This window comes from Ignavibacteriota bacterium (genome assembly GCA_016716225.1).
Classification (GTDB): Bacteria; Bacteroidota; Ignavibacteria; order Ignavibacteriales; family Melioribacteraceae.
On the sequence record JADJWT010000001.1, the window covers coordinates 1153429 to 1211099 of the forward strand.

General features: G+C 28.3%; 48 protein-coding genes (2 of these 48 only partly in view). 24 read left to right on the forward strand and 24 right to left on the reverse strand.

Annotated features, from left to right (window positions below; all coding sequences use genetic code 11):
- The 3 genes from IPM32_04930 to IPM32_04940 all read left to right on the forward strand — a co-directional run.
- Positions 1 to 314, forward strand: the final stretch of a protein-coding gene (locus IPM32_04930) for a glycoside hydrolase family 9 protein (GenBank protein ID MBK8944600.1). It extends 2152 nt beyond the left edge of the window; the window shows 314 of its 2466 coding nt (coding positions 2153-2466); its start codon lies off the left edge, out of view; it ends in the stop codon at positions 312 to 314.
- Between the two features lie 26 nt (positions 315 to 340).
- Positions 341 to 1450: a helix-turn-helix transcriptional regulator gene (locus tag IPM32_04935; protein MBK8944601.1), complete on the forward strand. Its 1110-nt coding sequence runs from the start codon at positions 341 to 343 to the stop codon at positions 1448 to 1450.
- Positions 1451 to 1570: 120 nt separating this feature from the next.
- Entirely contained in the window at positions 1571 to 2581 is a 1011-nt protein-coding gene (locus IPM32_04940) for a helix-turn-helix transcriptional regulator (protein ID MBK8944602.1), read from the forward strand.
- A gap of 26 nt (positions 2582 to 2607) precedes the next feature.
- On the opposite strand, the gene IPM32_04945 is transcribed toward IPM32_04940, so the two are convergent.
- The 5 genes from IPM32_04945 to IPM32_04965 all read right to left on the reverse strand — a co-directional run bounded on the left by IPM32_04945 (position 2608) and on the right by IPM32_04965 (position 9820).
- Positions 2608 to 4509 carry a hypothetical protein gene (locus tag IPM32_04945; protein MBK8944603.1) on the reverse strand — a complete coding sequence of 634 codons (1902 nt, stop codon included), beginning with the start codon at positions 4507 to 4509 and terminating at the stop codon, positions 2608 to 2610.
- A 165-nt stretch (positions 4510 to 4674) separates the two neighbouring features.
- Entirely contained in the window at positions 4675 to 6957 is a 2283-nt protein-coding gene (locus IPM32_04950; protein ID MBK8944604.1) for a TonB-dependent receptor, read from the reverse strand.
- Between the two features lie 198 nt (positions 6958 to 7155).
- Positions 7156 to 8265 carry a PHP domain-containing protein gene (locus IPM32_04955; protein ID MBK8944605.1) on the reverse strand — a complete coding sequence of 370 codons (1110 nt, stop codon included), beginning with the start codon at positions 8263 to 8265 and terminating at the stop codon, positions 7156 to 7158.
- A gap of 207 nt (positions 8266 to 8472) precedes the next feature.
- Positions 8473 to 8952 (reverse strand): hypothetical protein, encoded by a 480-nt coding sequence (locus IPM32_04960; GenBank protein MBK8944606.1) that lies wholly within the window; start codon positions 8950 to 8952, stop codon positions 8473 to 8475.
- 4 nt (positions 8953 to 8956) lie between these two features.
- Positions 8957 to 9820: an SMP-30/gluconolactonase/LRE family protein gene (locus tag IPM32_04965; GenBank protein ID MBK8944607.1), complete on the reverse strand. Its 864-nt coding sequence runs from the start codon at positions 9818 to 9820 to the stop codon at positions 8957 to 8959.
- Positions 9821 to 9935: 115 nt separating this feature from the next.
- Between IPM32_04965 and IPM32_04970 the strand changes: the two genes are divergently transcribed.
- Positions 9936 to 10286 carry a hypothetical protein gene (locus IPM32_04970; protein MBK8944608.1) on the forward strand — a complete coding sequence of 117 codons (351 nt, stop codon included), beginning with the start codon at positions 9936 to 9938 and terminating at the stop codon, positions 10284 to 10286.
- A gap of 11 nt (positions 10287 to 10297) precedes the next feature.
- Here IPM32_04970 and IPM32_04975 read toward each other — a convergent pair whose 3' ends face one another.
- From IPM32_04975 to IPM32_04985, 3 genes are all read right to left on the reverse strand, one after another.
- Positions 10298 to 11239, reverse strand: a complete 942-nt coding sequence (locus IPM32_04975; GenBank protein ID MBK8944609.1) for a hypothetical protein — start codon at positions 11237 to 11239, stop codon at positions 10298 to 10300.
- A 229-nt stretch (positions 11240 to 11468) separates the two neighbouring features.
- A complete protein-coding gene (locus IPM32_04980) occupies positions 11469 to 12542 on the reverse strand; it encodes a DUF1611 domain-containing protein (GenBank protein ID MBK8944610.1) in 1074 nt (357 codons plus the stop codon).
- Between the two features lie 234 nt (positions 12543 to 12776).
- Positions 12777 to 13523, reverse strand: coding sequence for a glycerophosphodiester phosphodiesterase (locus IPM32_04985; GenBank protein ID MBK8944611.1), 747 nt, complete (start codon positions 13521 to 13523; stop codon positions 12777 to 12779).
- 136 nt (positions 13524 to 13659) lie between these two features.
- Between IPM32_04985 and IPM32_04990 the strand changes: the two genes are divergently transcribed.
- The 3 genes from IPM32_04990 to IPM32_05000 all read left to right on the forward strand — a co-directional run bounded on the left by IPM32_04990 (position 13660) and on the right by IPM32_05000 (position 17320).
- Positions 13660 to 15393, forward strand: a complete 1734-nt coding sequence (locus tag IPM32_04990; GenBank protein ID MBK8944612.1) for a T9SS type A sorting domain-containing protein — start codon at positions 13660 to 13662, stop codon at positions 15391 to 15393.
- 140 nt (positions 15394 to 15533) lie between these two features.
- The gene (locus tag IPM32_04995) at positions 15534 to 16655 is read left to right on the forward strand and encodes an SIR2 family protein (GenBank protein MBK8944613.1); all 1122 of its coding nucleotides are present in this window, start codon (positions 15534 to 15536) and stop codon (positions 16653 to 16655) included.
- Positions 16656 to 16741: 86 nt separating this feature from the next.
- Positions 16742 to 17320: a PadR family transcriptional regulator gene (locus IPM32_05000; GenBank protein ID MBK8944614.1), complete on the forward strand. Its 579-nt coding sequence runs from the start codon at positions 16742 to 16744 to the stop codon at positions 17318 to 17320.
- Positions 17321 to 17443: 123 nt separating this feature from the next.
- On the opposite strand, the gene IPM32_05005 is transcribed toward IPM32_05000, so the two are convergent.
- Positions 17444 to 18280, reverse strand: a complete 837-nt coding sequence (locus IPM32_05005; GenBank protein ID MBK8944615.1) for an alpha/beta hydrolase — start codon at positions 18278 to 18280, stop codon at positions 17444 to 17446.
- 143 nt (positions 18281 to 18423) lie between these two features.
- On the opposite strand from IPM32_05005, the gene IPM32_05010 reads away from it, so the two are divergent.
- The 10 genes from IPM32_05010 (at position 18424) to IPM32_05055 (ending at position 32546) form a co-directional block, all read left to right on the forward strand.
- Positions 18424 to 18792 (forward strand): methionine-R-sulfoxide reductase, encoded by a 369-nt coding sequence (locus IPM32_05010; protein MBK8944616.1) that lies wholly within the window; start codon positions 18424 to 18426, stop codon positions 18790 to 18792.
- A gap of 374 nt (positions 18793 to 19166) precedes the next feature.
- Entirely contained in the window at positions 19167 to 19844 is a 678-nt protein-coding gene (locus IPM32_05015; protein MBK8944617.1) for a hypothetical protein, read from the forward strand.
- A gap of 72 nt (positions 19845 to 19916) precedes the next feature.
- Complete coding sequence (locus IPM32_05020) at positions 19917 to 20546, forward strand: hypothetical protein (protein ID MBK8944618.1); 630 nt, start codon at positions 19917 to 19919, stop codon at positions 20544 to 20546.
- Between the two features lie 151 nt (positions 20547 to 20697).
- The gene (locus tag IPM32_05025) at positions 20698 to 23232 is read left to right on the forward strand and encodes a HAMP domain-containing protein (protein ID MBK8944619.1); all 2535 of its coding nucleotides are present in this window, start codon (positions 20698 to 20700) and stop codon (positions 23230 to 23232) included.
- Between the two features lie 104 nt (positions 23233 to 23336).
- The gene (locus tag IPM32_05030) at positions 23337 to 23774 is read left to right on the forward strand and encodes a MarR family transcriptional regulator (protein MBK8944620.1); all 438 of its coding nucleotides are present in this window, start codon (positions 23337 to 23339) and stop codon (positions 23772 to 23774) included.
- A 91-nt stretch (positions 23775 to 23865) separates the two neighbouring features.
- Positions 23866 to 27666, forward strand: coding sequence for a PAS domain S-box protein (locus tag IPM32_05035; protein ID MBK8944621.1), 3801 nt, complete (start codon positions 23866 to 23868; stop codon positions 27664 to 27666).
- A gap of 12 nt (positions 27667 to 27678) precedes the next feature.
- Positions 27679 to 28434: a response regulator gene (locus tag IPM32_05040; GenBank protein MBK8944622.1), complete on the forward strand. Its 756-nt coding sequence runs from the start codon at positions 27679 to 27681 to the stop codon at positions 28432 to 28434.
- A 329-nt stretch (positions 28435 to 28763) separates the two neighbouring features.
- Positions 28764 to 29831 (forward strand): response regulator, encoded by a 1068-nt coding sequence (locus IPM32_05045; protein MBK8944623.1) that lies wholly within the window; start codon positions 28764 to 28766, stop codon positions 29829 to 29831.
- Between the two features lie 147 nt (positions 29832 to 29978).
- Positions 29979 to 32066, forward strand: a complete 2088-nt coding sequence (locus IPM32_05050) for an MCP four helix bundle domain-containing protein (protein MBK8944624.1) — start codon at positions 29979 to 29981, stop codon at positions 32064 to 32066.
- Between the two features lie 15 nt (positions 32067 to 32081).
- Entirely contained in the window at positions 32082 to 32546 is a 465-nt protein-coding gene (locus IPM32_05055; protein MBK8944625.1) for a purine-binding chemotaxis protein CheW, read from the forward strand.
- 236 nt (positions 32547 to 32782) lie between these two features.
- Here IPM32_05055 and IPM32_05060 read toward each other — a convergent pair whose 3' ends face one another.
- The 6 genes from IPM32_05060 to IPM32_05085 all read right to left on the reverse strand — a co-directional run bounded on the left by IPM32_05060 (position 32783) and on the right by IPM32_05085 (position 39934).
- Positions 32783 to 33664, reverse strand: a complete 882-nt coding sequence (locus tag IPM32_05060; GenBank protein ID MBK8944626.1) for a hypothetical protein — start codon at positions 33662 to 33664, stop codon at positions 32783 to 32785.
- A 143-nt stretch (positions 33665 to 33807) separates the two neighbouring features.
- The gene (locus IPM32_05065; GenBank protein ID MBK8944627.1) at positions 33808 to 34746 is read right to left on the reverse strand and encodes a hypothetical protein; all 939 of its coding nucleotides are present in this window, start codon (positions 34744 to 34746) and stop codon (positions 33808 to 33810) included.
- Positions 34747 to 36111 (reverse strand): sigma-54-dependent Fis family transcriptional regulator, encoded by a 1365-nt coding sequence (locus IPM32_05070; GenBank protein MBK8944628.1) that lies wholly within the window; start codon positions 36109 to 36111, stop codon positions 34747 to 34749. It lies immediately after the preceding gene.
- Between the two features lies 1 nt (position 36112).
- The gene (locus tag IPM32_05075) at positions 36113 to 37516 is read right to left on the reverse strand and encodes a HAMP domain-containing histidine kinase (protein ID MBK8944629.1); all 1404 of its coding nucleotides are present in this window, start codon (positions 37514 to 37516) and stop codon (positions 36113 to 36115) included.
- A gap of 135 nt (positions 37517 to 37651) precedes the next feature.
- The gene (locus tag IPM32_05080; GenBank protein ID MBK8944630.1) at positions 37652 to 38101 is read right to left on the reverse strand and encodes a hypothetical protein; all 450 of its coding nucleotides are present in this window, start codon (positions 38099 to 38101) and stop codon (positions 37652 to 37654) included.
- Positions 38102 to 38116: 15 nt separating this feature from the next.
- Entirely contained in the window at positions 38117 to 39934 is a 1818-nt protein-coding gene (locus IPM32_05085) for a hypothetical protein (GenBank protein MBK8944631.1), read from the reverse strand.
- 197 nt (positions 39935 to 40131) lie between these two features.
- Between IPM32_05085 and IPM32_05090 the strand changes: the two genes are divergently transcribed.
- Positions 40132 to 41124 carry a hypothetical protein gene (locus IPM32_05090; GenBank protein MBK8944632.1) on the forward strand — a complete coding sequence of 331 codons (993 nt, stop codon included), beginning with the start codon at positions 40132 to 40134 and terminating at the stop codon, positions 41122 to 41124.
- A gap of 28 nt (positions 41125 to 41152) precedes the next feature.
- Here the strand turns inward: IPM32_05090 and IPM32_05095 are convergent, their stop codons facing one another.
- A complete protein-coding gene (locus IPM32_05095) occupies positions 41153 to 42013 on the reverse strand; it encodes an EamA family transporter (GenBank protein MBK8944633.1) in 861 nt (286 codons plus the stop codon).
- Between the two features lie 172 nt (positions 42014 to 42185).
- On the opposite strand from IPM32_05095, the gene IPM32_05100 reads away from it, so the two are divergent.
- Positions 42186 to 42845 (forward strand): epimerase, encoded by a 660-nt coding sequence (locus tag IPM32_05100; protein MBK8944634.1) that lies wholly within the window; start codon positions 42186 to 42188, stop codon positions 42843 to 42845.
- A gap of 31 nt (positions 42846 to 42876) precedes the next feature.
- Here IPM32_05100 and IPM32_05105 read toward each other — a convergent pair whose 3' ends face one another.
- Together IPM32_05105 and IPM32_05110 are read right to left on the reverse strand one after the other, a co-directional pair.
- Entirely contained in the window at positions 42877 to 45030 is a 2154-nt protein-coding gene (locus tag IPM32_05105) for a hypothetical protein (protein MBK8944635.1), read from the reverse strand.
- Between the two features lie 202 nt (positions 45031 to 45232).
- Complete coding sequence (locus IPM32_05110) at positions 45233 to 46414, reverse strand: acyltransferase family protein (GenBank protein MBK8944636.1); 1182 nt, start codon at positions 46412 to 46414, stop codon at positions 45233 to 45235.
- Positions 46415 to 46646: 232 nt separating this feature from the next.
- Between IPM32_05110 and IPM32_05115 the strand changes: the two genes are divergently transcribed.
- On the forward strand, positions 46647 to 48878 hold the full coding sequence (locus IPM32_05115) for a T9SS type A sorting domain-containing protein (GenBank protein MBK8944637.1): 2232 nt from the start codon (positions 46647 to 46649) through the stop codon (positions 48876 to 48878).
- Between the two features lie 17 nt (positions 48879 to 48895).
- Positions 48896 to 51076 (forward strand): T9SS type A sorting domain-containing protein, encoded by a 2181-nt coding sequence (locus IPM32_05120; GenBank protein ID MBK8944638.1) that lies wholly within the window; start codon positions 48896 to 48898, stop codon positions 51074 to 51076.
- 50 nt (positions 51077 to 51126) lie between these two features.
- Here IPM32_05120 and IPM32_05125 read toward each other — a convergent pair whose 3' ends face one another.
- The 4 genes from IPM32_05125 to IPM32_05140 form a co-directional block, all read right to left on the reverse strand.
- On the reverse strand, positions 51127 to 51546 hold the full coding sequence (locus IPM32_05125) for an OsmC family peroxiredoxin (protein MBK8944639.1): 420 nt from the start codon (positions 51544 to 51546) through the stop codon (positions 51127 to 51129).
- Between the two features lie 92 nt (positions 51547 to 51638).
- Entirely contained in the window at positions 51639 to 51941 is a 303-nt protein-coding gene (locus tag IPM32_05130) for a hypothetical protein (GenBank protein ID MBK8944640.1), read from the reverse strand.
- Between the two features lie 11 nt (positions 51942 to 51952).
- Positions 51953 to 52402 (reverse strand): DUF2721 domain-containing protein, encoded by a 450-nt coding sequence (locus tag IPM32_05135; protein MBK8944641.1) that lies wholly within the window; start codon positions 52400 to 52402, stop codon positions 51953 to 51955.
- Positions 52403 to 52478: 76 nt separating this feature from the next.
- Positions 52479 to 53189 carry a pirin family protein gene (locus IPM32_05140; GenBank protein MBK8944642.1) on the reverse strand — a complete coding sequence of 237 codons (711 nt, stop codon included), beginning with the start codon at positions 53187 to 53189 and terminating at the stop codon, positions 52479 to 52481.
- A gap of 154 nt (positions 53190 to 53343) precedes the next feature.
- On the opposite strand from IPM32_05140, the gene IPM32_05145 reads away from it, so the two are divergent.
- Both IPM32_05145 and IPM32_05150 read left to right on the forward strand, forming a co-directional pair.
- Positions 53344 to 54396, forward strand: coding sequence for a beta-lactamase family protein (locus tag IPM32_05145; GenBank protein ID MBK8944643.1), 1053 nt, complete (start codon positions 53344 to 53346; stop codon positions 54394 to 54396).
- A 196-nt stretch (positions 54397 to 54592) separates the two neighbouring features.
- The gene (locus tag IPM32_05150; protein ID MBK8944644.1) at positions 54593 to 55666 is read left to right on the forward strand and encodes a family 43 glycosylhydrolase; all 1074 of its coding nucleotides are present in this window, start codon (positions 54593 to 54595) and stop codon (positions 55664 to 55666) included.
- Between the two features lie 93 nt (positions 55667 to 55759).
- Here IPM32_05150 and IPM32_05155 read toward each other — a convergent pair whose 3' ends face one another.
- A complete protein-coding gene (locus IPM32_05155) occupies positions 55760 to 56881 on the reverse strand; it encodes a Gfo/Idh/MocA family oxidoreductase (protein MBK8944645.1) in 1122 nt (373 codons plus the stop codon).
- Positions 56882 to 57007: 126 nt separating this feature from the next.
- Complete coding sequence (locus IPM32_05160; protein MBK8944646.1) at positions 57008 to 57259, reverse strand: GlsB/YeaQ/YmgE family stress response membrane protein; 252 nt, start codon at positions 57257 to 57259, stop codon at positions 57008 to 57010.
- Between the two features lie 169 nt (positions 57260 to 57428).
- Here IPM32_05160 and IPM32_05165 point away from each other — a divergent pair, with 169 nt between their 5' ends.
- On the forward strand, positions 57429 to 57671 hold the start of the coding sequence (locus IPM32_05165; GenBank protein MBK8944647.1) for a carbon-nitrogen hydrolase. It continues 660 nt past the right edge of the window; only the first 243 of its 903 coding nucleotides appear in the window; its start codon is at positions 57429 to 57431; its stop codon lies off the right edge, out of view.

Consider the following 57671-nt stretch of genomic DNA (forward strand, 5'->3'; position numbering starts at 1 on the left):
TTCCAGAAATTATAAATTCGGAATATGTTTTTAACGCAATGAATTTTGTATTGGGATGTCATCCGGGTGAAAACACGGATTCATTTATTTCAGGAGTTGGAGCTAATTCATTAACAGTTGCATACGGAGTAAACAGAGCCGATTGGTCATATATTCCCGGAGGGTCAGCAAGCGGTACGGCATTAATAAGACCAGATTTACCCGAACTAAAAGTTTGGCCATTTTTCTGGCAACAAACTGAATATGTAATGGGCGGCGGAGCTACAGATTTTATGATGCTTGCTATGGCAGCAGATTATTTGTTTAATAATTAAAAATCATCAAATTTATTACACAATAAATGTTAGAATACAAAAATATAATAACTTACATTTTTGTTGTTGGTGTAGCACAAGCTATATTCCTCTTTTTCATATTGTGGAAGAAAAAGGAGAATAGCTTTGCTAATAAATTTTTAGCAGTTACAATGTTGTTATTTGGTTCTGATCTTTTAGGAGGAATTCTAATTCTTAGCGGTTATATAAAATATTTACCTTGGTATATGGGATTAAACAATACATTACCTTATTTATATGGGCCATTAATTTACCTTTATGTTGTTTTCTTAATTCACAAGCAAGAGCAATTTAAAACTAAAAATCTTATTCATTTCACCCCATTTATAATTACTCAAATTTATGGAATATTATTTTTCTATTTTGAAAGTTATGATTACCAAATGAGTATGTTAGATTTCAGTAAACAACCACCGTGGCATATTGTTTTAGTTGGTACATTAATTCCATTCGTTGGATTGCTTTATATGATTTTAACAGTAATTATAACATTAAAATATAACAGAGTAATCAAAAACAAATTTTCCAACATTGAAAAAATTGATCTCAATTGGCTTTTATTTTTGGTTTATGGAACAGTTATAATTTGGCTTATTGTTTTTCTTTCATATTTGCTAGATGTAATTTATGGACAAGGATTTCAAGCAAATTTGTTGATTTATATATCCCTTTCAATTTTCTTATATACACTAGCAATAAAAAGTTATAAGCAACCAGAAATTGAAACGATAAATTATGAAACTGAATCATATAAAAAATCCGGATTATCTGAAGACAAAGCCGATGAATATTTGAAGAATTTATTAGAAATTATGAAAGTTGATAAACCACACTTAGATACAAAACTTAGTCTTAATAATCTTGCTGATAAAGTTGGAATTTCTCCACACAATCTTTCTGAAATTATAAATACAAAATTAGAACAGAATTTTTATGACTTTATAAATAGTTATAGAGTTGAAGAAGTAAAGAAATTAATCTCTAATGATAAAGAAGGAAAATATAATTTACTTGCACACGGATTTGAAGCCGGCTTTTTATCTAAATCAGCATATTATTCTGCATTTAAAAAATTTACTGGAAAAACACCGGCACAATTTAGAAATAATTTATAGAAATTGAACACATTTTTTACATATTCATTTATTATTGGCTCTGCTCAGGGTTTGCTCTTAGCATTTTTTTTGATAAGAAAAAAAGAGAATAAATTAGCCAATAGAATTTTGGCAGTTACAATGATAATCTTTTCATTGGATTTAATTTTAAACTCTTTTGCAGTAACCGGAGAAATCAGAAAAACCCCAATTCTGATTGGGTTAATGCAGACATTTCCATATTTATATGGACCCGCTCTGTATTTGTATGTTTTTTTTATTACACGTGGAATTAAAAAATTCAGTATAAAATATTTAATTCATTTTATTCCTTTTTTATTGGTACAAATTTATGCAATATTCTTTTTCTATTTTGAACCAACATCATATCAGCTGAATTTAGTTTACGTAGAAAATAAATTGCCTTGGCACGTTTTATTTATTTCATATTTAACCCCAATATATGGAGCATATTATCTGGTTTGCGCAGTTTATGAAGTTTATAAATTCAACAAAAAACTGAAAGAAAACTTTTCAAGCATTGATAAAAATAATTTATCGTGGATAAGTTTTTTAATAACCGGCGCGGTTATTTTGTGGATTACAGCAATAAGTTTAACTACAATTCAATTAATATTTGATAAAGAGTTTAAACCCGAGCTTGGAAGTTATTTAGCGATTTCAATATTTATTTATGTAATAGCATATAAAAGTCTGCAGCAGCCAGAATTGAAGAATGAGAACATCCAAAATGAATTTACAAAATCTGAAAATGTTGATCCATACAGAAAAAGCGGTTTGAAAGAAGAGGAAGCGAATAAATATTTAAAACAACTTTTAATAATTATGGATGAACAGAAACCATTTAAAAATGAAAAACTAAGTTTACTTGATTTGGCGAGTTTGGTTGGAATTTCCACACACAATCTTTCTGAAATTATAAATACAAAATTAGAACAGAATTTTTATGATTTCGTAAATAGTTACAGAGTTGAAGAAGTAAAAAAATTAATATCTAATGATAAAGAAGGAAAATATAATTTACTTGCTCATGGATTTGAAGCTGGTTTTTCATCTAAATCAGCATATTATTCTGCATTTAAAAAATTTACCAGCATAACACCATCTCAGTTCAGAAATAAAAATATTTAAGGACAAAAAATTTTTAGGCCAAAACATTAATTTGTGATCAAACTATTTTTAAGTTTCAGACAATCAGAATTAATTGGATTTATTGCCAAACATTTTTTAATAAAATCTTTCGCCAATCGATAATTTTTATTTTGTGTGTATGCCAATGCCAAATTATACAAAACTTCATCATCTAAAGGATTTTGTTTTAAACTTTCATTAAAATATTGAATTGCCTTATCATATTCATTTGTTAAAATAGAAATCTTACCCAACCGTTTATTTGTGTAATCTTGTGGATTAACTTTTCTTTGTTCGTAAAAATATTTAATTGCCGTTTTTATGTCTTTCAACCCCGGATATTTGTAGATCAAGATGTTCATATATTTCAAATATTCTTTAATATTGTCACGTTGCAAGTTTAATGTAGCAGCTTTTAGATAAGCATCGGCAAATGAAATTTTGTTTTCAATATATTGAAAGGAGATTGAATCAATATAATTCTTTGGAGCTAAAATTTGTTCATTAGATTTTGCAGTTTTAATTTTTGTAAACGGCCAATCATTCTTAAGCAGCTCAACAATATTATTTCCAATAATTGAATCTAATTTTGTAAAAACAAAATTTGCCCTTGTTGCGCTGTCTTGTTTTGCAAAATGAATTTGAGAATTTTTATTTTGCGGAAGATAATTATGTTTTTCCATCGTTTCATAAAATGCTTTTCCAATTAGCAAGTAGCCTTCAACATTTGGATGAAGATGATCTACCATTAGATTATTTCCAATTATTTTATGTGGACTATTTTCTATAAAAAGAGAATCAATCTTTGCAACAGCAACATTAAATTTATTTGCCAAAGAATTAATAATTTGATTAAACTTTTCCGGAGCTCTAAACCTCAAAGCATCCAAATCTTTTGCAAGTATAAATAAAGAATCTGCTTTTGTGAAATTTGAATTTTTATATTCAGTTTGAGCTTCTTGAAAAATTTCATCAGCAGATTTTTGATTCTCACCCTTAAATGATTCAAAAGGTTTTTGATCTTTATAATTGCTTACCAATCTCCCTAGTATTATAGGTATATTTTTGTTTTTTACTTTTTCTAAAATCTCGGTTAGATTATTGGAAAATTGCTCAGCACCATGATTAAACATTTCTGAATTTAATTGAATTGATTTTTCTTGTGCCATTTTTGACATTAATGTATGAGATTTTTCAAGAGATTCTTTTTTAGCAAAGATTGATAAAATTCCCGAAATTAAATTTTTTACAAGTTGAGTAATTTTATAATTATTGAGATTTAAAATCATTTTCTTTAGAAATCCCGAAGAACCCAAAGACTCAACAGAGCCAACACCCAATGCACCGTAGTATTCATTATGTCCGGCATAGATTATAATTAAATCTGGATTTTGATCAAGGACTCCGGGAATTAAATCAAGTAATGTATAAGAATTAACAGCGGTCATGCTTATATTAATTACTTCAATTGTAATTGTTGGATAAACCAATTCCAATCTTTTCTGAATATATTTTGAGAAAGCGCCCATTGGCATGTAAGGAAATCCCGCAGCACTACTTGCACCTAAAACAAAAACTCTAAAGGAGTTACTTTTTTTGTTTTTATCGAAATAATCGTCAGAAGTTTGAGGTGTAAAATTTATATTGTTGAAATATCTTTTACCATAATCGGGATTGATTACAAGTTTATCATTCCCAATTTCAATCCATTGAGATTGATCGTAACCATAATTAAATATTCTTAAGGAAAACTCAAGTAGCACAAAAAACAAAATTGGAATTAAAATTAGAATAATGTAAAACCAATTTTTCGATTTATTTTTTAATTGCAAATTAAAAGTAGTTCCGTTTTCGTGTTTACTTATTTTAGAAACACTCTTTTTTTCGTTAGATAAATTTTGATTTTTTTTATCGTGTGATTTTTTCAATTGTTCTCCAAAAGCGCAAAGTTTAATTTAAATCTTGTGGAATAATTTAATTACAATTCAGTAAAAAATCACATTTAGATTCACGCAAACTCACATTGTTTATAAATGTCTATAGGTTTTCGCAGTAAATTTTGAGACGGGAAATATCCCGTCTCTATGGTTGAATTAAAATTTATAGTCTATTCCCAAAACAGGCATAGTACTCCATTGATTTTGCGCAGTAACTTTTTTTGTTTGTTCGTTCCAATCGTAAAAAGCAATGTTTTCTCTACCGTATGCATTCCAAACACTAAGATAAATTATTAAACTTGAACCGGAAAAATAAAATCTTTTATCAACTCTAACGTTTAACGAATGATAATCCGGTAATCTTTTTTCATTAATATTTTCCGTATCCCAAATTCCCCTGTTTAATTCTGTAGATTTTTCTATATCGAAAGGTGTGTATGGAGCACCGCCGGCGTATATCCAGCGTAGTTTAAATTCCCATTCATCATTTGGAATGTAACCGCCTTCAATATTAAAATTAAAAATATTATCATAAATTCTATCTCGCCAAATATTTTTTAAATCTTTATATCTTGTTTTGGAATATGAAATGCTTGTCATTCCGTAAAAATCTGATGCTAATTTTTTCTGCAACATAATTTCAATTCCGCGCGAAAATGCTTCTCCTTTATCAACTAAATTTTCATGATTTAAAAATATTCCGTCAATCATTGATTGATCAAACAAAAACATATTGGGCTGAGTTGGATCAATAGGAAAATTTTTATAAGATTTATAATAAGCCTCTGCGCTTAATTTTGTTGATTCCCCAAGCATTTTACTAATTCCAAATATTAGATGATTTGAAATTGGTGTTTTAAGGTTTTTAAATTCATCATTTTGAATGAGAAAATTTTCCGGAATTTCTTGTGTAAAAATTCCCGCACTTGCAGAAAGATTGGTTCCATTATTTAAATTATATGAAATTGACAATCGTGGAGAAAAATTTAGATGATAGTTATATTCAAAATAATCAGCTCTTCCGCCATATTCAAAACTAATATTTTCAGAAATTTTTAATTGATGCTGAACAAACAAAGCAAATTTAGAAGTTCCCAATTTTTTATTAATATACAATCGCGGAGTTGGATTTCCGTAATTATCTTCCCAAGCTTCGTAAAGAACATCAAACTTGCTAAAATTATATTTTCCTTCAAAACCGAATTCAAATTTGTTAAAATTATTTTCTTTGAAGTAATTTACATTTCTTATGCGAATATTATTTTCGGCAGAATTATTTGTGAATAAATGATTTTTGGATTTTGTTTCAGAATAATCTCTTTTATAACCAAAAAAAGTATGAGAAATAGATGTATTTGAATACCCGCTTTTTCCCCAAATAAATTGCCAGTTCATTCCGGCTGAGTTTGTAATTCCATCTGTCTTTCCGTAAATGTTTGTTAAATCTGTGCCGAGCGCATTTTCATATTCCAAATTAATTTGATCCCAAGAAAAAACATCAAGCAAGGTAAGTTTATTTTTTTCATTTAAATTATAAACAAATTTTGTCTGCGCATCACCATAATGCGGAATTGCTCCGCCAGTTTCACTTTCATCAATAATTAAATCCAAATAAGAAATGCTTCCGGAAAATAAATAAGAACCTTTATCAAAAATAGGTCCTTCAATTCCTCCGCCAATTCCTTGCATACTTAAATTTAATTGCGATTGAATTTTATCTTTTGCTCCTTCGCGAAAACTTATTTCCATAATTGAAGAAAGTTTATCTCCGTAAATTGGAGAGAATCCGCCCGAGTAAAAATTTACATCTTCAATAAAATCGACATTTAAAATTCCGATTGGCCCATCGGAAGAACCTTCAACTGGAAAATGATTTATATTTGGAATTTCAATATTATCTATAAAAAAACTGTTTTCTATTGGACTTCCGCCGCGCACAATTAAACTGTTTCGCGAATCATTAACTTTTGCAAGTGATGGCAATCCGTAAATTATTCTACTAACATCTCCAGCAGAACCCGGCGCACGCCTTATTTCTTCCGAAGAAAAATTTACAGTTCCAATTGGTTTATTTTCAACTTCTGTAAAAAACCCGCTTTCCACAACAACATTTTCCAATTCAATAGTTGAAGAAAACATTTCAATATTTAAATAAGTTGTTCTATCGGAACGAATAATAACATCGGTTTTTGTAATTTTTTTGTAACCAACGTAAGTGAAATTAATTGTATAAGTTCCAACGGGAAGATTAGAGATTTTATATTTTCCATCAATATTTGTTGTGGTACCAATTTCATTTTCTTGAATAAAAATATTTACACCAATTAATTTAGATTTGTTGCTTTGTTCTAGAACGGTCCCTTCCAAATTTCCAGTCGGTTTATTTTGTGCAGATAATGAAATTGAAATGAAAAAAATCAGAAAAAGTAATTTGTACATTTTTACCTCAGAATTATTGAATAATTTTAAAGCAAAATTATAGTGAGTTAAAAACAAAATCGGCTTTTTCAAAGGGATAGGACAAGAAATTGCAAATTTTTAAGTTCTGATTGATGGGGAAAAACCAAAAAGTGTAAAGTATGGTAAATATTTTTTAAAAAAAAGCCATCAATATTTTTTATTGATGGCTTTTAATTATTAGGGAATAATTTCAAGTTTTATTTCGGGATGTTTTGCCGGAGCAGTTACTGCATTTATCACTTCAAATTTTAATTCTGCTTTTGACAATTTATTAATTGTTTTAATTTCTAATTCAAGGGTTGACAAAGATTTTAATTCAACCAAATCGCTATGTCTGTGTAAAGTAAAATCTGATTTGTTTTGTAAAGTAAAATTGCAATTTGAGTTGTTTTTGAGAGTTACTTTTAAAATAATATCATCTTTATCATATTCAATGTTTTCAATTGTAATTGATGATTCCAACAGCGGTAACAAGTGTTCAGATCTTCCTATAAGAATATCATTGAAAAAAACTACTGTTCTTCTATTTTCTAAAGCTTCTTTTATTCCGTTTTCCGTTCTTTCTTTTGCAAATACTAAAGTTACCGGTCGATGCCCGCCTTCCGGAACATTATATTGCCAATCAATTAATCCATGAATATCAGAAGTTCCAATTAAAGTTAAGTTATTTTCTAAGGCAATTTTTAAAGCTTCATCAGAATAATTTACATCATTTACAACTTCAATTCCGTTTAACAATCCATCCTTAATTAATTGTTTGTGCATTTCGGTTAATGTAGCAATTCCGTCTTTTCTTTGTGCAGTCCAATTCGGGTGATTCCAAAAAACAAATGCTCCTTGTTGTTTAGCTTCTTTGAATACTTCAATAGGGTCATCAATAATTAATTTATTAGCGTCTTGTAAAAAAATTGCATTGGAATGTCCCGGTGGCATATCTCTTGTAATTTCGGATCCATTAATAATAATTAGGCTATCATTCTTTGCGGCTTTTTTTTCAATTTCGTAAGCGCGGTTTCTATTTGGATGCGGAATATCATCTTTATGCGGCTGATATTCCAAATGTTCAGTAACGGCAATTGCATCAAGATTATCTTTAACTGCTTCATTTACCCTAATAGATGGCCAAACATGTCCATCTGAAAAAACAGTATGCTGGTGAAAATCGCATTTTAAAGTTTTAAATCCCGGAATATTTGGAAAAATAATTTTGCGTTGTTTGTCTAATGTATCGTGAGCATTTATAAAGACAGAAAATAATGTAAACAAAAATAAAAATATTTTTTTCATATATGTTCTCAAGTTAATTTCGGTTTAAGTCTGAGAATTAAAATAGATAATAAAAAATAAATTAATGATAATATGATTTTGTTGAACATCATAATTAATTTTCTGTTAATTCTTTTTCTTTCATTTTTTTCAATCAAAATTGAATGAACAATTTTTAGTCTTATTAAACCAAATTATTAACAAATACTAAATTTTCATTCAATAAAATTAACTCTGTTCTGATATTAAATATTGGAGTTGAAATTCATGTCGTATTGGATGCATAACAGCATGTTCCAACATTGCATCAATACAATATTCAACTCCCCAGCGTGATTTAAATGTTGGGGAGTGAAATTTTTCTTCTTCAGTATCGATTAAAGGCAATTGCCATTTTTCAAAAAGATGAGATAAAAATTCCTCCACTTTTTTTTCAATACTATTAATTTCCGGAGGATTATCAATTTCTGGATCTGGTAATTTTAATTTTTCGCAAATCCACGTCATATAACCACGCGCAGATCTTAAAACATGAAACAACAAAGTTTCCAACGATTGATAATCCGGATCATCTGTTTTTGGTAATTCAACATTTAACTTTTTTGCATCTTGCCAAGTTTTTAGAAAATTTGTTAAATGTTTTTCGTGCAATAAAACAAGTGAACGCGCACCGTTGTATTTATATTTTGGAATTTCATAATTATTCATTTTTTTACTTTTCGTAAGTTGTTAATTTTGAACGATATTTATAAACCGCATTTCCCGAAGTAATGTAAAGAGTTTTTCCGTCTTCATCACCAAAAGCGCAGTTTGTTGTTTGTCCCGGAACTTCAAAAGATTCTAACAAAGTTCCGTTACTTTCGTAAATCCAAATTCCTTTTGTTGCTGCAATAAATATTCTTCCGTTTTTGTCAACTTTCATTCCATCACCAAATCCATCCGGTTGCATATTTGCAAAAAGTCTTTTATTTGTAATTGTTGAATCTTTTACATTCCAAACGTAAACTTCATTGCTTCCTGAGTTTGTAACATATAAAAGTTTTTCATCTGGCGAAAACGCAACGCCATTTGGGCGATTAAGCGAATTATCCAGTAATTTTATTTTTCCGTTTTTTGAAAGCCTAAATATTCCATAATAACCCAATTCTTCTTCCTCGGGCTTTATTCCATAAGGTGGATCAGTAAAAAATATTGATCCATCAGATTTAATAGCAAGATCATTTGGTGAATTTAATTTGTTTCCGTAAAAATTATCTGAGAGAGAAATTTCTTTTCCATCGTTTAATAATTTTGCTATTCTTCTTTTTCCGTGTTGAGCTAAAATTAAATTTCCATCTTTGCAAATCGCTAATCCATTTGAGTTTCCTGAAGGATCAAGAAAGGTTGAAAGTCCCTCTTTTGCATTCCATTTATAAATTTTATTAGCCGGAATATCACTAAATAGAATTGAACCATCTTTCCAAACGGGACCTTCCGTAAACTGGAAACCTTCAGTAATTTTTTCCAATTGCGAAAAAGTTGTAATTGTTGGAAGAAATAAGAAAACTAATAACGAAGAAAATTTTTTTAAGTTCATTGTCTTTTTCCCTTTCATAATTTCAAAATAATTAATTTCTTTAGCTGAAATTTTATTTCAATTAAGTTAAATTTATAATTACAAGAATCTTTACTAATATAAAACGAAATTTGATATGAAGAAAATAGAAAAACTAATTTTACCGTTTTTGGTTTTGTTTATTGTTGGAATTTTATATTTCACATATTTTGCATCAAGCGATGATCTTGGAGATTTTAGTAGTTTTGATCCAAACAGCAACGCATCAATGCCGATTGCTGTAAAATTTGTTAAGGAAAAAGGTGCACAAAGAACCCAAGACGGTTCATATATTTTTTACGTTGTTGATATAAAAAATAAAGAAATGTTAATTACTGGTTTGGAAAGTTTGCCGCCTGGAATGGATGATGCAAAATCAATGGTGATTACGGGACATTTATCAGGAAAAGATGCTTTTCATGCGCATGGAATTGAGTTGAGGAATTAATTTTTCTCCGATTAAGAAAATCGAAAAATATTTTTAACATTTTCCAATTGTTTTTGAAACCAGCTTTTTTCTTTTTGAGATAAAAACTCATAAATTATTTCTGAAAATTTTTCAGCCCGCAAATATCCGTAAGCTTTATGCGGATTACGGCTTCCATTCACTTCATAATTATTTGTGATTAAAAAATTTTGCGGAATAGTACCATTTTTATTTGCTTTATAAAACTCAGAGAAATTATAATTCATTGCAATTTTATCTTCTTCATCTGCAAAATTTATCCATTCGTTTACGCCAGTGGGAGTTTTAGGATTTTCAGAAAGTTGCAAATTAGATTTTATTTTTTCTAAAATTACCGGAAGTCCAAGCGGAGAGCCAATTGTAACAAACTTATTTATTTTAAAATTTGGTGCTAGCATTGTTAAAATATCATAAGCAATTATTGAACCCATTGAATGAGCAATTAATAAAATTTCTTTATTTTCATGTTTTTTTAGTTCTGCCAAAATTTTGTAAATAATAATATTTCTGTAATCTTTATATTGAGTTTCATCCGAGTAATAAATTCCTAATTCACGGAAATATTTTTTAACAATATATTCAGAAATTAATTCGTGATTTTTCACAAAATCCGGATCAAGAAAAATTTTATCAAACTGATTATACAGAAATTGATCAACTAAAGATTTTAATTCAATTTTTTTTGGAACGAAATTTTTATCAGCGGGTAAATATTTTTCAGCAATATAGTATTTGCTGTTTTTATCTTTCTCGTTTTCATCAAGAGGTTTTTCATGTAAAATATCAGCCCAATAAATTATATCAAATTCGTAATCCAAATTTTGTTTACCAATATTTTGCAATCCTTCATCAATAGATTCTTTCCACCATTTTATTAAAATTTCTTTTTTTGGTTTGTTGCCTAATCCGTGAATTCCAATAATTATTTTTGACATTGTTTAAAGAGTAAGATTAAGAAAATGAAAAAGATTATAAATGTAAAATTAGTTTAAAGCAAAAGTTGTTACAATAAGAATGATCAAATGAAAATTTATTTTTTAGTTCCGATTGAATTTAGCAAACAAATAATTTTTATCTGCAATTTTAAAAAAAATATTTCACACCCTCGTGGAGGCTTAAATGATGCAAAAGAAATTTTTCCGAAAAAACAACTCCAACAACTTTTTATTTTTTGTACTTCAAAATAGTCTTAACTAATTTTTCTGCTCCATGAACTAAAACATCATAAGTTGGAATTTCATAAAGTTTAATATACTCGCTGCAAACTTTTTCAATTTCTTTGGAATTTATATTTTCATGATTAATTGTAATAGCAACAATTTGTTTTCCGGAAACAACTTCAATAGCTTTCATCTGTTTGGAAAGCGGATGAATCGTATAATCCGGAAATCCAATATATTCTTTTCGAGTTGGTGAATGCTGAAGTACAATTACATCCGGTTTTCCACATGTTAATATTTCAAAACCACTTGGGTTTGCGGGATTTAATAATCCACCTTGACCTTCAATTACAATAAAATTTGGCTTTTCATTTTGCCAAGCTTTATAAATAATATTTTCAAGTTCACCGCTTACAAATCCGTTAACAATCGAATCTAAAATAATTCCGTATTTTGCGCCTTGCATCCAAGCTGTTTGTCCGGTTCCAATAAATTCTGCCTTATAACCAGCAGTTCTTAATTGATGAACAATACTCCAAGCGGTTGTTCTTTTTCCCACGGAAGAGTCTGTTCCTAAAACCGCAATTACGAAAGAATCTACTTCTTCAATTTTTCCCGAAAATGAGTGAAGTTCATTTCTTGGTACTGGTTTTCTTAAGTCTCTAATGCTGACATTGTTTTGCGCCGCAAGAGATTTTAATTCTTTATCTTCTGATAAAAAATCATTTAATCCAGAATCAACATTTAATCCTTTTTTAATTGCACTTTTTACAACATCTTTTGTTTCATCTGTTAGAATTCCACCCTTAGGATTTGTACCAATTATTAAATGTGTGGGTTTCTGTTTTGAATCTATAGCTGATGAATATGCTTCTTTAAAATTTGAAAATATTGGAATATTATTTTCTTTTCCGTTCAAGACCATTCCGGAATCTTGTCCCGCATAATTTGAATCAATAACGGAAAGAATATTATATCTTTCAGTAAAGCGAACAAGACCGTTTGCGGTTTTTCCCGCGGATGTGTTAAATACTTTTTCAGAATAAATTATTGCGTTACCTTCTGGAAATAAACTCATTGTTTCCTCCCCAAAAACTTTAAGTTGAATTATGAAGATAAATTTTCGTTATTATTTTGAAACATCATAAAAACTAAGCAATTGTTATTCTGAATACTTTATGTCTTACGTAGTATTTCCAAATTACATATTATTTTTTCTAATGTTTCTATTAACAAAATGCCAAAATGAAGGCTGTAAATTTATATGAAATATTTTGGATTATTTATGAAAAAAATTTCTTGAGGTAAGATTTTATAAATTTTGTAATTTTAACCATGATGGTTTATTTGTAATAATTCCATCAATTCCGAACGAAATCAACCTTTTTGCAGTTTTGAGATTGTCAATTGTCCATGCATACAAAATTAAATTTTCCGATTTAATTTTTTTCACAAAATTTTCATCCAGCATATTTCCGGCAAAAACATTTAAACCATCTAAATGTGCATTTTTAATTTTGTCGATAAGTTTATCAGCATTTTGTGAAATAATTTTCGTGTAAAAATTATAATCGAGATATGCGTTAAACAAAATTTTATTTTGCGGAAAAATTTTTTTTGCTTCTTTTACAACAGAATATTTGAATGAAATAATTTCAATTTGTTCGGGTTTTAATTTTGATTCAATAATATCATTTTTTAAATAAGTTAAAATTTTAATATCTGATTTAATTTCAATAATTATTTTTCCGCTATTGGGAATTGTGATTAAAACTTCATTTAAAGTTGGAATTTTCTCATTTGCAAATTGATCACTTTTCCACGAACCGACATCAAAATTTTTCAATTCATACAAATTTAGATTTTTAACTTTTTTATTTATTCCAGAAATTCTTTTTAATGTTGAATCGTGAATTACAACAACATAATTATCTTTACTCAGATGAACATCAATTTCAATCGCATCAACATTTCGTTCCCAAGCCAAATTAATTGAAGCCAAAGTATTTTCTGGAGCCTCAAAAGATTCACCGCGATGTGCAATTATTTGTGTTTTCATAATTCGTTCAAATTTCAAAAAGAATAATTATGCAAAAAATAATTTATAGACTATAACAATTTATTGAATAAGGAAAATTTAAATAATAAATTATAACATTCTTCATCACAAAAGTGTAAAAAATTTTGGAGGAAACATGAAATCAATTTTTACCATAATATTTATCGTTGTTTTTTCGGTTAGTTCATTTTCACAACAATGGAATAAAGTTTGGACTATGCAACAAATGCCGTTTCAGCCAGAAGATATTACCTCTGAAATGACAAAAGTTTTAGCTGGTTTAGATACAGATGAAGACGGATTTGGCGAATTTCTTTGCGGAAATTCTGATTTGGAAAAAAATCATATTTTAATGTATGAAGCAACCGGAGATAATTCTTATGAATTAGTTTGGTCTTACGAATATCCCGTTGCTGGAACGGGATGGTTTGGCGTTGCTGTTGGTGATATTGATAATAATGGGAAAGTTGATATTGTTCTCGGCTGGCCTTCTGACGTTAACGCCGGAGATGTAAATCCCCCAAGAATTTTTACATTTGAATGGAGTGGAGTTACCGGAGAAAATATTTACGGAAAAAAAAATACGGATGGAACTTTCAGGGCAACTCACCAGACAAATTTTGATTTGCCGGACAATATGGAATGGAATCCGTACAGTATGATAATTGAAGATATTGATAAAGATAATGTAAACGAATTAATAATTGGAATTAGATCTGGCGGAAGAGAAAGAGAAGTTTTAGTTGCATCGGTTTCCGGTGGAACACTTTCCGGTTTTGGTAAATATGTTATTGAATATAATTATCAAAATTTAGAAGGAGGTTCAAATTACTGTACAGCAATTGGTGATTTAGACAACGATGGAAATACAGACATTTTTGAAATGGTTTGGAATATGTTCACTTTAAGAATGTTTGAAGTTACGGGTCCGAACCAATATGAACATGTAAACGATTTGGAGCAAATCTATGCAGATGAAGAAATTGATTACGGCGCTTTAGATGGATTAAAAATTGATGACATAAACGGTGATGGAAAAAATGAATTATTTATTGCCGGAACCGAAGACGCAAATACTGTATTTATAATTCAAAATATTTCAGACATATCTCAAATTACAGAAAATGATATAGTTGAATTAACACACATTCCGACAAAAATAAAACCGGATGGAAGTTTAACGTTGGGGCAATTTAGAAATATGGTTATTGGAGACCCAGATCAAGACGGATTAAAAAGTTTAATAATTGCCGGTGAACAAAATGGACAAATTTTCGATCTTGAATACAAAGGAAGCGGAGATTTGGCTGATGAAAATAATTGGAATTTAACAGTTGCGTATGATGTTTTTGAAGATGCACTTGCAGAAGTTGTTGATACTGTTGCCGCAAAATTAACTCCCCGACTTTATTACGGCTCACTCGCAAATGATATGGATGGAGATGGATTAAGCGAATACGTTTTTACAAATTATTCAAATGATAGAAGTATTTGGGCAAACGATCCTTATGTTACAATTTTGGAATCCGCAAAAACAACAGATATAATTTTAGCAGATAATTTAATTCCGGAGAAATTTGAATTAAGTCAAAATTATCCCAATCCATTTAACCCAACTACGAAAATTAGATATTCGATTCCGATAAACCTTACCTACCGGCAGGCAGGCGAAAAACTTGAAACGGCAAACGTGAAAATAGTGATATTTAATATTTTGGGAAAAGAAATTGCAACTTTGGTAAATCAAAAACAAAATCATGGAAATTATGAAGTAACATTTGATGCGAGTAAATTAAACAGCGGAATTTATTTTTATAAATTAATTTCCGGAAATTTTATTGAAACGAAAAAAATGATTTTTCTAAAATAATTTATAATTGTAGAGACGTATTATATTGCGTCTCTACACAAATGTTAATTCACGCAAAAATTTCATAAGCAAATATTTTTCATCATACAAATTCCTTTACAAAAATTCCGTATTTTTACGCATAATTATCAATTCAAAAAATGAAAAACAGCGAACAAAAATATCTAAATTATTTACCGCAAAGAGATGTAATTTTTGTATTAGGAGCAGGAGCTTCTCAGCCGGATGGAGTTCCGCTACAGAAAGAAATTCTTCCGATGATTCTTTCAGATAAACAAAAGGAAATCCAAGAATCAAAAATTGGCAACACGGTTTTAGAATTTATTATTGATAATTTTAAATTTGATCACAAAACCAAACAATATCCGCAACTAGAAGCTGTGTTTGGATTTCTCGATTATTTCATCCAGCAAAATGAAAGTCTAAATGCGAAATACACACACAACAAAATTGTTGAATTAAAAGAATATCTCATCAAACTCATTCATTACATAGTAAATTTGCGAACTCACAAACAAAGTAAATATTATAACTTATTTTGGGAAGCTGTTGATAAAATCAATAAAAATATTTCCATCATTACCTTAAATTATGATACGCTTCTTGAGCAATCTTTCGATTTTCTATTCAAAAAATCTGGTTATATAGATTATTGTATCCATTTAATGAATTATGATAAATTGTCCGAATTAAAGGAATACAATTTTTGGATAAATCCACGCGAGCCGGTTTTGGCTCAAAAAAATGTAAATCCGTTTGCAATAAAAATTCTAAAGCTTCACGGAAGTTTAAATTGGAAATACTGTAATTGTTGTAACCAAACATTACTTACACCTTGGGATAGAACAATTGATTTGCAAGGAGGAAAATTTTTGGGATTCAAATATCCGGATAATGAAAAATATGAATATTTATGTCCTCTTGATTCTACAGAATTTCAAACATTAATAATGCCGCCCTCGTATCTTAAATCATTAAATCAACCGGTAATTTCACAGCTTTTCAGTGAAGCTTCTCGAGAAATTAGAGATGCAAAAAAAATAGTTTTTGTAGGATATTCTTTGTCAGATGCAGATATTCATATAAAAGCTCTTTTTAAGAAACAACTAAGAAAAACCACAGAAGTTATTGTTGTAAACAGTAAAAAAGCCGCGGTTTTAGAAAACAAATATTCTGCAATTGCTGATAAAATTAGATTTGTAAATCTCGCATTTGAGGATTTTGTTTCAGATGAAAAACTTCTCAAAGATATCATATCCTAAAGACCTCTATCGTTTTAGAGTAATTTAAAAAAATACTATCAGAAAAGATTATTATTTCTTAATTTTGAATAATTAGGAGGGGCAAAATGTTATCAAAAATTTCAACACTAATTTTAGGAGTTCTCTACGAAAAGGAAAGAAATCCTTATGAAATTACCAAAATGTTAAACAGCCTTAATTTACGAAAATGGTTTAATATTGCTGATTCCACAGTTTATGCAACAATTAACACATTAAAAAGACAAAGATTAATTAAAGGCGAAACACATCGCGAGGGAAGTTTTCCTGAAAAAACAATTTACTCTATTACCGCAGAAGGCGAGTTTGAACTTCACAATACAATTTCAAATTATTTGGAAGAAAACGATCCCGACGGATCTAAATTTGATATTGCATTAGTTTTGCTTCATCACTTAAGCAAAGATGAAATTCTTCAAAAGTTAAAAATTAAATTGGAAAATTTGGAGATTTCTACTTACGAAATTAAAACCCAAATTATACATTTGGAAAGAGAAAGATCTGTTGCTTTTACTGGTTTACTTTTGCTTAAACACAGATTATATATGGCCGAAACCGAAATTAGAACAATTAAAGAAATTATCCGTGAGTTTAATATTAAAGAAGAAATTAAAGGCGCCTCGGTTTTTGATGTGAGTTTGGTTTAAAAAAAGTTAAAACTCAAAAGTAAAAAGCAAAAAATTTTCATTCCGACAAAGTTCCGAATTTCAAATAAAGATGTTTCATTAAAATGTGATTTGGCATGACAAAAACATCTAAAATTTAAGTAATTACTTTTCTTCAAAAATAAATTTTAATCCGTATGTTAAAGCATCTGCTGGTGTTGTGAAATGTGTTCCACTTTCAAAAATTTGCAATTTAATATTTTTATCGACAATTGCTTTATGTTGAATTTTATAAACTAAATTATTTATGGGAATTTTATAATCAATTTCACTTTCTAATTCACCGTAACTTATAAAAAGTTTTTTATCAAAATTTTCAAATCCAGTTGTAATTTTTGATAATATTTCAATATCACTCTTTAAGTACGGACTTCCGGCAATAAATCCATTAAATAAACTTTTTTCATTTAATAAAGTGTAAATTGTAAATAATCCGCCCAAAGAAAAACCATTTAAAATTCTAACATCATTAGTTTTGTAATTTTTATAAATAAAAGGAATCAATTCATTTTTAATAAAATTTAAAAACCTTATTCCGCCGCCGGATTTTTTGAATAAATCATTTTTGGAAAACGTATAATCGCGCTCTCGATAATTTATTTTTTCATCGTTCATCATTGAGCCATAACCAATTCCAACAATTATAATTTCCGGAACATCATTTCCGTATTGAAGATAACGCACTATACTTGTTGCCATATTGAATGAAATATCTCCATCCAATAAATACAAAACGGGATAAGTTTTATTTTCATTTTCATAATTTTTTGGAACGCGGATATATAAGTAAAATGAATCGGAAACTTCTTCAGAATAAAATATTTTCAGTTCAGTGTATTTTGTTAAAACATCTTTTTGAGGTTTGGTATAATTAATTGAATTGCATGAAATCGAAAAAATTGTGAATGTTGCTATAATTATTCTATAAAATATCTTTATCATATATTTTTCCGTAAAACTTTGGAACAATGTTGTGAATGATTTTTATAATCAACAAATATATACAAGATAGGTTTGAAATGAGAAAGTTAATAATTTTGATTTCGCTAACAATATTTTTAACAAACATTAATGCACAGAATAAAATGAAACTAAATAAATTAACACCCGAAGAACAAAAAGTAATTTTGCACAAAGGTACAGAAATGCCTTATACGGGAAAGTTTACAAATAATAAAGAATCCGGAACTTACATTTGCAAACAGTGTAATGCGGAACTTTATAAATCGAAAGATAAATTTGATTCGCACTGCGGATGGCCGAGTTTTGATGATGAAATTCCCGGAGCAGTAAGAAGAATTCCCGATGCCGATGGAAGAAGAACGGAAATTATTTGTAATAATTGCGGCGGACATTTAGGACACTTTTTTTTTGGTGAGGGTTTTACTGAAAAAAACACAAGGCACTGTGTAAATTCAATTTCGTTAGATTTTGTGCAGGATAAAAAGAAATAAATTACTAAAAAAGGAAAAAAACATTCATTTTTGCTAATTCAAAAAGGAATCATTTGTCATTTCTAAGGAATGAAATAACAGAGAAATCTACAAAATAATTTTTGAGATTTCTCGTCCACTTTCAGCGGATTTGAAATGACAATTTTAGTTAAACAATTTTTTTCTTTCGTTGCACTTTTTACTTTTCCCTTCATAAATTGTCTCACATTTTTACATGTAATTATTACGTTTTTCTAACATAATTTCTCCAAAAAGTACATTTCATTTTAAGTCAACGTGTGATTTAAATCAAAATTCGCAGAATTTGAAAAAATAGATTTTTGGTATAAAATTAGCATAATAACAAAGTAAATAAATCATTTGGAGTTATTAAAATGAAAAAATATATCACTTGTCTTTTATTTATAAGCTCAATTTTATTTGCTCAAGAACAAAACTCAACATTTAGACAAACACAATTCTACGGCGGATTTGAAGCCGGAATGACAAACGGAGTTGGATTTAATTTAAACTTCCTTGCAACAAATTTTGCACAAGATTTTCCATTTTCTGTTAAACTGAGTTTTGGAGTTAGTTATTTAGATGCCGGAAATGCTTATGATGCACGAAGAATTTTTATAAATGATAACACAAACGGAACTCCGGAAAAAAGCGGAAAAACATACGGATTTGGTCTTGATTTTTTATATAAATCATCATTTTTAGGATTAAAAAGAAACCATTTTTATGCCGGTCCGCGTTATGTAATGTTTGTTGGAAATTTTAATTATGTTGGAGGAAACGAAGATTTTGATGTTACAAGCAACCAATGGGGAATTGGTGTTGGAGCGGAAAATTTCTTTAGAATTATGCCATCATTAGATTTAGTAATGAATTTTGGGTTTGATTATTATTTATCTGAATCACTTTATGGTCACGATACAGCATACAGTCCGGATGGCGAACATATTAATCCGAGAGATGGCTATTCTTTTTCAGATGCAGATAAAGCAATAAATCAGCCGCAATATCAAATAAAAGTATTAATTGGATTTAGCTACAATCTCAATTAGAATTTAAGAAAATTTATAAGTTTAAAATCCGACTGTTTTTTTCGATAATTTTTTAGAATTATTAGAATTGATATGAAAAAAATAGTCGGAACAATTTTATTACTTTTCACATTTCTGCAAATAGAAGCCCAACAGCTTCCAGAAAATGCTGTGCTAAAAAACTTTAAACCGTTTTCAACATCAAGAACTAACGGAAGACCCGGTGAAGTTTACAGAATTGATGAAAACGGCATAAAATATATTGTTCAAGACATTACAAGTATTAAAGAAAAAGTTAGCGAAGAAGGTGATATTGTTGGAAGAATGTATTTTACTTCCAATGAATTATTAACTTTGCTTAATTTAGAATTTGATAGAATAGATGTAATTCCCGTTGAAGTAAAAATTATTAATGCAATAAGAGAATATAACGAACAAACAACTTTAGATAATGCACTTTATAGTGATGGAAAAATTCGCGAAATAATTAAGGATTCCAAAAGTAAATATTTTATAATCCGAGAAGCAATTTTAACAAAAGATGTAACTTTCCGTTTTAGTTTAGATGTTGTAAAAAAAATAAAAAAAGGTACAAACTCACTTACAGAAATTAAATCTTCAACAGAAATTGATTTCCCTTACGAAATTCAGAAAAAGTTTAAAACCAATAAAAGATTTTTTTATTTGGAACAAGAAATAAAAATTGATCCATATGAAAATTAATTTTTGCTTCTCGCAATAATATATATTTATTAATTATTTATATTAATGCTAAAAACAACAAATTTTCATTTTTAATTAGTTTAATCTAAAATTATATTTTTCCTTCCGATAATACCAAAAAAAATATCAATTGAATCATTTTGGGGGAAAAATGAGTTCAAACTCAAAAGTAGAGTTCTACAACTCTATTAAGTTTAAATTACCGTCGCCAATAATAATTGGATCAATTCTCTTAACGGTTTTATTATCAGCAATTACTTATAATAATCTTACAGAAAATCTTGACGCAAAAATTGAATCGAATTTTAAAGTATTTGAAAAAATGTTTTCCGATCAAGTTGCATCAAAAACTAAAGACGTTTCCATTGCCATGGAATTAATTGTGAATGATAAAATGGTATTATCCAAATTCGCTAATGGTGATAGAGAAGGCATTACAGAAATGCTTTATGATGTTTATATCAATAAACTTAAAAAAGATTATGATATTGATCAATTGCAATTTCATACTCCACCGGCAACGTCGTTTTTAAGATTGCATCAGCCAGATCAATTTGGTGATGATTTATCTTCATTTAGAGAAACTGTTGTTTTGGCAAATAGAGAGAAAAAAATTGTTTCCGGAATTGAAGTTGGTAGAGGCGGACCCGGATTGAGAATTGTTTATCCCGCAGAATATGAATCACAGTATTTAGGTACAATAGAATTTGGTTTGGGAATTGGAAATATATTAACAAGTATTAATAGCGCTTTAGGTGTTGAATATGCAATTGGTATTAAAAAATCTGTATTTGAAAAAGCAAAAAGATTTAAAGCCGAAAAAAATGATGTAATAAATAACAACACAATTTTTTATGATTATTCAAGTGAGTTTACAAAAGACTTGGTTGGCAATGAAATTCTTACTAGTGAAGTAAAAAAAATTAACAATAATGAAAAAGATTATGCATCGTATACTTTCCCAATTTTAGATTATCAAAAAAATGAAGTTGGTTATATAGTTTTGTATAAAGATATAACGGAAGAAATAAACGCAATGAATTCATCACTGCTAAATAATGTAATGGTGATAATCATTTTTACCGGAATTATGGCAGTTATTTTAACTTTTATTTTGTATAAAAATATTTTAAAACCGATTGATCACTTGAGTAAAACAGCGACAGAATTTTCTGAAGGAAATAAAAAAGTAGATTTTGAAATAAATTCTAAAGATGAATTTGGATTACTTTCCGTTAGTTTAAAAAATATGGCAGCAAAAATAAATACTCAACTTCAGTATTTGGAAAATTTGCCAACCCCCGTTCAAATAATTGATAATGATTTTAATGTTCAATATATAAACAAAGCAGCTGCAGATTTTGTTGGAATTAATCAAAGTGAAGCTATTGGAAAAAAATGTTATTCGTTATTTAAAACACAACATTGTGAAACGGAAAATTGCGCGTGCGTAAAAGCAATGAAATTAAATGAATCAATTACATCAGAAACATTTTCTGAATCGTTAAATCAAAATAGAGCTATTATGTATACTGGCGCACCAATTAAAAATGAAAATAGTTTGATAATCGGAGCAATGGAATCAATTGCAGAAATAACTGAAGTAAAAGAAAAAGAAAAATATCTTGAAAGAAGCACAAGAAATATTTTAAGTGCAATGGAAAAATTTGCTCATGGAGATTTAACAGTTTGCATTAAACCCGAAAAAGAAAATGATGAAATTGGAAGATTATTTTCCGGTTTTAATTTAACAGTAGAAAACATTAAAAATTTGGTTTCTAAATTATCTCAAGCAATAAATGAAACCGCAATTGCAACAACACAAATTTCTACAAATGCAGAAGAATTAGCAGCGGGAGCTCAAGAACAAAGTTCACAAACCGCAGACGTTGCCGGCGCCGTTGAGGAAATGGCAATCACAGTTTCCGAAACAACTAAAAATGTTACTCTTGCCGCAGATTCTGCAAAAGAAGCCGGACAAACAGCTGTTTCTGGCGGAAATGTAATTAAGAAAACAATTACGGAAATTGAAAATATTAATAATATTGTTTCCGAAGCTGCATCAGCAGTTGAATTGCTAGGTTCAAGCAGTGATAAAATTGGTAAAATTATAGAAGTAATTGATGATATTGCCGGACAAACAAATTTACTTGCTTTAAATGCTGCAATTGAAGCCGCAAGGGCCGGAGAACACGGAAGAGGTTTTGCTGTTGTTGCAGATGAAGTTGGTAAACTTGCAGAAAGAACAATTAATGCTACAAAAGAAATTGCAGAAACAATTAAAACAATTCAAGAAGATACATCTAAAGCTGTTGTTTCAATAAGAAGAGGAAAAGATGAAGTGATTAAAGGCAAAGAGTATGCAAGCGAAGCAAGTGTTTCTTTGGATTTAATTATGGTGAAAACCGAAACTGTAATTGAACAAATTAGTCAAGTTGCAACAGCGAGTGAGGAGCAAGCCGCTACCGCTGAAATAATTAGCAAAAATGTTGATAATATGAATACGGTTAGTCAAGAATCAAGTTTGGGAGTTCAGCATATTGCAAGAGCTACGGAAGATTTAAATCAACTAACAGAACAATTAAAAGAATTGGTAAAAATGTTTTATTTGGGAGAAGAATCACATTCGCAAAATTCATTTAAAAAAGTTAATCCGCAAAAAGTAAAAAGAGAAGTTTACGCATAATATAAAAGTCCGTTAAATCATTTAGCGGACTTTAAATTTCTTTATCTAAACCAATAAGTTTTATATATTTTTCCAATCATAATTCCACACAAACTGAAATTTAAATGAAATATAATTTCAACGAATCAATTGGTTTTATAATTGTAAAATGCGGAAGATTAATTGAGAATAGATTAAAATTAGATTTTGAAAAAGCCGGAATAAAAATCACACCCCAGCAATGGTCGGTATTAACATATTTGTGGAATGAAGACGGAATTTCTCAGCAAAAACTTGCAGATGCGTTTTCAAAAGATAAAACAAGCATGACCCGCCTTTTAAACAATATGGAAAAAAATAATTTTATCTCACGCAAACAAAACAATATTGATAAAAGAAACAATGGAATTTTTCTCACTGAAAAATCAAACTCAATAAAAGAAGAAAGCATTAAAATTGCCGAAAAATCTTTGCTTGAAACTTTAGCCGGAATTGATCATAAAGAATTAAAATTAAGTAAAAATGTTTTAAAACAAATAAATAAAAATTTAGTAATAGATTAACATTTTTGAAATATTTATTTTTGTTTAGATAATTAAATATTGAACAATAATTACATTTTGTTTTCTTTATCCTAAAAACTAAAAATATAAAATGAAAACCACCCGCAAAACATCAAACAAAAAAATCGGTACATCAAATTCCAAAACAACCGATGCAAAATTAAAAAGTATTATTTCTGCCGCGCCTATTGGAATTGGAATGGTTATTAACAGAGTAATTCAAGAAGTAAATGATTTTTTCTGTAGAATGATTGGATATGAAAGAGATGAATTGTTGGGCAAGAATTCTAGAATTATTTATCCATCTGATGAAGAATACAATTTTGTTGGAAGAGAAAAATACGATCAAATTAAAGGTAATGGTATTGGTAGTGTTCAAACAAAATTTAAAAGAAAAACCGGTGAAATAATAAATGTAATGTTAAGCTCAATGCCGGTTGATAAAAGTGATTATTCAAAAGGAATGATTTTTACAGTTGAAGATATTACTGAAAAAATTAAAATAGAAAATGAATTAAAACAAAGTGAAGAAAAATTTAGAAAAGCATTTTTTACAAGTCCGGATGCGGTAAATATAAATAGACTAAAAGATGGAATATATTTATCAGTAAACGACAATTTTTTACAAATGACGGGCTACAATGAAAAAGAAGTTATTGGTAAATCATCAATAGAATTAAACATTTGGAATAATCCGAAAGATAGAGAAAAATTAGTAAAGACTTTGCTGGCAAATGGAATTGTAGAAAACCTTGAAGCAGAATTTAAAATGAAAAGTGGTGAGATAAGATTTGGATTAATGTCTGCTTCAGTAATAAAGATTGATGATGATGATTGTATTCTTTCAATCACTAGAGATATTACCGAAAGAAAAAATGTTGAACAAAATCTAAAAGTTAGTGAACAAAATTACGAACAAATTATCCATGGTATGCTGGATATGGTTTTCGTAATTAATATGAATGGTGAAATAGTTGATGCAAATGATTCGGCATTAGAAACATTGGGTTATACAAAAGATGAAATGCTCAAATTACATGTAACCGATTTTGATTCTTCGCTGAAGCGTGAAGAAATTCAAGAATTGATTGAAAAACTTCCATCTGAAAAAATTCAATTTTTTGAAACAATTCATTTAACAAAAAATAACAAATTAATTCCGGTTGAAATTCAATCAACTATAATTACGTATCATGGAGAAAAAGCAATTTTAAGTATTGCAAGAAATATTTCTAAAAGAAAAAAGGCGGAAGAAAAACTTAAAATAAGTGAAGAAAATTTAAAAACATTTTTCAATAATGTTGATTTACTGATTTTCATTCTTGATGAAAATGGAAATATTATTGAAATAAATAATACAGTTGAGGAAAGATTAGGATACAAAAAAGAAGAATTGCTTAACAAAACAGTTTTGGCAGTTCATCCGCCAGAAAAAGAAAAAGAAGTTTTGGAAATTGTTAGAGAAATGCTGGAAGGATATCGAGAAATTTGTCCAATTCCGTTATTAACAAAATCCGGAAAATATATTCCCGTTGAAACCACTGTTAAAAAAGGTACTTGGAACGAAAAACCAGCATTTTTTGGAATTACAAAAGATATTTCAAAATTAAAATTATCCGAAGATAAATTTGCAAAAGCATTTCATAATAATCCCGCAATAAGCGGCTTTAGTGATTTGAAAACCGGGAAATATATTGAAGTAAACAAAACTTTTTATAATAAACTCGGATATTCTCCCGAAGAAGTAATTGGAAAACGTGCTTCAGAAGTTGTAAAATTAGATTTTGATTTTAGAGATAAAACTCTTGATGAGTTAAAGAAAAATAAATTTGTTGAAAATGTAGAATCCGTAATTCACAAAAAAGACGGAACTCCGCTCGATGTTTTGTTAACCGCAGAAATTGTAGACATTGAAGATAAAACATACAACTTCACAACTGCTGTTGATATTACCGAACTTAAAAAATCTCAAAATAATTTAGTAATTAGTGAAGAAAACCTGAAAACTTTTTTCCACACAGTAGATTCTTTTGTATTCATTTTAGATGAAAATAAAAATATTATAGAAGTAAACGAAACCGTTGAAAATAGATTGGGTTTTAACCGAAACGAATTATTTAACAAAAATATTACTTTTGTTCATCCGAAGAATAGAGAAAAAGAAGTAATTGTTAAAATTGATGAAATGCTTGATGGCACAAGAAAAGAATGTTTGGTTCCTTTATTAACAAAAGATAAAAAAATAATTCAAGTTGAAACACACGTTGTAAAGGGAATTTGGAATGCCAAACCGGCAATTTTTGAAATTAGCAAAGATATTTCTGATTTAATTGTTTCCGAGCAAAAATTTGCAAGAGCATTTCATAATAATCCCGCAATTTCTGGATTGGCTGAATTTGATACCGGAAAAATTATTGAAGTAAATAAAACCTTTTATGATAAACTTGGATTTCTTCCTGAAGAAATTCTTGGGAAAGATGTAGAAACATTAGAAATATTTGATAAAGATTTTTTAAGAACTACGAATGATCTAATATTTAACTCTAGTAGTTATCTTAAAAATATTGAAACATTATTATTTACTAAATCCAAAAAACCAATTTATGTAATCTTATCTGCCGAAGTTATAGAAATTGAAGATAAAAAATATATTTATGCATTTGCATTGGATATAACCGAAAGAAAACTTCACGAAAAAGAAATTCAGCAAAGCCAAGAACGTTACCACAAATTTTTTGAAGATGATTTAACTGCCGATTTTCTTATTTCTCCAAACGGAGAAATGTTGGATTGTAATCCTGCATTTATAAAAATGTTAGGATTTAAAACATTAGAAGAATCATTACGCACAAATTTTAATTCACTTTTTTCATCAAACAAAAGTTATAATGAATTTATAAAAACAATTGGAAAGATGAAAAAACTTTACAATTATGAATTAAAACTAAAACGTAAAGATGGAAAAGGAATTTTTGTTGTTGGAAATATAATCAGTGAATTTGATGAAGAAGGAACTTTGTTTCAGTATAAAGGTTATTTAAGAGACGTTACAGATTCCAAAATGATTGAACAGCAATTGGAAAAGTACAGAATTCATCTTGAAGATTTAGTGAAAAAAAGAACTGAATTATTAGAAAATGAAATCACAAGAAGAATTAAAGCAGAAACAAAAGTTAAGTCGGCATTAGAAAAAGAGAGAGAATTAAATCAACTTAAATCAACTTTTATGTCAACAGTTTCTCACGAATTCAGAACTCCGCTAACTTCAATTTATTCTTCTGTTGAACTTATCGAACGATATTCTGATAAGTGGGAAAAAAGTAAAACATTCGATCATTACAAAAGAATTAAAAATTCAATTGAGCATTTAACTCAAATGCTTGAAGAAGTATTAAAACTTAACAGAAGTGAAAATAGTAAAATTGTTTTTAATCCTGAAAATACCGAGCTAGAAATTTTCTGCAAAAACATTGCAAAAGATTTTGAACCAATTTTGGCAAACGAACAAAAATTAAATTTCAGTTTTACGCTTAAACAAAAAAATTATTTTGTTGATAGAAGTCTGCTTAAAATTATTTTAAGCAATTTAATATCTAACGCAGTAAAGTTTTCTCCGCAAAATGGCGAAATAGATTTTGAAATTTCCGAACAAAAAAGTAAAATTAAATTTATAATTAAAGATAGAGGAATTGGAATTTCTGAAGTTGATATAGAAAAAATATTCAATCCGTTTTACAGATCAAACAAAGTTTCAACCATTGCCGGCAGTGGTTTGGGGCTTTCAATTGCAAAAAGCTATGTAGAAATTCACAAAGGTAAAATAGAAGTTGAAAGTAAATTAAACAAAGGAACAACATTCACACTTTTAATTCCTAAAAAAAATGCAAAGTAAAAATTAATTTTTATGAAATCGAAAATTTTAATTATTGAAGATGATTTAGTTTTATCAAATAATTTAAGCACGCTTTTAATTGAAGAAGGATTTGAAGTTTTTCATGCAGAAAATGGTGAAATAGGAATTCTTAAAGCAATTAAAGACCAACCGGATTTAATAATTTGCGATATTATGATGACCGGAATTGACGGTTTTGAAGTAAAAAAAGTTTTAAATGAAAATGAAAACACTTTTGATATTCCTCTCATATTTCTTACTGCAAAAGCAGAAATTGCCGATCTGCGGAAAGGAATGGATTTAGGCGCCGAAGATTATTTATTCAAACCGTATAAAGCTGAAGAACTTTTAGAAATAATTAATTTAAGAATTGAAAAGAAAAGAAAAATTATTGCAAAAGTTGTTGATAAACAAACAACAGAATTTGGTAGCTCACAAAGCAAAGATTCAATATTTGTAAATATTGGAACAGAATATAAAATTATTAAATTTACATCAATTAAAGCAATTCTTGCAAGTAATCAATACAGCAACATACTTTTGGATAATAACAAAACAATTCTGATAAGAAAATCTCTCGGCGAGTGGGAAAAAATATTACCAAAAAGAATTTTTATGCGTATTCATAGATCAACAATAATTAACACTGATTTTATTACTAGGATTGAAAAATTTAATACAAATATGTTAAAAGTTTTTCTACAAAACGATGAAGAGCCATATCTGATAAGCCGAAGGAACGCCTCAAATTTAAAAGCAAAGTTTTAAAATATCTTAAAAATTTAATTTTGAGTGTCTTTTCAAAAAGTAATTCTACATGACAGAAATAAAAATTGTCATTTCGACCAAAGGGAGAAATCTCAGAAATTATTAGTGAGATCTCTCAATCACTTTGTTCCTTCGAGATGACAAATGTACGTCAATTCGATTCCGATGTTTTTATTGGAAGAGAAATCTCAATCAAAATATGATAGAGATAATTTTTGAGGATAAACTTTCTAAATCTTATCCAACCAAAACAAAATTTAACCATTTACAACAAATTTTATTGAAACACTAATTCGATTCTCGATATTAGCTAATAAATTTATTTTTTTATGGATACAATTTTAGTAGTCGAAGACGAAACCCACGTAAGAAATAACATTATTGAACTTCTAACATATGAAGGTTACAAATGTTTGGAAGCTCAAGATGGATTAAACGCAATCTCAATTTTAAAAAATGAATTGCCGGATTTGATTTTGACTGATTTAATCATGCCAAAAATTAATGGTTTTGAGTTTTTTAAAATGCTTAAAACAATGGGATTGGAAAAAAGCATTCCGTTTATTTTTCTAACAGCAAGAACAGATGTTGAATCCATGCATTACGCAATGCAGCTTGGCGCTGATGATTATATTGTAAAACCATACAAAGCCGATGAACTTATTCAAAGAATTAAAACAAGATTATGGAAACAAAAATTAATTGATGATAATTTTGACAAACTTAAAACAAGCATTTCACTTTATGTTCCACACGAATTAAGAACTCCTCTAATTGCAATTTTAGGTTATACACAAATGCTTTTAGATGATTATAATGAAATTTCCGATGACGATAAAAAAGAAATGATTCATTCAGTTTATAGTTCCGGATTAAGAATTCACAACAGAATAGAAAAGTTTGTTAACTATACGGAATATAAACTTGGCACAAAAAATATCGGGAAAAATCTTGATCTTGAATTTGTTAATCCAGCTAAACAAAACTGTCTGCAAAAAATTCAAAAATGTTTTGATTGTAAAGACAGAATAAATGATATACAAATTAATTTTCAACCGGCAAAATTAAATATTGAAGAAAGAGATTTTGAAATTATGATGCAAGAAATAATTGAAAATGCATGCAGATATTCACCAGCGGGAACTCCAATTGATATTTACGGAACTACTAACAATCATAACTACGTTGTAAGTGTTAAAAATATTGGAGAAGGATTATCAATACAAAATATTCATGAGTTCTCTGTAACAAATTCAAACTACAATAGAAAGGAAAACGGTTTGGGTTTATCAATTGTTGATATGATTGTAAAATTATACAATATTCAATTAGAAATAATTTCTAAAAATAATCAAGTAAGCATCAATTTAAAATTCCCTCAGATTAATATTAATTAGCAAAAATATTTATTCATTTACATCAAAAAAAAACCGCTTACAACAAAATTCCTTAATCAAATAATTACACTTCCGAAGATTTACCATAGAAAAAAATTATAAATCAAAATTATATCTGAATTATTCTTAAGAATTAAGGGAGTTCTCATGTTAAACAATCTAAAAATTGGCGTCCGACTTGGATTAGGATTCGGTGTTACTGTATTGTTATTAGGAATTGTAATATTTTCGGGATTAAGCAGTTTATCTTCTGTTAATGAAAACGTAACACTAATTGTGGAAGACCGATTTCCCAAAACAGTTCAAGCAAATGAAATGATTAATGTTGTAAATGATAATGCACGAGCGATAAGAAATTTACTTTTAAGGAAAGATGAAGCAACAAAAGAAGATTCTTACAAAAGATTCCAGCATGCAAAAGAAGTAGTTGATAAAAACACAGAAATTTTTGAAAGAACAATTACAACAGAAGAAGGTAAAAAACTACTTGCAAAACTTAATGATGTTAGAAAAAATGAATATTTCCCAATTCGTGAAAAAGTATTAAAAGAATATGATGCCGGAAATTATGAATTAGCAACAGAAATGTTATTTAAAGAATTTAGAATTGCTCAAAATGATTATTTTGATGCAATTGCAGATTTAATTGCTTACCAAAACGAACTTGTAGAAATTGGTGCAGAAGAAGTTCACGAAGCGTATAATTCTTCTATTCTTTTGTTATCAATTATTGGCGCCGCATCACTTTTATTTGTAATTGTTTTTGCTTGGTTTTTAACCAAAGGAATTGTTAAACCGGTTTCAATAGTTAAAGAAGGTATGACAAATCTTGAGAAAGTTTGTATTACAAATTTAGGCAATGGTTTGATGGGAGTTTCAAAAGGTGATTTGAGTCTAAAGGTTAATAAAATGACCACACACATTGATGTTAATTCAAAAGATGAAATTGGAGAAATGGCAAAAGTATTTAATTCAATGTTAAGTAAAGCTCATGCTGGAATTGATGCTTACGAAGTTGTAAGAGAAAAAATAAGTGATTTATCAAGAGAAGCAACAAAATTAATTGATGATGCAAAAGATGGAAAATTAGATAATAGAGGAGATGAAGATAAATTTCAAGGAGCATATAAAGAAATTATAGGCGGATTTAATGAGGTGTTAGATGCAGTCATTTTACCAGTAAAAGATGGTACTGAAGTTTTGGAAAAAATGGCCGGGGGAGATCTAACATCTCGTGTATTAAAAGATTATAAAGGCGATCATCAAAAAATTAAAGATAGTATAAATACGCTTGGTGATTCATTGGAAAATGTACTTACTGAAATCAGCGATGCTGTTGCCGCTACAGCAAGTGCCGCAAATCAAATTTCTTCAAGTGCGGAAGAATTAGCCGCCGGTTCGCAAGAACAAAGTTCACAAACTTCCGAAGTTGCAACAGCAGTTGAACAAATGGTTGCAACAATTACACAAACAACACAACATGTTGTTGGAACAAATGATGCAGCGAAAACTGCGGGTACTCTTGCTAATTCCGGAAAAGGTGTAATTGAAGATACCATAAATGTAATGAAAAGAATTGAAGAAGTTGTAAGCGATTCTTCCAAAATAATTTCTGAACTAGGTGAAAGCAGCGGACAAATTGGTGAAATTGTGCAAGTAATTAATGATATAGCAGATCAAACAAATTTACTTGCACTTAATGCCGCAATTGAAGCTGCACGCGCCGGTGAACAAGGTAGAGGTTTTGCGGTTGTAGCGGATGAAGTAAGAAAATTAGCTGAAAGAACAACAACAGCTACAAATGAAATTGAAGAAATGGTAACTAAAATTCAGAAGAACAGCCAAAATGCGGTTGAAGCAATAACCAAAGGAAATAGTGAAGTAAGTATAGGTATGGTTGAAGCTGTAAAAGCTGGAACATCAATGGAGCAAATTGTAAAATCATCAAATGAAGTATTGGATATTTCAAGTCAAGTTGCAACAGCAAGCGAAGAACAATCTGCTACCGCCGAACAAATAAGTAAAAGTATAAATGGAATTAATACAGTAGCACAAGAATCGGCAATTGGGATTCAGCAAGTTGCCGGAGCAGCAAATGATTTAAGTCAGCTTGCAGAAAAACTTCAAGATTTGGTTTCTCAATTTAAACTTGATGATAGAAGATCGAGAGAAGTTGTGCAAGCCCAAGTTAAAAAGCCAGTATTCAAGAAAAAATTATCACTTGTTAACAGATAAGAAAACGGAAAAAAAATGAGCGAAGAAATAATAATAAGTGAAGATACCGAATTACTTCAATTAGTTGGATTTAAATTAGGCGAAGAAGAATTTGGGATAGATATAATAAATGTAAATGAAATAATTAAAATGCAAAAAGTAACATCAATTCCAAACGCTCCGGCAGATATTTTGGGAATTGTAAATATAAGAGGAAAAATAATTGCGGTTGTTGATACTCGTTTAAAACTTAACATGCATACAAAAGATTATGATAATGAAACGAGAATAATAATTGTGGAATTCAATAATAAATCAATAGGGTTTATTGTTGATGAAGTTACCGAAGTCTTAAGAATTCCGAAAAATATTCTTAAAGATGTTCCGGATATTGTTTCAACGGAAATGAATACAGATTATATTAAATCAATTGCAAGTATTGAAAATAAAATTGTAATTCTTCTTGATCTAAAAAAATTGTTGTACGGAATTGAAATTTAAATTTTACAAAATTTAGAAATATTTGGAAAATAGTTTAATTATGTAATTATGTTGAGGACCGAGGATGAAAATTTGAAATCAGATGTGAGATTTCATTCATGGTTAAATTATTAGTTTATGTTTTATGATTTCCAATTGTTTCTGAAAAAACAAGTCAATTTTTGCATAAATTATAATATCTGGTTAATTTGGTGGCAATAATTTTGCGAAATTGACATAATAAAGGGAGCCAGAAGTTAATGGTTAATTCTGGCTTCCATTCCAATCAATAAATTAAGACCCCGAAACTTATAATCCTTTACAAATAAATCATCATTAAAATAGCTCAATTTTAAATAAGGTTTAAAATTTGTATTCATTGAGTACATAAATCGCAATGCAATTTGATTTTCACTTTTTGATGGAATGAAAAAAACAGAACTTTCTTTGTTGAATGAATTAGTAAATTTTAAATTTCTGAGTATATAATCAACAAAAAGAAAAAGTGATAAATTTTCACTTATATAAGTTCCAGCAATAAATTCTAATTGATGTTCAAAAGAAGGATACAGAGTGCTATTTGAAGAATAAAATAAAAATTTATAATTCAAATTTAAAAGAATATTTTTGTAGTTAGTTATTTTTATTTGCGGACCAAAATTCCAGCCATTTATTGAAATATTATTATTTGAACTTAATTCATCATTAACTGAAAAATTCTGAACTAAAAATCCATATTCCAGTGAGAAAAAATTACTAAATGAATTTAATGTTGATAAATCAATAAAAATCAAATCATAATAAACATTTTTTTGTAATTCCAAATTTTGATTTGAATATCCTAAAAATAAACCTACCGGAAAACCACCAAATTGAAAATCAGCACCTCCAATCAGTGTAAAAATATTGAAAGAAGAAAAAACCGAATTATAATTATAAGAATTGTAATTATAATTCAGCAAGCCCTTCCAAGTTACATTTTTTGTTTGATAAAGGTAATTTCCGTTTGTGTTTAACTTAAAAGTGTAAACACTGCTTTTGTAAAAATCAGTTCCGGCTCGAATTAAAATTGATGATTCAGAAGAATCATGCAAATAAGAATATTTTAAAAATCCAGCCGCACGATTCATTAAGCTCACATTATTCTCGAAATTCCTCACACTATCAGAGTAAATTCCAGACTCCAAATTTAATTTTAAATCAAATTGCGAAACAGTTTGAGAGGAAGAAAAAAATAAAAAAAATATAATAAGACTTGTGGTTCCACTAAATAATTTCATAATTACAGATTTTTGATCTTATTAAAAATTACATTTTTATATTCTTTTAACTCCTTTTCGGCTTTTGAAATGAGTTTTAATAAATCATTAAAATTTGTGGTACTAGAAAAACTTTCTTTGGAATTTTTTGAAGAAAGAAAATTATCATCAGAAATTTTACCAAATTCAAGTTGTGTTAAAATTCCATTTATTGAAATTGAATAATTCTTTATTACATCGCGAGTAGGCGAATTTTCAACATCATAACTTGCGCTTTCTGTATTTTGTAAATTTTTAGTAGAAGATTTCATCATTCTGCTGTTAAATGCAATTTCATCTAAAAATTCATCTTTCTCTTTATTGAGTTTAATTATATTTTCTATTTCAGATTTTAAAATCGCAATTTTTGTTATTTTATTATCAACTTCATTTTTGGCAAAATTTAAAAATTCATTATAAATTTTACGTTTTTCTGAATTTTTCTCCGATTTAATTTTATCAATTTTTTCCGGATTTACAGAAAGTAAATCAATTTCTTCAGCAACAAGCAATTTTCTTTCTGAAAGTTCAATTATTTTAAGAAAATTTTTCTCTCCGTTTTCTTTTTTTAAAGAGTCTATTTGAATTTCATAATAAGTTCCAAGGTCATTTTTTAATTTGTTTTGATACTGCAGAATTTTATTTTTTTCAGTTTCATATTTTTCAATTTTGTTTGTAATTGTAGATGTTGAGGAAAGAAGATTTTCGATAACTGAATTATTCTGAGAACTTTTTGATTTTTCAATATTGATTAAAGATAATTTATGAGAAAGTAATTTATTAAGCGAATCCAATTTATTATCTATTACCTCAACATTATTAACAGTTTTGTAATAGTCTCTTTCCAATTTTGATTGTGAATAAATTTTATTTACTCCAAGCAAAAAAAAGGCAATAAATAAGATTTTATATATTATATTCATTTATAACAAACCAAACTTTTCTAATTTGTAATACAATGTACTAGTATTTATTTTCAAAATTTTTGCTGCATGGTGCTTTACATTTTTTGCTTCTTTTAAAGCTTGAATTATAATATTTTTCTCAAAATTAAAAAGAGAATCATCTAGAGATAATTGTGAAAAATTATATACCGTTTGAACTTTAGGATTAAGATGATACGAAATTAATTTATCATCAATCATTTTCCCATCGGAAACAACAGAAAGACGTTCTATCAAATTTTCTAATTCCCTAATATTTCCCGGAAATGAATAGTTTTTAAGAATATCGTATCCGTTATCAGAAATTGCTTTAATTTCTTGATGATTTTTTACAGCTGATTTTTTAAGAAAATATTCAGTTAAGATTTTTATATCATCTTTTCTTTCTTGCAAAGATGGCAAATGAATTGGAATTACGTTTAAACGGTAGAATAAATCCTCGCGAAAGCGGTTTTCAGACATTTCTAAATGCAAATTTTTATTAGTTGCACTAATAATTCGAACATTTGTTTTCAATGTAATTTCACCGCCAACTTTTTCAAACTCACCTTCTTGAATTACACGAAGTAATTTTACTTGCATTGCTGGCGAAATTTCACCAATTTCATCTAAAAATAAAGTACCGTTATTTGCTAATTCAAATCTACCCTTTTTGGATTTTACCGCTCCGGTAAATGCTCCTTTTTCGTGTCCAAATAATTCGCTTTCTAATAAATTTTCATTTAAAGCAGCGCAATTAACTTTTATAAAGGATTTATCGGCACGTAAACTTTTGTTATGTATTAATTGTGCAATCAATTCCTTACCGGTTCCGCTTTCTCCACTTAATAAAATTGGACTTTCCTTTGCTGCAACATGATCTACCAATTTTAAAATATTAGTGAAAGATTCCGAGCTACCGATCAATTCATTTTGAAGATTTGATATCTCATTTTGTAAATATTCATTTTCTGCAATTAGATTGTGAATTTTCTCTTCTTTTAATTTTTCATTGGAGATTTTTTTAACTCGAATTCTTAATTCATCTGGCGAAAACGGTTTTGTTAAAAAATCAGCGGCACCATTTTTAATTGCATCAACTGCAGTTTGAACATTTCCATAAGCAGAAATAATTAAAACGTCTATTTTATAATAATCCTTTTTTATTATTGATAACAACTCCATTCCGGAAATTGGTTCCATTTTCAAATCAAGGATTGCTAAATCAACCGAATTTGATTTTAGAAAATCTAATGCAGCTGGTCCGTTAGAAAACGAAAAAACTTCATAATTCTCACGTTTTAAACTTTCAATAATACCCAAACGCATTGTGTCATTGTCTTCAACGACTAATATTTTTAACATTTTATAATTTTTTGCTAATTGTAAAAATTGTTTTATTCTTAAAACTTTCAGCAGAAATTAATGCATTATTTTCATCACAATACTTCTTGCAAGTTGCTAATCCCAAACCGGTTCCGTTAATTTTTGTCGTGAAAAATGGTTCAAAAATTCGTGAAAAATTTTCTTTGGAAATACCAGAGCCGGTATCTTTTATTTCAATTACAATATTTCTTTCTTTTAATTTTGATGAAATTTCAATTTCACCATTTTGATTAATCGAATCAATGCTATTTTTTAGTAAATTTATTAAAATACTTCGAAATTGACTTTTATCGAAAAATATATTTTTTTGAGCAAAATTTGTAATTACTTCAATATTTCTAGAAATTAATTCGTTTTTTAAAATTTCAATAATATCTTTAACCATTTCTTCAATATTTAGTTTTTCCGAAACTACTGGATACGGCTTACTAAAATTAAGATACGAGGTTATTAATTCTTTTAAATTACTTATTTCATCTAAAATCTTATTTGTATATTCAGCATTTTTAATTTCATCTTTTGGCGATTCCTTAATTAAATTTATTAGTAGTTCTATTCCGCCAAGAGGATTTCTAATTTCATGTGCTATTTGTGCAAGAATTTTTTCCTTTTCATTATTGTTGTTTTTAATATTATTTCGCATTAAAATTAGCGCATTTGAAAGAATTTCAATTTCACCTTTGGTTTTTTCCGGAATTTCCGAATTATAATTTCCTTTTCCAATTTCATCACTGAATTCAACTAATTTGTAAATTGGATTTGTAATTGATTTTGAGACCCAAAATCCCAATAAAATTGAAAATATAATTCCAAAAATTCCGAAGTAAATTAAAAAGTTGGAAAGCTCTTCCAAACTTGAAAAATTTTTAACATTATCTTTTACAGCAAGAACATAATTTTCAGATAATTTATAAAATCCCCATAAATACCAATTTTCATCATTTCCTTTAAATGGAAGTGATGTAAAAATTTCATTTTCAAGAAGAGATTTGATTTCTATTTCATTTAAAAGTAATCGAGGTTCAACTTTTCCAATTAATTCACGTTTGTTGGAGTGTGAAATAACTTTAAAATCTTTATCAAAAATAAAAATTTCGGAAAAAATATTTTGTAAATCTGGTTTATTAAAAAATCCGTAAAAATAATTTAAAGTTGATTTTGTAATTATTTCTGACTGTAAAATTTCAAGTTGAATTTTGTCTATTTGTCCGAATGTTAAAACTAAATTTTTGCTAAGATTTTCAGAAATTTGTGTAAGATATAAGTTTTTTATAAATCTGTAACTAAATTGAGAAAGAACAAAAACCAAAAAAATTGTAACAATTGAAAAGGTTAAAATAATTTTGTATTTGTAATATGATTTATCGAATTTTTGAAATATCATTTCAAACAAATTTTTGTAAGAACAGATTTAAAATAGTTTCTTTTTATATTTTTTGTTGAAATTAAATACAGAATATTCCAGATAAAACTTCCTCAGAATTTAAATATAATGGTTATAATAAAATTTCCAATAAATCTACTTATTCAATTTCGAAATGATTTCATTATAAACAAGAATGTTATTAAAATTAGAATAAAAAACATATTGATCTTTCTGCAAACCGGTTAATTCCAAATGAATTTTATAATTGCATAAACATCTACATAAATTTGCCGCAGTATCGGTAACAGTAACATAAATTGTATCGGAATTTAATTCATAATTTACATCAAATCTGTTTGAATCCGGACAGCAATTTCCGTAAACACAAAAATCAATTTTTAGAGTTTCATCAAAAGTGTAATTGAAACATGAATCTGAGAAATTAATTTTCTCTAATGAATAAGAATTATTACAACCAGCAATTTGATGAGCTTTAAAATTAATTTCTTCATTGTTATCTGATAAAGAATTTTCTGAACAAGAATACACAAAAAGAAAAATTAAGATGAAAAATAAAAACATTGATAAATATTTAATTTTCATTTTATCACTCCAAACTTATAGTTCAGCTCCAAAACTAAGCCACCATTGAGCAATTCTAAATGTGTGATCAAATTCCGGATCAATTAATAATCCTACTTTTAATTGTTTAGAAATTGCAACATTAAATTTAGTAAAGAAATTTGTTGAGTCTTCAGTATAAGTATCTTTTGGTGAAGTGTAACGTTCAATAAAATTCTGAGCATTTTTAATTGTTCCGTTATCATTTACTTCTCGCGATCTGAAATAAACATCCGTTACACTTGTAATTTCCCAATCTTTAAAAACTCTTGCCAATCCTAACATCAAACCAAATTTTTCACCAAATTTAAAATCAAAAATTATTGGTATTTGAAAAGTGAAATATTTGTTTTCATAATTCCATGTTAATTGTTTATCAGCATTTTCAGCATAATTATTTTGATAATTATAACTGGTACTATGACTTCTATAAAAACTTGCTCTATCAGAAATTGCATTTTCTGTTGTTGTAATTAGAGATTTAGAATTGTTAAAATAAATTCCGCTTAATAAAGTTATATTTTCTGTAAGAGACCAATCAACATTTGCCATAAACTCATGAATAAAATTCTCTCTTTCTGCAATACCAGTTCGGTTATCTTTCATATAAGAATCAGAATTATACAAATAAATTTCTTCAACTGAATTATAATTATTTACCCAACGACTTGAATAATTTGATGTATCAAAAATTGCGGTATTTGTTTTTGAGTTTACATTACTTTGAGAATATTTATAATATCCTTTCACTTTATGGTTTTCATAATTTTTCGAAAAATTTAAACTAATATATTTTGTGTTTCCTTCTTGAGCCCAATTTTGTGCAGAGTTATAAATTGAATAACTGTGGCTCCAATTTTCTGTAACATTTGGTGTTTGATATTGATAAATATATTTGCTTTCATCTTTGTGAATTTGATCAACATCACCATCTAAATATCCACCTTTAATTCCAATAGAAAATTCATCTAAATTATATTGTAAACCCAATGCAAAATCTAAATGAGAATAATTTTGTTCACGTGATTTTAAATTTTTATTTTCGCTGATATTGTTGTCTAAATTTCCGAAATCGTCTTTGTAATCATATAAATACGAGCCATTTCTATCATAACTGATTGTGTTAAAAAACAATCCTGCATTTAAATTTTCAATCAAATTAATTCCCGAAAATAATGTTAAAAGTTTTCCTGTAAAAATCATTTCATCGCTTCCGGAATATCTATCGATAATCGGAACAGAAGATTCTTGATTTCCCCTTACCGATGCACCGAAAGAATCATAATAATAATTGCTGTTGTAAATACTGAATTGAGTTGAGTAAAAATCATCTTTACTTTTTATATATTGAAAAGTTCCGCCAACGTAAAATTTATTTTTTAAAGATTCTATCGGATAAGTAATGATTCCGAGCGATACAATTGGTTCCGGTTCTGATCTTGTATTTGAAATATATCTGTAATCGGGATAAGGCATTCTAAAATATGAAGCAGATTCGTAATACATTGGAACAGCATAATTGCTTACAATTGCTTCTTCGGTTCTATCGCCTCTAAAATCCAGATAAATTTTTGTTGAGCCGTTTTCAATTTTTGGAAGTATTGCCGGATTTAAGTAAGAATTTAGAAAAGGATCATCAATCAAACTTACTGATAGCTGTTTAATATCTTTCATTCCGTAAGGATTTAAAAAATGACTCGTGAAGAATAATGATGAGCTTTCAAAATTGTGTTCAGTGGTTCGCTCTTGCCAGTATTGTGCAAAACTTATGTTTGAAATTAAAATAACAAATAAAAATATTTTTTTTGAATTCATAATTTTCTCCGTATTTGTAAAAGTGAAAACAAAATTCATACCATTCAAAATGCCGCAAATTATCATTATTTTAGAAACAAACTTATAATCAAATTTCAGATTTCTGAAAATTATTCAAAAAGTTGAATTAAAATATTCTGAAAACTTTATAAATATATCAATTGCAATTTTAAATTAGAGAAAGATGAAAACACAAAATGAATAAATGCTTAAATAAATTTAATAAAACAATATTCTCAATTTTTACAATTGTATTATTGATTTTACTTCTAAATTCATGTAATTCAGTTGATTTTGTTGTGCTGAATCTACAAAATGGAATTTCCAAAAATGAAATTGGAATATTAACATTTAATGTAAAAGCTATTTATGAAAAAGAAGATTTTGAAATTGATGAACTTATGAAAATTATAAATAACGGCACTATTGATTTTGTTGTTTTCCAAGAATTGTTTGATGAAAGTACGAGAGAAAAAATTATTGAAAAAGCTGATAAAAATATTTTCAGTAATGCCGTTACTCGGGTTGATTACAACTCATTTCCGGAATTTATTTTTCAAGATGCCGGATTATTTATGATGAGCAAATATCAAAAAGTTGATTTATCAAATTTGGATTTTGGTTGCGAAATTAAAAATTCGAATGGAGTAATTCACACAATTTTAGAAAAAGAAATTTCTGGCACAAATGATTTTCTTGCAAATAAATCAGTTGCGGGAGCTTTGTTTAAGATCGATGAAAAAAATAAAATATTTTTATTTACTTCTCACGTACAAGCTGCCGGAACTTCTGAACACAAACTTTTTCAACTGAAGCAAATCGGAAATTTTATTGAGAAATCAGTGCAAAAAATAATTGAAGATAAAATTGTAGAATCGCAAGAAAATTTATCTGTTATACTTGCCGGTGATTTCAACAGTGATGCATATTCTGCCGATAGATTCAGCATTATGATAAATGCTTTAAAATATCCAAGAGATTTACACAAAGAATTTCATGGGACAAATCAAGAATATAGTTTTAGAAACAGAACAAGACGTTATGATTATATTTTTTCTTATGATAAAATTGGTGATTTTGATTTGAACAAAATAAATGTAAAATCAATTGGAGTGATGGATATTAGAACTGAAAACAATGTAAGTATTTCCGATCACTTAGCAATAAAAGCAAATTTGTTGATCAAATAAAAAATTATGATTTAGAATTTTGTAAAAATTATTTTCTATTTACCATAACAACCCCTAAAATTATAATAACTCCGCTTAACAAAGTTAAAAGTGTAATTTCTTCATTCAAAAAAATCCATGCAGTAAAGACTGTAACAAATGGTTCTAAATAAAGAAATGCGCCAACTCTATTTGCGGGAAGTTCTTTCATTGCTTCGGCCCAAAGCACGTAAGCAATTCCCGAGCAGAAAATTCCGAGAAATAAAATTGCGCTCCAGTTAATTATTGTTAATGAAAAAACTCGATTTGCAAAATCTTGCGAAATTGAAAATGGAGTTAGTAGAATTAGCATTGTTACAAATAAATAAAGTATTGTTAACGATGGCGGATAATTTAAAGTTACTTTTCTTCCCCAAAACGAATAAATGCTCCAAGTAAAAGCGCTGCCCAAAACTAAAAGATCGCCAAAATTTGAAATAAAATTAAGAGATTTTAAATTTCCTTTGCTGATTAAAATTATCAATCCGGTAAATGCAATTACTGCTCCAATTAACTGAACGGAATTCATTTTTTCTTTGTAAAATGCAAACCCCATAATTGCCATAATTACTGGCACAATGCCAATTATCCAGCCCGTATTTGAAGCTGACGTAAACTGCATTCCCGTAACTTGAATCCACAAATGTGTAGTTGAAATTATTGATAAAATTAAAATTCCCTTAATATCTTTTTGCTCAAGAGAAAAATTTCTTTTTCGAGAAAAAGCAATAAATAGTGCTGTGAGAATTCCAAATATTAGTCGCAAATAAATTATGTTTAACGGAGTTAGTGAATCCAAGAGACTTTTAGTAGCGACAAAAGATGCACCCCACATTGTAATTGAAAATAAGGGTTTCCAAATATTTTTTATGCTTAATGGCAAATAATTTTTCCAAATAAAAACAAATATAAATAAGAAAAATGAATTGTTTACTTTTGAGCTAACGTAATGAAAAATACTTTTTAATAAAATTAATTTTACAGCATTAAAAAGTTATTTTAAGTTATTGAAAATACTAAGAATTTAGCTTGGAGTATTTAATATGAAAATAAATACAATAATTACTGGATCAACCGGAATGGTTGGCGAAGGCGTTTTACACATTTGTTTAAATAATGAAAATGTTGAAAAAGTATTGGTAATAAATAGAAAACCTTGCGGAGTTATTCATCCCAAATTAACGGAAATAATTCACAAAAATTTTATTGATTTAAGCGAAATAGAAAATCAGTTAATTGGATATAATGCATGCTACTTTTGTGCTGGGGTTTCATCAATTGGGAAAAGTGAAGAAGAATATAAAAAAGTAACATATGATTTGACTTTAAATTTTGCAAAGACTTTAGCTAAGTTAAATCCGCAAATGGTGTTTACTTATGTTTCCGGAACCGGAACAGACAGCTCAGAAAAAGGAAAATTAATGTGGGCGCGAGTTAAAGGAAAAACCGAAAATGATTTATTAAAACTTCCATTTAAAGATGCATATATGTTCAGACCTGGATATATTCAGCCAATTAATGGTTTAAAAAATTCGTATAAAATTTACAAACTAACTTCTCCATTTTTTCCAATTTTAGAAAAACTATTTTCTAAACATGTAATAACTTTAGAAGAACTCGGAAACTCAATGATTAACGTAACAAATAATGGTTACGAGAAAAATGTTTTAGAAAATGTTGATATAAGAAAAACGGTGGAATAATTATTTTTCTTTGGTTTTAAAACACGACATTTTATTCCCTTTTAGATAACTGAATTTCCAAATAGCTGTTTTCATTGCAACTAAATGATTCCATAATTGTTTCATTTCCCTGAAAATCTTGATAAAAGGAATAATGCCCGATTGAAGCACATGTTTGAATTCCTGAAACTCTAAATATTTTTTCGCCCGAATTAAAAATCGGAACATTAAAAGTTTCAATTTCTGTAATATGAGTAGATGAAGGAGATTCGGTTCGATACCAGCTTTTCCAATTAAGAGAATTAATTGTATCACCGGTTTCATTTAAAGTTAATTCTAAAGTATCCGCAAAAGCACTTATTTCTTGTTTTGCAATAAATCGATTCCCAATCATTTCTCCTTTTACGGAATGTGAAATAATTGTTTCTTGCTCAAAAGTACTTCCATCTTCCCTTTTATAGAATCTATTAACAAATAACATGTATTCACAATAATTGTAATCTAAATTAGGCTCACTGCCACCGCCATTAAAATTATTGCCAATTTGTATTTTCAAATCAATATCAGATTCATCGGTGTAAGGAGAGCTTCCGTTTGAATTTACAACGCAAACTAAAAACTCATCGTAAGAATTTCTTAAATTTGGAATTTCATAGTAATAAATTCCGGCAACGCTTTCTATAAAAGTAAGTTCATTATTTTGTATTCCGAAAACATGAAAATATAATCCAAATTGATCAACCGGACCTTTTACAGACAATCTCATTTTGTATGTTTCGTCTACTGGCTTATAATTTAATTTTATTTTAAACAATTTTGCAGAAAGATCGAGATATGTATCAACTTTTGGATCTTGCGCATTAAATATTTTTAGAGTATCGTTTGCGTTATTTATATTCCAAATGCTGTTCACACTATTAATAAAATTATTTTTGGGTAGTTCATATATTTCATTATTTATTAATTTTTTGTAATAATCTGAGAACCATTCAACAAAAAGTCCATCTACATTTTTAAACATAGATGTTAACGGATCAATCTCGGTGGAAATATTTTTATATGTATTTCTAAATCCATTTTTTCCAAAACTTGTATTCTTTTCTAAGTATTCAATTAGTGATGCCATTCCATAACCGTGGTTCATGTAAATTGCATTATCTGAAGAAGCTCCATATTGAACTCCGTTAAATGGAGCAAAATTATTGTTTGCAAAATTATATGAATATGTATTTGTAGTTAAATATTTTTCAGCCCATGAGTAAAATGCAAATCTTATCCAATGATAATCATTTTGATTCCACTGTTTATTTTTAATATTATCATATCTTACATTGATTTCTAAATCAAAAAAAGCATTAAAGAAATTGGTTTTTATTTTTTCAAAGTTATTAAGATTTACATCATCTCGACTAATATTAAATGAGTATTCAATTTTATAGTTATCTTCTAGCGAATATCCTTGAAAAGAAATAGAATAATTAGCTGTTTCTTTTTGATATCTAATAACAACCGGTATTTCTAAATTCTTATATATAAGATATTCTAGATCGTTTACCATAATATCATAAACAGCTTCTAAATTATTGGCAAGTTCCTGCATTTTTTGTGTTTGTATAATTGGGTAACTAATTTTGAAATGCTCAGTTTTATAAGTTTTGTATTGATTAAGAATATTTATAAACATTTTAGAATTATCAACAAGTAATTTATTTGAATTTGTATTCTTCCACAATATGCCGGAATTATCCAATGGAATGTGCGAAATAATAAATCCGGATGAATCTATTGCTTCATGTAAATTATAAATTGTAGATGTGGAATTATAAACCTCGTTGTAGTATTCACTTCCAATTGCAATAAATTTTTCTTCGGAAAGTTCGCCGGTATATTTAAAAATTATTTTCAAAGGTTTATTAATTTCATTTGGAAGTCCAACTATTTCGTATAAATCAGAAACAGTATTTTCACCAAAGGCACCGTCGCTTTCAACATCACTTATTGAGATTTCATAATCTTTATCCAATGCCCCGGAAGGAATTACTATTTTGCAATCACCACTTTCCAAAGTTCCGCCATTAACCCCAACCGTAACCGCATCTTTTGGTTTTTCTTCTTTTGGTGATGAAGGATCTTCCGAACAACTTAAAAAAGTTAATAATAAAAGGATTGAAAAAAATAGAACGATTCTTGCAATTTTTGATGTCATAATAACTCTTAAGTTGATTAAGAAATTTAATTATAGAATTATGACCGGATAGGAATTTATATATTTAGTAAAATATTATTTCTTGCAAGTGTGATTTTAAAATATTGAAAATTACTTAAACCTAAAAGAAGAAAATATTTTTGATAAATTTAAAAAACGAATGAGGAATACTTAAGCAAAGTTAATTTATTCTTCCAGTGAATTAAAAAATATTTTCGGTTTTTGAAATATTTGCCTTCATACCAAACAACAATCGCATTAAGTTAAATCTTCTTATAAACAATTCGTAAAAAAGAAAACTTCCTCCGAATGTTAAAAAAATAATCACACCAAATTTTATATAAACATTCCAATTAAAATTAATTATGTAGTAGCCGAAAATTATCATAATTGTTTGATGTAAAATATAAAGCGGATATACAGATTCATTTGCATAGGTTAAAACTTTACTCGGTTTGTTCAATAAAAATTTTCCGTAACCTAGTAATGTAAAAATCCAAGAAGGAATTAGAATCCATTTTAGTAAACCATATAAAATTTCAAAAGAAATTGTATCTTCGTTCATTATTTCAAATGTTGGACCCCAGACAAAAATCAATAAAAACAAAATTGGTATAATGGAAATAATCAAAGATTTTTTTCTATTTACAATTATTGAATTCCACAAACCGGAAAAAGTAGAAATGCAAAATCCGAAAATAAAAAATGTAAACGAAACACTGTGATTGTACCAATCATTAATAAGTGCATGTGTTGTTGGAAAAGTTTCTGCTAAAGAATAATAAAATGTTAAAAGTGGAATAGTTAATAAATAAATTATGTTTGGATGTTTTGTGAAAAAAACATTTACTATTTCTTTTAGTTGGTTTGATTTTTTACTTCTCAAAAATAAAAATAACGGAAGTGCAATTACAGAATAAACAAAAATATAAAGTATATACCATAAGTGATGCCAACTTAAACTTCCACCTTTTGGGTAAGGAATAAATTCAAAAACGGTTTTCCAAAACTCCCAATAATTTGCAAAATGAATTCCATCAGAAATTCTTTCATAATAAATTTGCGGCGGAACAATTACCAGCATTCCGAATATTAAAGGAATTAATAATCTTTTTGATCTTTCTGCAATAATTCCAGCTACGGTTCTTTTTCCCATTGAATAAAAAATCACCATTCCGGAAATTGTAAATAATAATGGTAAACGCCATTGATTGAAAAACGCCATCCAAGTTTCAAACCACTCCAAAGTTGGATTATTTTTTATGTGAAAATCCCAAGGAACGAAAATCATTCCCACGTGATAAAAAATTAAAATGTAGAATGCAATTACGCGGAGCCAATCTAAATAGTATTTTCTTTGAGAGTTTAAATAATTTTCTTTCACAATTCAGATTTCTAATAGTTTATTAAAAATTAGTATGAAAAATTTTCGTTTAAACGAATAAATTTCGCAACTGATAAAAATAAATGAAACAAAACATCATTTTTCATTCAATATTCTAAAAATATTAATTGGCATTTCGATTGTTTATAATACTTATTATAAACTAATTTTAAGATCAATAAAATAAACATTTCATAAATAAATTTTTTCAAATCCTAAAACCGGAGGAATAATGAAAGCAAAGATACTCTTTTTATGTTTATTTGTTTTCAGTTTTATACCATTAAAAACTAATGCGTATAATTATGTAAATTTTCAAGCCAGACAAATCAATGGATATAATTACTGGAACATATTGGAATTCAATGAATTTGAAACAATGGTAGTTGTAGATGGTTTGTTTTATGAAACAACTTTAACAATGAAAGTCAGATTGGGTAATTATCTTGAATATTGGAATAATACTAAGGTTTATCCTCCAGCTGGTAATTACGAATTTACTTGGAATTTTAGTTTACCAGAAAAATCGGTTATAACAGATTGCAAAATGTGGGATGATAGTAAAAATTCATTTGTTTCTGCACAGATGATTGACCTTTCAACAGCCGAAGAAAATTATGATGAAAACAACACTTCAAAGCAGCAATTATTGATGAGGGAATACAGAAATAGAAATTATTATGGAACATTAGATAATTTTTTAGAACTAAAAATTACCCCCGTTGATAGCAAGCAATATAAAAAAATACAAATTAAATTCTTAACACCATGTGAAATGTATTGGGATGTCAGAAGATTTAATATTCTGACAAGAAATTTTTATCAACCGTATCAAAGCTGGAACAACGGAAGTTATATTTTTACTAATAATGATAAACCCGCAATATTTAAAATAATTGATAAAAACAATCCGAACGAAAAACCTAGAAATATAGTTAATATAGATGCTAACTGGCAAAAATCCGGTGATTATTGGCAATGGCAGACAGGACCAAATCTCGAATATTACCAATGGAGCGAAAACGCTTTATTACGTGTTCCAATGGAAATTGTTAATGGGAAATATTTAAAAACTTTTGATGACGGCAAAAACAAATTTTATCAAACTTCAATCTTGCCGCAAATTACTAATGATGATAGACCTTCAAAAAATGTAATTATTGCAATTGATCTCGCTAATGGAAATTATAATTCAATTCTTGATAACATAAAATATTCCATAAAATTTGGTTTAACTGAAAAAGATTCAATACTTTTTATAGTAAGCGATTTTAATCCTAAATGGCTTGGCGATAATTTTCAGAAAAAAACTGATGATTTTATTGAACAAAAGATAAATGAAGCTAAAACTTACGACCCAAAATTAAATACACTTCCATTTATTTTAAGAGCTGCCGTTAATAAATTCAACCAAGTTGATAAGGGCGGAGAAATATGGTTAATTTCAGACGATGCAACTCATTCTGAAACAGCTGCTGAAGCAATGGAAATAGTTGATCAAACTATATTTTCTGCAAATAATGATATCAAATTCAGAATTATGGATGTTAGCAACGGTTATAATGGTAATTATATAAACAATAAGTATTACAGAGGCAATCAATATCTTTATGAAAATTTATTTAGACTTACCGGCGGGTCATATAAAAATATTTGGGATTATCCCGAATATGATTGGGCAGATGTTGGTTTTGATGTTTTTTCTCCCGTAATTGGTGTTGTAGAAATTGATCCAATTCCGCAGAACGGATTCAGTTACTCAAGAGTAGATTTAAATAACGGACGTAAAAGTTTTAATATGATGTCCCGTTATTTTCAAATTGGATTGTATGAAGGCGAAAATCCTTTCGATATTTTATATAACGGATATTTTGAAAATAATTTATATCGAAAAACTTTTAATGTAGAGGAAACCTTAGTAAAAAATGATTTTGATCATTTTGCAAAAACTTATTGGTATTCAAATTATATAAGAGAAAATTTACTTGCTCAGCCGCAGACTTACGAAACCATAAAATATATTGAAAAGCTTGCGGTTGAAAATAATATTATAACGCCATACAGCGGATTTTTACTTCCGGGAGTAAATAATTATATAGGATTCAAAGCATTAACTCTTGATGATACGCTAACAGTACCGGATTCCATTTCTACATCGGTTGAAGAAATTCCGGAGGTCCCAAAAACTTATACATTATCTGCTTATCCAAATCCGTTTAATCCAACTACAACAATAAATATAGAAATGTCTAACAATGCTGATAAAAATTTTACAGTTGAGATATATAATATTTTAGGACAGAAAGTGAAATCCTATGAATTTACCAACAATTTTAATACTGTTAAACAAATTGTTTGGAATGGTAAAAACGAATATGGAGAAGATGTTAGTTCGGGTACATACATTGTCCGGTATGTATCTAATCAACATATTCAAACAATGAAACTTCTTTTAATTCGTTAATCAATTTTGAGGATAAAATGAAAAAATTACTTTTAATATATATTTTATTTTGCTATTCAATAACATTTGCTAGCGAATATTCGGTTTATGAAGCTAATTATCCAAATGTAAAAGATTATAATGTAAATATTCATGATGCAACAATTAAAGTATTACCGCGTGGAAATTTTATTGAACTGAATGTTTATATGACGGTATCATACGATTTTAACAGTTGGTTTTTTAAGAATTATAATGAATTGGAATTTCAATGGTTATTTTCACTTCCGGAACATGCCATAATGACCGATTTCAAATTGTGGATAACAGAAGATTCTACAATCTCAGCAACCGTAATGGATAAATGGACAGCAGAATTATTGTTTAGTGATGTAAGTACTCCGGTAAGACATCCCGGTTTGCTAACTCAATCTTCTGCAACTCGCGAAGGAAAAGTAAATTATAATCTTAAAATATTTCCATTAAAACGAAATGAAAAAAGAAAATTTAAAATTCAATATTTGGTACCTGGAAGACCTTCTGCAAGTTCTTTAAGAGCTTGGCTTCCAACCACAGAAATAATTGCAAAAAAGACATCAAGAAATGTTAAAGATATTAACATAGTTTACCAATATGATAATAACCCTTTAGAACCAAAAGTTGTTGGGGCTGACGTAATAAGCAAAAGCCATTCTCAATTGGATTCTACTTGGAATTTAAAAATTCCGGTTAAATATGATCAGTTTGTTGAATTTGTAATTCCATCTCCAATTCAAAATAATATTTATTTAAGTTCGTATAAATACAATAATGAAAACTATTATCACTTAGCTGTTTATCCACCAGAAACGCAGAAAATTAAAGAAAATAGGAAAATTTTAATTTGTGTTGATTTCAATATTTACAATACGAAGAATTTTGATGGTGAATATTTACTAACGTATTTGAAAGAAACAATTGCCCAAGCAACTGATGAAAATGATTCAGTAAATATTATGATTGCATATGACGATATTAATATTGCATCTGAAGAATGGGTTAGTTGTACCGAAGAAAATTTAGATTCACTCTTTACAAAAATTATGAAAAGATCATTTCCAACATATAGTTATTTCCAACCGTTAATGAGCAAAGCTGCGGAGTTTATAAACAAATCAACCGGAAATCCCGAGGTTGTTGTTTTCTCAAACACAGATGAAATAAATTTAGGAGTTAATGATAAAGAAGCTTTAGCTGGTGAAATTTTAGCAATGTTTAAAAATCAATCAAAGTTACATTTTGTTGATCTGGACAATGTTAATTCGTTGGTGTACAACTATAATTATAATACTGGAAATGGTTATTACGAAACCCAGCTGCAATCATTCTATGGAAAAATGAGTAATGAAACAGCTGGAAATTTATATTATTTACGATATCATGATATTAAAACAATTTTAAATGCATTCTTTTATGAAAAAATAAGTCACTTTGAAAGTGTTGAAGTTCAAATGACATTACAAAATGGCTACTCATATAGCAAACATTTAATGAATGAAAATGAAGGATATTACCCACTTGATTTTCCAATTATGCAATCCGGAAAATTTACTGGTGAATTTCCAATTCAATTAAAAATAATCGGCAAAAAACAAATGGAAACCGTTGATACTACTTTTATAATTAATCAAAATGATTTGACAGAAGGAAATAATAAAATAGTTACATCATGGTATGGAAAAAACATAAATGATCTATTAGATTATTCATACGATCCGCTAACAATTAGCAGTATTATTGATATGAGCGTTGAGCAGAAAATATTAACTCCTTACAGCGGATTTATAATAATTGATAAAAACATAATTAGCTATACGAATAATGAAGATGATGATTCCGAAGATGAAAATTACAATGAAGGTGATGATGACATGACTGGTGTTGATGATAATATTCAAAATTCGTTTGACTTGGAACTTTCTGCATATCCCAATCCATTTAATAGTATGGTAACTTTAAAAGTTACAATTCCAGAAACAAATAACTACACTTTAATTATTTATAATATTCTTGGACAAAAAGTAAAAGAATTTGATCTTTCTTCATTTTCAAGTGGAACTCATTATATTCAATGGAATGGAATATCTGATGAAAATAGAAAAGTAGCTTCCGGATTATACTTTGCTGTTCTTCACGGTTTGAATAAAACTGAAATTGTAAAATTACAGCTTGTTGAATAAATTAATAAAGAAATGTAGAGACGTAAAATTTTACGTCTCTACAAAAATAACTAAGAAATCAATTTAGCATTAAGAGTAATTTCTGTTCCGGCAAATAATCTGGAAATAGGACAATTAGCCTTTGCTTCTTTTGCCAATTGATTAAAATCTTCTTCACTTAAACCCGGAACAACAGCTTCGCATTCCAATAAAATTGATGTAATTTTTGGACCGTTATCTTGACCCAATTCAACAGTTGCTTTTGTTTCAATGCTGGTTGGAGTTAATTCCTTTTTAGAAATTAATGCAGATAAAAACATTGAAAAACATCCGGCATTTGCTGCGCCAACCAATTCTTCCGGACTTGTTTCGGGACCATCTTCAAATCTTGAGCGGAAATTAAAAGGTCCATCATATCCGGTAAAATTCATTTTTCCGTAACCATCTTTTAATGTTCCTTCCCATTTTGCTTTTGCATAATGTTTGCCCATTTGTATAACTCCTTTCTTAATTTGTTTTAATAAATGATTTCAAATAAAAATTCTTAATTGATAAGATATCCGATTATTGCCAAAATGTAAAACTATTTCTGAAAACTATGAGGAGCAATTTTAGCTTTTTTAATTATTATTTCTTCCCAAACATTTCCGGTAATGTAAACTTCTTTTTCAAGCCAATTTTTTCTTAAATCGTCTTCATTTTCGTAATCACAAAAAATTACGGAGCCATTCATTTTTTCATTTTCATCAAGTAGTGCAGAAGCAAAAATCCATTTTCCGGATTTGAACATTTCATCAGCAAATTTTAAATGTTGTTCACGTACCGCCAATCTTCTCTCTAAAGCATTTTCATCTTTAAAATCATTTGCAATTACAACAAAATTCATAATATTTTCCTTTATTTCATGTGATCTGCAATTTCATATTCAAGAGCTTTTAAAGTCAAGTTTACATCCGCAAATAAAAATAAGGCAGATGAAATAATTCCTGTAATACTTAAAATAAAAAATGTAATTCCTAAAGCTTCCAAATTCACTTGAAATAAATTCATAATTAATAAAACTGGAATTATTAAACTACTGCAAAGAATGCTGAATGAAATTGACCCAATTGAATATTTTAAAATATAACTTCTTCTAACTAAAATTTTTAGCTGAAGTTTTTTGTTTTTGATTTCTTGATCCGTTAACTTATCTTTTTCAATATCTGCAACTAAACCGCGTGATCTATCAATTGTTCTTGCAAGTCTGTTTGTTAATGAAAGCAGAATTAATCCAACGCCAGAAATTAATACAAGCGGAGAAATTGATGATTGAAAAAATTCCACTAAAGATTTTGTTAATTCCATAAATTAAAATTTATATTTGATGTTTAAAGATAAGAAATCTTGACAGAACTTTTTAAAATGTATGAATAAATAAATTTTAGTTCATAGGAATTTCAATCAATAAAATAAAGGAATTTTCTAATATGGAAATTTCTAACTTTTCGGAGTTCCAAATTCCAATTGCATCTCTGCGAGATAAAATTTCATCAGCGGTTTTAATTATGCCTTCAATTACAAAAATGTAAACACCGTTTTTAGAATTGTGGATTTGATAATTTACAACTTGATCTTTTTCAAATTCTCCCCAACTTAAATATGCATCTTGATTTAGCCAAAGTGAATTTTCATTTTTATTTGGTGCAACAACGGTTTGCAGTTTATTTCTTCTTTCTACTGGATTAAAATATTTTTGATCATATCTTGGAGTGTGTCCGCTTTTATCCGGAAAAACCCAAATCTGTAAAAGTTCAACATTTTCATTTTCGGAAGCGTTAAATTCGGAATGAGTAATTCCCGTTCCAGCGGACATAACTTGAATTTCGTTTGGTTTAATAATTTCTTGATGTCCCATGCTGTCTTTGTGCGCCAAACTTCCTTTGAGAAGAATAGTAACAATTTCCATATTATCATGCGGATGCATTCCAAAACCTTCTGCAGGCGCAACCCAATCATCATTTAAAACACGCAATTTTCCAAACCTAATTTTTTGCGGCGAGTACCAGCTTGCAAAACTAAACGAGTGAAAAGTTTTTAACCAACCATGATCAAAAAATCCCCTTTCGGAAGCCGGATGAAATATCTTATTCATAACTTCTTTCAAATAAATAATTTATGAAAAAGAAATTAAATAACTTTTCAATAAAAATAAATAGATAAAATATCCCATAAACATTTTCACAAATTTCAATTTGGTTTTAATTCCAAAATAAAAGAGTTTTACAAAACAAATTTTACTTTAGAAAATGAAAAAAATATCAATCATACTCTTACTTCAAATAATTATAATTTCTTGCGGAACAATTTCCATGGAAAATAAAATTGATAATATTTTTTCTGAATTTCAGAATGAATTAACACCGGGAGTTTCCGTTTCGGTTTTGAAAGATGAAAAATTAGTTTATGAAAAATGTTTTGGCTTTGCAGATTTGGAAAATAAAATTTTAATTGAACCCAAAACTAATTTCAGATTAGCATCAATTACAAAACAGTTTACGGCTTTTTCAATTTTACTTCTGGAAAACGAAGGAAAACTTTCTTTGTCGGATTCGCTCACAAAATTCTTCCCGGAATTTCCGAAATATGGAAATATAATTTCCATCAAAAATATTTTGCAGCACACTTCCGGAATTTTAGATTATAAAGATTTTGTAAATGATGATTCAATTCAAGTTAAAGATAAAGATGTTTTACAAATTTTGATGAATCAAGATTCGACATATTTTGAGCCGGGAAAAAAGCATAGATATTCAAATTCCGGTTATGCAATTTTAGCATTAATTGTAGAAAAACTTTCCGGAAAAACTTTTGCAGAGTTTTTGAATGAAAGAATTTTCAAACCGTTAAAAATGAATAATTCAATCGCATACGAAAAAGGAATTTCGGAAATTCCCAATCGTGCTTTCGGTTATGTGAAAACGGATACAGGATTTGAATTTTCGGATCAAAGTTCAACAAGTGCAGTTTTGGGCGATGGTGGAATTTATTCATCAACAATTGATTTGCTTAAATGGAATGAAGAAGTTGAAAATCCAACACTTTTGCCAAAAGAAAAATTTGCACAATCTTTTGTAAAAGGAAAAAATAATAAAGGTGAAGAATTTGATTACGGATTTGGCTGGAGATTAGATCCGTACAAAAATTATAAAAGAATTTATCACACCGGAAGCACATGCGGGTTTTCGAACATTTATATGAAAATTCCGGAATTAGATTTAACGGTTATTATACTTATTAATATTAGAGATTACGATGCAAAAAAATATGCAGAACAAATTACTGATTTATTTATTGAATGATTAAACGCAAATGTAGCCGCAAGCTTCAGCTTGCGTAAAATAATAGTAAAAACAAAAATTTGTCATTTCGAATCTCAATGTTTTATATTGGGTGAGAAATCACTCAATTTTTAGATATCTCAGTCACAAAATACGTTCCTTCGATATGGCAATAATCAGTAATTATTCTTAAAAATGTGAACAAAAAGAAAATAATATGAACAACAAAACCTCATTTATATTTTGCATTTTGATAACCGTTTTAAATTTTGCGCAAGTAAATTTAACAGAAAATATTTCTAATAAATATTCCGGAAACCCAATAATTAAAGGTTGGTATGCAGATCCAGAAGCAGAAATATTTGAAAATAAATTTTGGATTTTCCCAACATTCTCTGATGAATTTGAAGGAAATTATATTCTATCAAATTTAACTACCGAGCAAATCGAGTTACAGAAAAACACAATAAATCAGCAATATCTAAAACAAACTTTTTTAGATGCTTTTTCTTCCGAAGATTTAATTAATTGGGAAAAACACTCACACATTTTGGATGTTGAAAATATTTCATGGGCAGCATATTCAATTTGGGCTCCATCAATATTTTATGATAATAAAAAATATTATCTTTTCTTCAGTGCGAATGATATTCAGAATGATATTAAAGTAGGCGGAATTGGCGTTGCGGTAAGTGAAAAACCGGAAGGACCATATTCTGACGCAATTGGAAAACCGTTAATAAATAAATTTTATAACGGCGCTCAACCAATTGACCAATTTGTTTTTAGAGATGATGACAGTACAATATATATGTATTACGGCGGATGGAAACATTGTAATGTTGTAAAACTCAGCCAAGATTTAACAAAATTAATTCCATTTAATAATGGTGAAATATTTAAAGAAATTACTCCGGAAAATTATGTTGAAGGTTCATTTTTATTTAAGCGAAATGGAAAGTATTATTTTATGTGGTCGGAAGGAGGTTGGACCGGTCCCGATTATAGTGTAGCTTATGCAATCGGAGATTCACCGATTGGTCCATTTAAAAGAATCGGAAAAATATTACAGCAAGATTCAACAATTGCAACGGGAGCGGGACATCATTCATGTTTCAAAATTCCCAATACTGATGAATGGTACATTTCATATCATCGCAGACCTTTAAATACAACGAATGGAAATCATAGAGAAGTTTGCATTGACAGAATGTACTTTGATGAAAATGGATTTATACTTCCAATCAAAATGTCTTTTGAAGGAGTTGAAAAAAGAGTAATTAAAAATTAGATCTAATTAATTATTTTTTCATCAAAGATTTATCCGCGAAAATCATAATAGATCAGTAAAATCTGCGTTCTATTTATTTTAAGATTTTTAAATTTATAACATAATTTTTGAATTAGTTCTAATTGATTCTTCAATTGCGTTAATAATTCTTACGTCTTTTAATCCTTCTTCACCGGTAACTTTTAAGGGTTTATTATCTCTAAACGAAATTGCCATTTCGTCCATTTGAACTGATTGTTGATTTTTCTCGGTAAATTGAATTGGTCCCTTAGAACTAATTCCCTTAATTCCTCTATAAGATGAAAAGGGATTTAAGCCAAACCAGCCAGTTCTTGCTTGAACATAAAGATTAGAAATTCCCAATCCAAAACTTCCCATACAATTTGCAATTACTCCACTCGGAAATAATAGTTGGAAAGTAACGGTTTCATCAATTTCTGTTAATTCATTTGGTCGCGAGTTATAGCTTTGAGCTGTTACTGAAATTGGTTCTTCGCCGGTTACATATCTTGCCGCATTCAATGAATAAACCCCAATATCTTGCATTGCACCGCCGCCCATTGCTTTTTTTGCCCGCCATGCATTTGTGTTTCCCATAAAAAATCCAGCACCGGCATTTATTGTAACCAAATTTCCAAATTCTTTTTCTCTCGCCATTCGGATAATTTCAATTGTATGCTGTTCGTATTGCATTCTGTAACCAATCGAAAGCCCAACATTATTTTCATTGCAAGCGTCAATCATTTCTTTGCATTCTTTCACATCCATTGCCATTGGCTTTTCGCAGATTACATGTTTTCCGGCTTTTGCCGCGCGGATTGTAAACTCTGCGTGCATTGAATTTGGCAAAACTACATATACAATTTTTATTTCATCGTTATTAATTATGTTATCAAAATTTTCATAATTGTAAATATTTTTTTGTAGAATATTGTATTTCTTTGACCATTCATCTGCTTTGGAAGGAGTTCCGGTAACAATTCCGGCAAGATAACATTCTTTAGTTTCTTGAAGCGCGGGAGCTAAATTATTTTTGCTGTAATTCCCAAGTCCAACGAGTGCAATTCCCATTTTATTATTTTTATCATTTAGAAAATTTTTATTCTTAAACAATGGCGAAGCAAAGCCAAATGAAAGTGCTCCGGCACCAATAGATACTTTTTTAATAAAATCTCTTCTTGAATTGTTAAAGGAATTTGAATTTTGGGAATTCATAATTTATCTCCATTCAATTAAAACTTATTTAAAAATAAGAATTGTTTTATTAAACTTAAGAGATAATTGAAGAAATATTAAAAGAAAAAAATGAGAGCATACAAAAATTATGTGCTCTCAAATTATTTATTTTGATTTAAATTTTCGATAAATGAAAAGTAAAATAATTGAACCAGCAATTGCCATTGCGAAACTTCTGAAATCAAATCCGGTAATATCTCCCAATCCTAGAAATGAACCAATAAAACCTCCGACAAAAGCTCCGGCAACACCAATTAAAATTGTAATTATCATACCGCCAGGATCTTTACCGGGCATAATGAATTTAGCAATTGCACCAGCTATCAACCCAAAAACTATCCAAGATAAAATTCCCATAAATTATTTCCTTTATTTTGTTTGAAATTGATAATTACTTTAAAACCTAATTATAAAATTATAATGTTTCGTTCAAAAATCAAGTTAATCGCAGAAACTATTACAAATTATAAAATTGAAAATAAAAAGTTTTTTTTATATTTCTTTCATTAAAGTTAGGGATTATAAAATGAGCAAAACAAAAAATAATAAATATACTATTGGACTTTTACAGCTTGCTTTTTCGTCTGATTTAAAAGATAACACAAAAAAAACTTTATCTTGGGTTGATAAAGCTGCAAATAAAGGCGCACAAGTTATTTGTCTGCCGGAACTTTACCGTTCACAATATTTTTGTCAGAAAGAAGATTCATCACTTTTTAATTTGGCGGAAACTGTTGATGGTCCTTCTGTAGCAGCATTTCAGAAATCT

Bases quoted from the DNA above. Each gene is read 5' to 3' on its own strand.
- IPM32_04990 (MBK8944612.1), top strand. From the start codon at position 13,660: ATGAAATCAATTTTTACCATAATATTTATCGTTGTTTTTTCGGTTAGT.
- IPM32_05055 (MBK8944625.1), top strand. From the start codon at position 32,082: ATGAGCGAAGAAATAATAATAAGTGAAGATACCGAATTACTTCAATTA.
- IPM32_05115 (MBK8944637.1), top strand. From the start codon at position 46,647: ATGAAAGCAAAGATACTCTTTTTATGTTTATTTGTTTTCAGTTTTATA.
- IPM32_04980 (MBK8944610.1), bottom strand. From the start codon at position 12,542: ATGAGTTTATTTCCAGAAGGTAACGCAATAATTTATTCTGAAAAAGTA.
- IPM32_04965 (MBK8944607.1), bottom strand. From the start codon at position 9,820: ATGAACTTAAAAAAATTTTCTTCGTTATTAGTTTTCTTATTTCTTCCA.
- IPM32_05070 (MBK8944628.1), bottom strand. From the start codon at position 36,111: ATGTTAAAAATATTAGTCGTTGAAGACAATGACACAATGCGTTTGGGT.
- IPM32_05025 (MBK8944619.1), top strand. From the start codon at position 20,698: ATGAGTTCAAACTCAAAAGTAGAGTTCTACAACTCTATTAAGTTTAAA.
- IPM32_05000 (MBK8944614.1), top strand. From the start codon at position 16,742: ATGTTATCAAAAATTTCAACACTAATTTTAGGAGTTCTCTACGAAAAG.
- IPM32_05135 (MBK8944641.1), bottom strand. From the start codon at position 52,402: ATGGAATTAACAAAATCTTTAGTGGAATTTTTTCAATCATCAATTTCT.
- IPM32_05100 (MBK8944634.1), top strand. From the start codon at position 42,186: ATGAAAATAAATACAATAATTACTGGATCAACCGGAATGGTTGGCGAA.
- IPM32_05040 (MBK8944622.1), top strand. From the start codon at position 27,679: ATGAAATCGAAAATTTTAATTATTGAAGATGATTTAGTTTTATCAAAT.
- IPM32_04940 (MBK8944602.1), top strand. From the start codon at position 1,571: ATGATAATCTTTTCATTGGATTTAATTTTAAACTCTTTTGCAGTAACC.
- IPM32_05155 (MBK8944645.1), bottom strand. From the start codon at position 56,881: ATGAATTCCCAAAATTCAAATTCCTTTAACAATTCAAGAAGAGATTTT.
- IPM32_05090 (MBK8944632.1), top strand. From the start codon at position 40,132: ATGAATAAATGCTTAAATAAATTTAATAAAACAATATTCTCAATTTTT.
- IPM32_05065 (MBK8944627.1), bottom strand. From the start codon at position 34,746: ATGAATATAATATATAAAATCTTATTTATTGCCTTTTTTTTGCTTGGA.
- IPM32_05160 (MBK8944646.1), bottom strand. From the start codon at position 57,259: ATGGGAATTTTATCTTGGATAGTTTTTGGGTTGATAGCTGGTGCAATT.
- IPM32_05050 (MBK8944624.1), top strand. From the start codon at position 29,979: ATGTTAAACAATCTAAAAATTGGCGTCCGACTTGGATTAGGATTCGGT.
- IPM32_05085 (MBK8944631.1), bottom strand. From the start codon at position 39,934: ATGAATTCAAAAAAAATATTTTTATTTGTTATTTTAATTTCAAACATA.
- IPM32_05125 (MBK8944639.1), bottom strand. From the start codon at position 51,546: ATGGGCAAACATTATGCAAAAGCAAAATGGGAAGGAACATTAAAAGAT.
- IPM32_05035 (MBK8944621.1), top strand. From the start codon at position 23,866: ATGAAAACCACCCGCAAAACATCAAACAAAAAAATCGGTACATCAAAT.
- IPM32_05005 (MBK8944615.1), bottom strand. From the start codon at position 18,280: ATGATAAAGATATTTTATAGAATAATTATAGCAACATTCACAATTTTT.
- IPM32_04960 (MBK8944606.1), bottom strand. From the start codon at position 8,952: ATGAATAATTATGAAATTCCAAAATATAAATACAACGGTGCGCGTTCA.
- IPM32_05140 (MBK8944642.1), bottom strand. From the start codon at position 53,189: ATGAATAAGATATTTCATCCGGCTTCCGAAAGGGGATTTTTTGATCAT.
- IPM32_05130 (MBK8944640.1), bottom strand. From the start codon at position 51,941: ATGAATTTTGTTGTAATTGCAAATGATTTTAAAGATGAAAATGCTTTA.
- IPM32_04985 (MBK8944611.1), bottom strand. From the start codon at position 13,523: ATGAAAACACAAATAATTGCACATCGCGGTGAATCTTTTGAGGCTCCA.
- IPM32_05150 (MBK8944644.1), top strand. From the start codon at position 54,593: ATGAACAACAAAACCTCATTTATATTTTGCATTTTGATAACCGTTTTA.
- IPM32_05105 (MBK8944635.1), bottom strand. From the start codon at position 45,030: ATGACATCAAAAATTGCAAGAATCGTTCTATTTTTTTCAATCCTTTTA.
- IPM32_05120 (MBK8944638.1), top strand. From the start codon at position 48,896: ATGAAAAAATTACTTTTAATATATATTTTATTTTGCTATTCAATAACA.
- IPM32_04970 (MBK8944608.1), top strand. From the start codon at position 9,936: ATGAAGAAAATAGAAAAACTAATTTTACCGTTTTTGGTTTTGTTTATT.
- IPM32_05045 (MBK8944623.1), top strand. From the start codon at position 28,764: ATGGATACAATTTTAGTAGTCGAAGACGAAACCCACGTAAGAAATAAC.
- IPM32_05080 (MBK8944630.1), bottom strand. From the start codon at position 38,101: ATGAAAATTAAATATTTATCAATGTTTTTATTTTTCATCTTAATTTTT.
- IPM32_05010 (MBK8944616.1), top strand. From the start codon at position 18,424: ATGAAACTAAATAAATTAACACCCGAAGAACAAAAAGTAATTTTGCAC.
- IPM32_05015 (MBK8944617.1), top strand. From the start codon at position 19,167: ATGAAAAAATATATCACTTGTCTTTTATTTATAAGCTCAATTTTATTT.
- IPM32_04950 (MBK8944604.1), bottom strand. From the start codon at position 6,957: ATGTACAAATTACTTTTTCTGATTTTTTTCATTTCAATTTCATTATCT.
- IPM32_04995 (MBK8944613.1), top strand. From the start codon at position 15,534: ATGAAAAACAGCGAACAAAAATATCTAAATTATTTACCGCAAAGAGAT.
- IPM32_04935 (MBK8944601.1), top strand. From the start codon at position 341: ATGTTAGAATACAAAAATATAATAACTTACATTTTTGTTGTTGGTGTA.
- IPM32_04975 (MBK8944609.1), bottom strand. From the start codon at position 11,239: ATGTCAAAAATAATTATTGGAATTCACGGATTAGGCAACAAACCAAAA.
- IPM32_05145 (MBK8944643.1), top strand. From the start codon at position 53,344: ATGAAAAAAATATCAATCATACTCTTACTTCAAATAATTATAATTTCT.
- IPM32_05030 (MBK8944620.1), top strand. From the start codon at position 23,337: ATGAAATATAATTTCAACGAATCAATTGGTTTTATAATTGTAAAATGC.
- IPM32_05075 (MBK8944629.1), bottom strand. From the start codon at position 37,516: ATGATATTTCAAAAATTCGATAAATCATATTACAAATACAAAATTATT.
- IPM32_04955 (MBK8944605.1), bottom strand. From the start codon at position 8,265: ATGAAAAAAATATTTTTATTTTTGTTTACATTATTTTCTGTCTTTATA.
- IPM32_05020 (MBK8944618.1), top strand. From the start codon at position 19,917: ATGAAAAAAATAGTCGGAACAATTTTATTACTTTTCACATTTCTGCAA.